At 28.1% G+C, this 57,671-nt stretch carries 53 protein-coding genes and 1 riboswitch (2 of these 54 running past the window's edge); of the genes, 18 read left to right on the top strand and 35 right to left on the bottom strand.

Annotation, left to right across the window (positions count from 1 at the left end; translation table 11 throughout):
• The 3 genes from ABJG40_RS08230 to ABJG40_RS08220 all read left to right on the top strand — a co-directional run.
• A protein-coding gene (locus ABJG40_RS08230; protein ID WP_348024102.1) for a TlpA disulfide reductase family protein crosses the window boundary here: on the top strand, positions 1-980 show its 3' portion. 415 nt of this gene lie to the left of the window's left edge; only the last 980 of its 1,395 coding nucleotides appear in the window; the start codon falls outside the window, past its left edge; the stop codon is at positions 978-980.
• Positions 981-1,157: 177 nt separating this feature from the next.
• A complete protein-coding gene (locus ABJG40_RS08225) occupies positions 1,158-3,737 on the top strand; it encodes a phosphoenolpyruvate carboxylase (protein ID WP_348024101.1) in 2,580 nt (859 codons plus the stop codon).
• Positions 3,738-3,835: 98 nt separating this feature from the next.
• Positions 3,836-3,958, top strand: a complete 123-nt coding sequence (locus tag ABJG40_RS08220) for a hypothetical protein (RefSeq protein WP_348024124.1) — start codon at positions 3,836-3,838, stop codon at positions 3,956-3,958.
• A 56-nt stretch (positions 3,959-4,014) separates the two neighbouring features.
• Here the strand turns inward: ABJG40_RS08220 and ABJG40_RS08215 are convergent, their stop codons facing one another.
• The 15 genes from ABJG40_RS08215 to ABJG40_RS08145 all read right to left on the bottom strand — a co-directional run bounded on the left by ABJG40_RS08215 (position 4,015) and on the right by ABJG40_RS08145 (position 13,410).
• Positions 4,015-4,194, bottom strand: a complete 180-nt coding sequence (locus tag ABJG40_RS08215; RefSeq protein ID WP_348024100.1) for a hypothetical protein — start codon at positions 4,192-4,194, stop codon at positions 4,015-4,017.
• A 419-nt stretch (positions 4,195-4,613) separates the two neighbouring features.
• Positions 4,614-4,964 (bottom strand): hypothetical protein, encoded by a 351-nt coding sequence (locus tag ABJG40_RS08210; RefSeq protein ID WP_348024099.1) that lies wholly within the window; start codon positions 4,962-4,964, stop codon positions 4,614-4,616.
• Positions 4,965-5,026: 62 nt separating this feature from the next.
• Complete coding sequence (locus ABJG40_RS08205) at positions 5,027-5,218, bottom strand: hypothetical protein (RefSeq protein ID WP_348024098.1); 192 nt, start codon at positions 5,216-5,218, stop codon at positions 5,027-5,029.
• Positions 5,219-5,319: 101 nt separating this feature from the next.
• The gene (locus ABJG40_RS08200) at positions 5,320-5,487 is read right to left on the bottom strand and encodes a hypothetical protein (protein ID WP_348024097.1); all 168 of its coding nucleotides are present in this window, start codon (positions 5,485-5,487) and stop codon (positions 5,320-5,322) included.
• A gap of 84 nt (positions 5,488-5,571) precedes the next feature.
• A complete protein-coding gene (locus ABJG40_RS08195) occupies positions 5,572-6,861 on the bottom strand; it encodes an HlyD family efflux transporter periplasmic adaptor subunit (protein WP_348024096.1) in 1,290 nt (429 codons plus the stop codon).
• Positions 6,862-6,974: 113 nt separating this feature from the next.
• Entirely contained in the window at positions 6,975-7,124 is a 150-nt protein-coding gene (locus tag ABJG40_RS08190; RefSeq protein ID WP_348024095.1) for a hypothetical protein, read from the bottom strand.
• Between the two features lie 51 nt (positions 7,125-7,175).
• The gene (locus ABJG40_RS08185) at positions 7,176-7,373 is read right to left on the bottom strand and encodes a hypothetical protein (protein ID WP_348024094.1); all 198 of its coding nucleotides are present in this window, start codon (positions 7,371-7,373) and stop codon (positions 7,176-7,178) included.
• 10 nt (positions 7,374-7,383) lie between these two features.
• Positions 7,384-7,557 (bottom strand): hypothetical protein, encoded by a 174-nt coding sequence (locus ABJG40_RS08180; RefSeq protein WP_348024093.1) that lies wholly within the window; start codon positions 7,555-7,557, stop codon positions 7,384-7,386.
• A 133-nt stretch (positions 7,558-7,690) separates the two neighbouring features.
• Positions 7,691-7,927 (bottom strand): hypothetical protein, encoded by a 237-nt coding sequence (locus tag ABJG40_RS08175; RefSeq protein WP_348024092.1) that lies wholly within the window; start codon positions 7,925-7,927, stop codon positions 7,691-7,693.
• Between the two features lie 113 nt (positions 7,928-8,040).
• The gene (locus ABJG40_RS08170; RefSeq protein ID WP_348024123.1) at positions 8,041-10,227 is read right to left on the bottom strand and encodes a peptidase domain-containing ABC transporter; all 2,187 of its coding nucleotides are present in this window, start codon (positions 10,225-10,227) and stop codon (positions 8,041-8,043) included.
• Between the two features lie 67 nt (positions 10,228-10,294).
• Positions 10,295-10,474: a hypothetical protein gene (locus ABJG40_RS08165; protein WP_348024091.1), complete on the bottom strand. Its 180-nt coding sequence runs from the start codon at positions 10,472-10,474 to the stop codon at positions 10,295-10,297.
• Between the two features lie 270 nt (positions 10,475-10,744).
• Positions 10,745-10,984 (bottom strand): hypothetical protein, encoded by a 240-nt coding sequence (locus tag ABJG40_RS08160; protein WP_348024090.1) that lies wholly within the window; start codon positions 10,982-10,984, stop codon positions 10,745-10,747.
• A 150-nt stretch (positions 10,985-11,134) separates the two neighbouring features.
• The gene (locus ABJG40_RS08155; RefSeq protein WP_348024089.1) at positions 11,135-11,323 is read right to left on the bottom strand and encodes a hypothetical protein; all 189 of its coding nucleotides are present in this window, start codon (positions 11,321-11,323) and stop codon (positions 11,135-11,137) included.
• A 119-nt stretch (positions 11,324-11,442) separates the two neighbouring features.
• Positions 11,443-11,655, bottom strand: a complete 213-nt coding sequence (locus ABJG40_RS08150; protein ID WP_348024088.1) for a hypothetical protein — start codon at positions 11,653-11,655, stop codon at positions 11,443-11,445.
• A gap of 123 nt (positions 11,656-11,778) precedes the next feature.
• Positions 11,779-13,410 (bottom strand): vitamin K epoxide reductase family protein, encoded by a 1,632-nt coding sequence (locus ABJG40_RS08145; protein ID WP_348024087.1) that lies wholly within the window; start codon positions 13,408-13,410, stop codon positions 11,779-11,781.
• Between the two features lie 696 nt (positions 13,411-14,106).
• Here ABJG40_RS08145 and ABJG40_RS08140 point away from each other — a divergent pair.
• Together ABJG40_RS08140 and ABJG40_RS08135 are read left to right on the top strand one after the other, a co-directional pair.
• Entirely contained in the window at positions 14,107-15,642 is a 1,536-nt protein-coding gene (locus ABJG40_RS08140; RefSeq protein ID WP_348024086.1) for a YifB family Mg chelatase-like AAA ATPase, read from the top strand.
• 29 nt (positions 15,643-15,671) lie between these two features.
• Positions 15,672-18,983 carry a T9SS type B sorting domain-containing protein gene (locus tag ABJG40_RS08135; RefSeq protein ID WP_348024085.1) on the top strand — a complete coding sequence of 1,104 codons (3,312 nt, stop codon included), beginning with the start codon at positions 15,672-15,674 and terminating at the stop codon, positions 18,981-18,983.
• Between the two features lie 3 nt (positions 18,984-18,986).
• Here ABJG40_RS08135 and ABJG40_RS08130 read toward each other — a convergent pair whose 3' ends face one another.
• Positions 18,987-19,829: a DMT family transporter gene (locus tag ABJG40_RS08130; protein ID WP_348024084.1), complete on the bottom strand. Its 843-nt coding sequence runs from the start codon at positions 19,827-19,829 to the stop codon at positions 18,987-18,989.
• 302 nt (positions 19,830-20,131) lie between these two features.
• Between ABJG40_RS08130 and ABJG40_RS08125 the strand changes: the two genes are divergently transcribed.
• Positions 20,132-21,322 carry a histidinol-phosphate transaminase gene (locus tag ABJG40_RS08125; protein ID WP_348024083.1) on the top strand — a complete coding sequence of 397 codons (1,191 nt, stop codon included), beginning with the start codon at positions 20,132-20,134 and terminating at the stop codon, positions 21,320-21,322.
• 3 nt (positions 21,323-21,325) lie between these two features.
• Positions 21,326-22,471 (top strand): permease, encoded by a 1,146-nt coding sequence (locus tag ABJG40_RS08120; RefSeq protein WP_348024082.1) that lies wholly within the window; start codon positions 21,326-21,328, stop codon positions 22,469-22,471.
• 72 nt (positions 22,472-22,543) lie between these two features.
• On the opposite strand, the gene ABJG40_RS08115 is transcribed toward ABJG40_RS08120, so the two are convergent.
• From ABJG40_RS08115 to ahcY, 4 genes are all read right to left on the bottom strand, one after another.
• A complete protein-coding gene (locus tag ABJG40_RS08115) occupies positions 22,544-23,353 on the bottom strand; it encodes a DNA/RNA non-specific endonuclease (protein ID WP_348024081.1) in 810 nt (269 codons plus the stop codon).
• A 58-nt stretch (positions 23,354-23,411) separates the two neighbouring features.
• Entirely contained in the window at positions 23,412-23,885 is a 474-nt protein-coding gene (locus ABJG40_RS08110) for a DUF1569 domain-containing protein (protein WP_348024080.1), read from the bottom strand.
• A 28-nt stretch (positions 23,886-23,913) separates the two neighbouring features.
• Positions 23,914-25,020: a TlpA disulfide reductase family protein gene (locus tag ABJG40_RS08105; protein ID WP_348024079.1), complete on the bottom strand. Its 1,107-nt coding sequence runs from the start codon at positions 25,018-25,020 to the stop codon at positions 23,914-23,916.
• Positions 25,021-25,333: 313 nt separating this feature from the next.
• Positions 25,334-26,647: an adenosylhomocysteinase gene (gene ahcY / locus ABJG40_RS08100; protein ID WP_348024078.1), complete on the bottom strand. Its 1,314-nt coding sequence runs from the start codon at positions 26,645-26,647 to the stop codon at positions 25,334-25,336.
• 63 nt (positions 26,648-26,710) lie between these two features.
• On the opposite strand from ahcY, the gene ABJG40_RS08095 reads away from it, so the two are divergent.
• From ABJG40_RS08095 to pnuC (ABJG40_RS08045), 11 genes are all read left to right on the top strand, one after another.
• Complete coding sequence (locus ABJG40_RS08095; RefSeq protein ID WP_348024077.1) at positions 26,711-27,346, top strand: 4'-phosphopantetheinyl transferase superfamily protein; 636 nt, start codon at positions 26,711-26,713, stop codon at positions 27,344-27,346.
• The gene (locus ABJG40_RS08090; protein WP_348024076.1) at positions 27,336-27,779 is read left to right on the top strand and encodes a hypothetical protein; all 444 of its coding nucleotides are present in this window, start codon (positions 27,336-27,338) and stop codon (positions 27,777-27,779) included. The genes ABJG40_RS08095 and ABJG40_RS08090 overlap by 11 nt, the downstream gene beginning before the upstream one ends.
• A 62-nt stretch (positions 27,780-27,841) precedes the next feature.
• Complete coding sequence (locus ABJG40_RS08085; protein ID WP_348024122.1) at positions 27,842-28,588, top strand: geranylgeranylglyceryl/heptaprenylglyceryl phosphate synthase; 747 nt, start codon at positions 27,842-27,844, stop codon at positions 28,586-28,588.
• Positions 28,589-28,594: 6 nt separating this feature from the next.
• On the top strand, positions 28,595-29,218 hold the full coding sequence (pnuC, locus tag ABJG40_RS08080; RefSeq protein WP_348024075.1) for a nicotinamide riboside transporter PnuC: 624 nt from the start codon (positions 28,595-28,597) through the stop codon (positions 29,216-29,218).
• Positions 29,188-29,847, top strand: a complete 660-nt coding sequence (locus tag ABJG40_RS08075) for an ATP-binding protein (RefSeq protein WP_348024074.1) — start codon at positions 29,188-29,190, stop codon at positions 29,845-29,847. The genes pnuC (ABJG40_RS08080) and ABJG40_RS08075 overlap by 31 nt, the downstream gene beginning before the upstream one ends.
• Positions 29,848-29,876: 29 nt before the next feature.
• Positions 29,877-30,803, top strand: coding sequence for a phosphatase PAP2 family protein (locus tag ABJG40_RS08070; RefSeq protein WP_348024073.1), 927 nt, complete (start codon positions 29,877-29,879; stop codon positions 30,801-30,803).
• A gap of 4 nt (positions 30,804-30,807) precedes the next feature.
• Positions 30,808-31,206, top strand: a complete 399-nt coding sequence (gene arfB / locus ABJG40_RS08065; protein WP_348024072.1) for an alternative ribosome rescue aminoacyl-tRNA hydrolase ArfB — start codon at positions 30,808-30,810, stop codon at positions 31,204-31,206.
• Between the two features lie 58 nt (positions 31,207-31,264).
• Positions 31,265-34,051 carry a prolyl oligopeptidase family serine peptidase gene (locus ABJG40_RS08060; protein WP_348024071.1) on the top strand — a complete coding sequence of 929 codons (2,787 nt, stop codon included), beginning with the start codon at positions 31,265-31,267 and terminating at the stop codon, positions 34,049-34,051.
• A gap of 50 nt (positions 34,052-34,101) precedes the next feature.
• Positions 34,102-34,193: riboswitch (TPP riboswitch) on the top strand.
• Between the two features lie 108 nt (positions 34,194-34,301).
• Positions 34,302-36,773, top strand: coding sequence for a TonB-dependent receptor (locus tag ABJG40_RS08055; protein WP_348024070.1), 2,472 nt, complete (start codon positions 34,302-34,304; stop codon positions 36,771-36,773).
• A gap of 30 nt (positions 36,774-36,803) precedes the next feature.
• The gene (locus tag ABJG40_RS08050; protein WP_348024069.1) at positions 36,804-37,556 is read left to right on the top strand and encodes a 2OG-Fe(II) oxygenase family protein; all 753 of its coding nucleotides are present in this window, start codon (positions 36,804-36,806) and stop codon (positions 37,554-37,556) included.
• Positions 37,557-38,117 (top strand): nicotinamide riboside transporter PnuC, encoded by a 561-nt coding sequence (gene pnuC / locus ABJG40_RS08045; protein ID WP_348024068.1) that lies wholly within the window; start codon positions 37,557-37,559, stop codon positions 38,115-38,117.
• A gap of 234 nt (positions 38,118-38,351) precedes the next feature.
• Here the strand turns inward: pnuC (ABJG40_RS08045) and ABJG40_RS08040 are convergent, their stop codons facing one another.
• The 15 genes from ABJG40_RS08040 to ABJG40_RS07970 form a co-directional block, all read right to left on the bottom strand.
• Positions 38,352-38,723, bottom strand: coding sequence for a hypothetical protein (locus tag ABJG40_RS08040; protein WP_348024067.1), 372 nt, complete (start codon positions 38,721-38,723; stop codon positions 38,352-38,354).
• Between the two features lie 7 nt (positions 38,724-38,730).
• On the bottom strand, positions 38,731-40,698 hold the full coding sequence (locus ABJG40_RS08035) for a DUF3857 domain-containing protein (RefSeq protein ID WP_348024066.1): 1,968 nt from the start codon (positions 40,696-40,698) through the stop codon (positions 38,731-38,733).
• A 9-nt stretch (positions 40,699-40,707) separates the two neighbouring features.
• Positions 40,708-42,651, bottom strand: a complete 1,944-nt coding sequence (locus ABJG40_RS08030) for a transglutaminase-like domain-containing protein (protein ID WP_348024065.1) — start codon at positions 42,649-42,651, stop codon at positions 40,708-40,710.
• Positions 42,620-45,901 (bottom strand): tetratricopeptide repeat protein, encoded by a 3,282-nt coding sequence (locus tag ABJG40_RS08025; RefSeq protein ID WP_348024064.1) that lies wholly within the window; start codon positions 45,899-45,901, stop codon positions 42,620-42,622. Before ABJG40_RS08025 ends, ABJG40_RS08030 begins: the two co-directional genes overlap by 32 nt.
• A 79-nt stretch (positions 45,902-45,980) precedes the next feature.
• Entirely contained in the window at positions 45,981-46,247 is a 267-nt protein-coding gene (locus tag ABJG40_RS08020; protein ID WP_348024063.1) for a heavy-metal-associated domain-containing protein, read from the bottom strand.
• Positions 46,247-46,621, bottom strand: a complete 375-nt coding sequence (locus ABJG40_RS08015) for a rhodanese-like domain-containing protein (RefSeq protein ID WP_348024062.1) — start codon at positions 46,619-46,621, stop codon at positions 46,247-46,249. The genes ABJG40_RS08020 and ABJG40_RS08015 overlap by 1 nt, the downstream gene beginning before the upstream one ends.
• Positions 46,622-46,623: 2 nt before the next feature.
• Complete coding sequence (locus ABJG40_RS08010) at positions 46,624-48,030, bottom strand: MBL fold metallo-hydrolase (protein WP_348024061.1); 1,407 nt, start codon at positions 48,028-48,030, stop codon at positions 46,624-46,626.
• A gap of 71 nt (positions 48,031-48,101) precedes the next feature.
• Positions 48,102-49,829 (bottom strand): solute carrier family 26 protein, encoded by a 1,728-nt coding sequence (locus tag ABJG40_RS08005; RefSeq protein WP_348024060.1) that lies wholly within the window; start codon positions 49,827-49,829, stop codon positions 48,102-48,104.
• A 3-nt stretch (positions 49,830-49,832) separates the two neighbouring features.
• Positions 49,833-50,855, bottom strand: a complete 1,023-nt coding sequence (gene ruvB / locus ABJG40_RS08000) for a Holliday junction branch migration DNA helicase RuvB (protein WP_348024059.1) — start codon at positions 50,853-50,855, stop codon at positions 49,833-49,835.
• 66 nt (positions 50,856-50,921) lie between these two features.
• Positions 50,922-51,788 (bottom strand): mechanosensitive ion channel domain-containing protein, encoded by an 867-nt coding sequence (locus tag ABJG40_RS07995; RefSeq protein WP_348024058.1) that lies wholly within the window; start codon positions 51,786-51,788, stop codon positions 50,922-50,924.
• Position 51,789: 1 nt separating this feature from the next.
• Entirely contained in the window at positions 51,790-52,974 is a 1,185-nt protein-coding gene (locus ABJG40_RS07990; RefSeq protein WP_348024057.1) for a hypothetical protein, read from the bottom strand.
• 110 nt (positions 52,975-53,084) lie between these two features.
• Positions 53,085-54,866, bottom strand: coding sequence for a cbb3-type cytochrome c oxidase subunit I (locus ABJG40_RS07985; protein WP_348024056.1), 1,782 nt, complete (start codon positions 54,864-54,866; stop codon positions 53,085-53,087).
• A gap of 39 nt (positions 54,867-54,905) precedes the next feature.
• Complete coding sequence (locus tag ABJG40_RS07980) at positions 54,906-55,913, bottom strand: cytochrome c oxidase subunit II (RefSeq protein ID WP_348024055.1); 1,008 nt, start codon at positions 55,911-55,913, stop codon at positions 54,906-54,908.
• Positions 55,914-55,951: 38 nt separating this feature from the next.
• Positions 55,952-57,319, bottom strand: coding sequence for a quinol:cytochrome C oxidoreductase (locus ABJG40_RS07975; protein WP_348024054.1), 1,368 nt, complete (start codon positions 57,317-57,319; stop codon positions 55,952-55,954).
• Positions 57,320-57,345: 26 nt separating this feature from the next.
• On the bottom strand, positions 57,346-57,671 hold the 3' portion of the coding sequence (locus ABJG40_RS07970; RefSeq protein WP_348024053.1) for a cytochrome c. The gene runs 220 nt beyond the window's last position; only the last 326 of its 546 coding nucleotides appear in the window; its start codon lies beyond the right edge, outside the window; its stop codon occupies positions 57,346-57,348.

The following is a 57,671-nucleotide window of genomic DNA, read 5'->3' as shown; positions in this document are numbered from 1 at the left end:
AAGATGAAGAAGATTTTAAAGCTTCTATTCTAAAAATTAAAACAAGTAAAGAGAATCTATTAGCTAAAACAAAAGGTATTTCTAAAGAATTTAAAAAAAACGAACTTAAAAATATCAATTACAACTATTTATATTACTTAAACAGATACCCTAGTTATTATGCACATTATAGTAAAAATAAAGATTTTAAAGCATCAGAAAATCTCTTAGATGAATTAAAGAACCTCGATTTAGATAATGTAAATGATTTTATTTTTTCTACAAGTTATAGAGCTCTCGTTCGCTCTAAATACAAAGAATTAGTAGCATCTGAATTCAATACAAAAACAAACAAAGACTCTATTCCTTTTGATATTTTATATTTAAAAACATTAGCTAAAATTAAAAACACTAAAATTAAAAACAAGTTATTGTTTGACGATGCGAAATACGGAATTACTTATACAAATCATTTAGAAGAATATTTTTCGCTTTTTTCTGCAAATTCTACAAACGAAGAAAACAATAAAACAATAATTGCTTCTTATAATAAATTAAAGGTTTTAGCAAAAGGAAAACCCTCTCCTAAATTTATAGATTATGAGAACAATACAGGCGGAACAACTTCTTTAGATGATTTAAAAGGAAAATATTTATATTTAGATATTTGGGCAACTTGGTGTGCACCTTGTATTGCAGAAATACCTTCCTTAAAGAAACTAGAAAAAGAATACCATGATAAAAATATTGAGTTTATAAGCATTTCTATTGATAAAGTAAAAGATCATGAAAAATGGAAAAAAATGATTATTGATAAAGAATTAAAAGGAATACAATTATTTGCTGATAACAATTGGGAATCTCAATTTATAGAAGAATACCTAATAAAAGGTATTCCGCGTTTTATATTAATAGACCCAAATGGTAATATTGTTAACGCAAACGCACCAAGACCTTCTAGCAAAAAATTAGTTACAACTTTAAAGTCTTTAAATTTATAAATTAAACAATGCTCAAAAACAAAGATAAAATCAATAGTTGATTACAAAAAATACTATATTACTAAATAATAACATAATTTATATCGTTTTCGTAAATAAAATAAGAAATTTTTCTTAAAAAGGTAGGTTTTATCCTTTTGCTTTTTTGTAATTTTATTCCGTAAAAACCAATATACAATGAACAACTTACCTAAGTTAGAACGATTTAATGAAAACGTACTGTCTAAATATCAAATTTATAACAGTATTTTTACAACACTTCCTTTTGATACTATTGACGATACTGGAGTACTCTTACCTCTGTTACACAAAGTATGTGACAAAGGTTTTAAATTAGGAAAAAATCCTACAGAAATTGTAGAACATTTTTTTAAAAAATATCAAGAAGAACCAACTGAAAAAGAAAAAACAGATTTACTGTTTCGTTTCATACAATTTATAGAACGCCAGGTAGTATTATTTGATGCAATAGAAGATGCTGCTTTTCCTGTTGTAAACAATATGGATGGTTTTGGTACTCTTAGAAACTCTAAAGAAGTTGCTGCTCTTAGTAATAAAAAAGACGAATTAAAAGCACATTTAGAAGATTTTAAAGTTCGTATTGTATTAACTGCACATCCAACACAATTTTACCCTGGTTCTGTTTTAGGAATTATTACAGATTTAGACCAAGCCATTCAAAATGATGATTTATTATTAATTAAAAAATTACTGGCTCAACTAGGTAAAACTCCATTTTACAAAAAAGAAAAACCATCTCCATTTGATGAAGCTGTTAGTTTAGTTTGGTACTTAGAGCATGTATTTTATCACTCAATACCAAAAATTTACAATTACATACAACATCATATTTATGATGGTAAACCAATAGATAATGAAATTATTGATCTTGGTTTTTGGCCTGGTGGAGATAGAGATGGAAACCCATTTGTTACTACTAAAATTACTTTAGATGTTGCAGAAAGATTGCGTCAAACAATTTTAAGAGTTTATTACAGAGATGTAAGACGTTTAAAAAGACGTTTCACTTTTGATGGAGTTAATGAAATTTTAGCGCGTTTAGAAAAGAGGTTGTATAAGCATGTAGTAAGAAGTTATGCAAAAGTAAATTTCTCTCAAAAAATTCTTTTAGATGAATTATATGCTGCAAGAGAAATAATTGTAAACAAGCACCAAGGATTGTTTGTAGAAGAATTAAATGACTTTATTAATAAAGTAAGAATTTTCGGATTCCATTTTGCAACTTTAGATATTAGACAAGATAGTAGAGTTCATCACAAAGCATTTACACAAATTGTAGAAGACCTGTTAAAAACAGGAGACACTACTTTTCCAAAAAACTATCTAAACCTTTCTCAAGAAGAACAAGTTGAGATTTTATCTGTTGTTAAAGGAAAAATAGACCCAAGTATTTTAACAGACGAAACTTCTGTTAAAACCATAGAATCTATTTATGCTTTAAAAGAAATTCAACAAAGAAATGGAGAGCGTGGTGCAAATCGTTACATTATTAGCAACAACCAAACTGCGTTAAACGTTATGGAAACATTTGCAATGCTAAACTTATGTGATTTTGAAAATGAATTACCTGTAGATGTAATTCCTCTTTTTGAAACTGTAGAAGATTTAGAAAATGCAGAAGACGTTATGCGAACTTTATATTCTAATAAAACCTATAGATACCATTTATCTAAAAGAAAAGACAAACAAACCATTATGTTAGGTTTTTCTGATGGAACTAAAGATGGTGGTTACTTAATGGCAAACTGGGGTATTTTTAAAGCAAAAGAAGCTTTAACAAGAATTTCTAGAGAATTTGATATTGAAGTAATTTTCTTTGACGGACGTGGAGGACCACCTGCACGTGGAGGAGGAAAATCTCATCAATTTTATGCTTCATTAGGACCTACTATAGAAGACAAAGAAATTCAATTAACAATACAAGGACAAACTATTAGTTCTAATTTTGGTACAAAAAACTCATCTCAATATAACTTAGAGCAATTAATAAGTTCTGGTATTAAAAATGATGTTTTTACTAAAGACCAATTAAACGATAAGCATAGAGAATTAATAAATGACATGGCTAACACAAGTTATCAAACTTATGTAAACTTTAAAAATCATCCTCAATTTTTACCGTATTTAGAAAAAATGAGTACGTTAAAATATTATGCAAAAACCAATATTGGTAGTAGACCAAGTAAACGTTCTAATTCTGATACTTTAGATTTTTCTGCTCTTAGAGCAATTCCTTTTGTAGGAAGTTGGAGCCAGTTAAAACAAAACGTTCCTGGTTTTTTTGGTGTGGGTACAGCTCTTAAAAAATATGAAGATGCAGGTAGGTTTGAAGAGGTTAAAGATTTTTATAATAATTCTGATTTCTTTAGAACTTTGTTAGAAAACAGTATGATGAGTTTAACAAAATCTTTCTTTGGTTTAACTTCTTATATGGCTGATGATCCTGAATTTGGAGAGTTTTGGAAATTAATTTTTGCCGAATATGAAACAACTAAAAGATTACTTTTAAAACTTACTGGACATTCTGAATTAATGGAAAATTTCCCTGTAGGAAAAGCATCTATAGAAATAAGAGAACGAATAGTATTACCTTTATTAACAATACAACAGTTTGCGCTAAAGAAAATTCAAGAACTTCAAAAAACTGAAGGTAACACAGAAGAGATTGAAGTTTATGAAAAAATGGTTATGCGTTCTCTTTTTGGAAATATTAACGCAAGTAGAAACTCTGCTTAAAATTTTATCTAAACTTATTTATATATTAAAATGCAATCAATCTTTTGGTTGCATTTTTTTATTCGTTAAGATTCTTTATCTTTAGAAAAAAGAAAAAAATGCTAGTAAAAGTCTATGGTTCTGCCGTTTTTGGTATAGAAGCCACTACAATTACTGTGGAAGTAAATATTGATAAACGTTCTTTATTTATTGATATAAACCTAAGTAGAAACTCTGGATAATATTAAGATAAGGAGAGTCAAAACTCTCCTTATTTAACTATTTTAAATAAATAATCTTAACCACAAACATTAAGCCAGTCAAAAGTTGTCATACATTCACCCTCACAACAACCTAATCCAGGAGAACAGTCTGAATTAGCTGAGCAAAATTCAGGTGAATGACCTCCTTTACCTGTTATTTCTTTTTGCTCTTCTTTACTTAAAGCTTTCCCTAAATTTAAAATTGATTTTTTCATAATTAAAAAATTTAAATATTTATTAAAACTGTAATCATTTTAAGACACTTACAGCTTGTGTCTATTCTTCGCGAAAGAATATTTTTATTTTATTATATTTTTAGTTGATAAAAGAACCGTTCTATCAAGCGTAAATCTTCAGGTACAATATCTGCAATTCCCCTCATCTCTTGTCTAAACTCAATTGTTTTATTATAAGAAGTTGTTAATTTGTCCGGTAGCTCTACATCAATTAAATAATTGCCATCTTGATTTTGAATTAAAGAAATAGAATTTATTTTCCCATTTAATTCACCATATTCGTCAGATGGATAGTTTGCTAGCTTTATTTGTACTTTTTACCCTTTCTTAATTTTACCAGAATTAGCTGCAGGTGCTATAATTTTTCATTAGAAATGAAAAATTATTACGATTTACTGTTATAGAATATCAATTACATTTTTGAGTAATAAAACATCTTGATATATAGATGAATTTTCTAATACAGCAAGTGTTTGGTTTGTGCTAACTTTTTCTCTATCATTTACTAAAATAGGATCAAACCTACCCGTTAAATTTGCAAATAATTTTTCTGGAAGATTTACAGTGGTTCTCATTACCTCTGTTGTAATAACATCTGGATATTTGATAAACCAAGTAATAAATAACAACATTATAATTAATAGAAAAAATAGTGTATTTCCCCAACGAATCATCCAATGGGGAACAAAACTTAATATCTCTTGAACTTCTTCACTACGTAATTGTATGTTTTTAATTTCTTCTGGCATTTATAAAGGTGAATTAAAAAAGAGGAAGAAAACTCCCTCTTTATTTTTGTATTATCTTATGATTAAAAACAGCTATTTATAACTCTGCTTTTGCAGTATTGAGATAATTGATTGTACTCTTCACAAGTACCACACGTCACTAAAGGGTTAGCTTCACCATAGCATAAATATGGTGTAAAACAATCTCCTCCATTAATAGATTTTTGCTCTGCTTTATTTAAAGCTTTCCCTAAATTTAAAATCTGTTTTTTCATAATTAAAATTTTTAACAAACTATCCCTAGGTAGAATCTCGAGGAATTCTATTGATTAAATAATTGAATAATTTTTACACCAGAAATTTGTTATCTAATTTTCTATTCTGGACAAGGTGAAGTTTCTATAGTGCAAAATGAAAACCTAGACCAACAATTACATATACCATCATTACACCATTCAACACATTCTAATCCTTCTCCTCCATTAATACTTTTCTGTTCTACTTTACTTAAAGCTTTCCCTAAATTTAAAATTGATTTTTTCATAATTAAAAAATTTAAATATTTATTAAAACTGCAATCATTTTAAGACACTTACAGCTTGTGTCTATTCTTCGCGAAAGAATATTTTTATTTTATTATATTTTTTAGTTGATAAAAGAAACGTTCTATCAAGCGTAAATCTTCTGTTACAATGTTTGCTGTACCTTTCATTTCTTGTCTAAAATCTATTTCTCTATCATACGTTGTAATTAATTTTTTTGATAATGCCACATCTATTAAATAATTACCTTCTTGATTTGGAACTAAAGAAATTAATTTCACCTCTCCATTTAACTCTCCATATTCATCTGAGGGGTAATTTGCTAACTGTATTTGTACTTTCTGTCCTATTTTTATTTTCCCTGAATTTGCTGCTGGAGCTACTATCTTACCTATAAATGAATCTTTATTATCTGGAATTATTGTAAAAACTAAGTCTCCAGGTTTTACAGTTTGATTTTTATTCCAATAAGATAAAAAAGAGACTTTACCGCTTATTGATGATTTTAATAAAAATTGCTTTTCCCAATCTATTATCGCTTTCTTCAATTGATAAAAAGATTGAACCGTTCTTTTAAGAAGCCTACTTTCTTGCTGTGTTTTTTCTATAGAAGTTCCTCGTAAAACTTTATTAGAATTACTTATTAATTCTCTTATTTGAGAAATAGAGCTTTCTAAACTTTTAAAGCCTTTTTTTACCTGTAAAAAATCTATTTGTTTTTGTTCAAAATCTTTTGCCGAAATAACTCCTTTATCAAACAAGCTTTTTTGTCTTTCTAAATCTTTTTCTTTAAAACTTAATTCTTTTAAATTAAGCTCTTTCTGTGAATTTAAGATCTGTAATCTTCCTCTCGCCTCTATTAGTGATAACTGATTTGCTGATGATTGATTTTGAAAAGGATTTAACTTTTTATTTAATATATATTCTGAATAGTTATTTTCAAACTCATTAAAACTATTAAAAATACTCCCTAAGATTAATGGTGGTAATTCATTTATTGGAAATGAAAAATTATTTCTATTTACAGTAAATGTATCTAGTACTCTTTTTAATAAAAAAACATCTTTATAAAGTGCCGAATTTTCAATGATAGCAAGACCTTTATTTGTCTTTACTGAATCTCCATCTTTTACCAAAATAGCATCAAACTTTCCTGGTGAATTTGCATAAACTTTTTCTGGTGGATTTATTGTTGTAATCATTACTTGTGATGCTATTACATCTGGGTATTTTACAAACCAAGTAATAAACAACAACATAATAATTAATAACAGAAACAACGTATTTCCCCAACGAATCATCCAATTAGGTACATAACTTAATATCTCCTGTACCTCTTCACTGCGTATCTCTATATCTTGATTTTCTTGTGGCATAAAATTTAATTTTTAAGAAGGTGCTATATATATAACACCTTCATTAATTTTAATTTCAGATTAAGGTTAGTCTACAAGTAAATTCTTAACCAAAAATTATATCTCTTGTTTGCTTATAAACATGCCCATCCATGACAAAATAAACCATCTGGACAGTAACTATTAGTATTACAAAAAGGAGAATAATCACCTCCATTAACTTCTTTTTGTTCAGCTTTATTTAAAGCCTTGAACTGTATAAAGGCACCCAAGGTTTGTATCAATTGATAAAATAAACAGAGACACTCTTGTATCTCTGTTTTTTGTTAATAAAATTAATCGCAACTAGGAGAAAAAAAATCAATAGCAAAGCACGTTGCTTCTACTGCATCATAATAGCAATCACATGGACAATCTGGCCCACCATAGTAGAAATCTGATGAACAAACTGTTCTACTTGTTCCTCCAAGAATTCTTTTTTGCTCAACTTTATTTAGAGCTTTTCCTAAATTTAAAATTTGTTTTCTCCTCATAATTCCTTTATTAAAAACCAACACATGCAGCAGGACCTCCTGGATTTAAATCATTAACACATTCATTACAATCCTCAACAGGGTAACTACCAAAGCCAGGAACAATACATGTTTTACCTCCATTAATTTGTAGTTGTTCAGCTCTATTCAAAGCTTTTCCTAAATTTAAAATTTGTTTTTTCATAATTAAAAATTAAAATATTTATTAAAGCTGCAATCATTTTAAGACACTTGCAGATTATGTCTATTCTTCGCGAAAGAATAAAATCTCATTTTTCTTTTTTTGAATTTTAATTCCCAAAACAGGAGTTAATTTTTTAGTAAAACCAAAAACCATCTCCACTTCCAGTACAAGCTGCCAAATAACCGTTTATAGTACATTTAGTTCCGCTTTCCTGTCCAATACAAGCTTCTGAATGACCAAGATTCCAATGACCTCCAACTCCAGTTCCCGCACATATTTGTATAGGAATTCCTACAGGCCCACCTCCATTAATTTGTTTTTGCTCTGCTTTGTTTAAAGCCTTTCCTAAATTTAAAATTTGTTTTTTCATAATTAAAAAATTTATTGTTTATTAAAGCCGCAATCGTTTTAAGACATTTGCAGTTTATGTCTATTCTTCGCGAAAGAAATACTTTTAGATTCCTGCTTTTGCAGGAATGACATTTATTTACCTAAATTCAATTGATTCTTTACCAAATGATAATAGCTTCCTTTTAATTTTATTAATTCTTTATGATTTCCTCTTTCTATAATCTTTCCCTTCTCTAAAACTACTATTTGATGTGCATTTTGTACTGTACTTAATCGATGTGCTATAACAACCGCTGTTTTGTCTGTAAAAAACGTGTTTAAATTCTCCATAATTACCTTTTCATTATTGGCATCTAAGGCACTCGTTGCTTCATCAAAAAATAAAAATTTTGGATTCTTATAAACAGATCTTGCGATTAATAATCGTTGTTTTTGTCCAGTACTTAATCCTGAACCTTCTGACCCAATTTTAGTATTATAGCCTAAAGGAAGACCTTCTATATAATCTGATATATTGGCAACATTTATAGCATGTGCTAGTTTTTCTTTGTCTACATAATCTTCTCCAACGGCTATGTTTTTAGCAATCGTGTCATTAAAAATGTAGCCTTCTTGCATTACAACGCCACAGTTTCGCCTCCATTCTCTAGGTGAAATGTTTTTAAGATTAAAATTATTAATCATAATATCTCCTGTATCAACTTGATAAAAACCTAACAGTAATTTCATTAATGTGGTTTTTCCACTTCCACTAACCCCTACAATGGCTGTGGTTTTATTGGCTGGAATCTCTAGAGACAAATCTTTTAAAACAGGTTCTAATCCTCCTGTATATCTAAATGAGATATTGTTTAATTTTATAGTGGCATTCTCTGGAACCTCTGTTAAATATTTATCTCCTGGTTTTTCTTCATCTTCCATATTATGGATTTCTCCCAACCTGTCTAAAGAGATTTGGGCATCTTGTACATCTCTCATAAAATTGATAAGCTGAACTATGGGGCCATTTAATTGACCAACGATATAACTTATTGCCATCATCATTCCTAAGGTTATATCTCCGTCTATAACTAACTTGGCGGATAGAATTGTAACAAACATATTCTTAAGCTCATTTATAAAATTAGATCCTACACTTTGGGTCTGTTCTAATGCTAAACTTTTTGTGGCTACTTTAAATAAACGGGCTTGTACATATTCCCAGTTCCAACGCATACGTTTCTCTGCATTGTGCAATTTTATTTCTTGCATTCCATTAATAAGTTCTATTACCTTACTTTGTTCTTGACTTACTTCTGAGAATCTTTTATAATCTAATTCTTTACGTTTTTTGAAGAAAAACAAAACCCATCCAAAATACAAAACACTTCCAATTACAAATACTGCAAAAATCTGTAGGCTGTAATAGCCTAAAACAAGACTAAAAATAATGAGGTTGAAAAATGAAAATAAGACTGTTAAAGAAGAAGTGGTTAGTATTCTTTCTATTCTTTTATGATCATTTATTCTTTGTAATAAATCTCCTGTCATTCTTACATCAAAATAAGATATGGGTAGTTTCATTAATTTGATAAAAAAATCTGATATTAAGGAAATATTAATTCGTGTACTTAAGTGTAATAGAATCCAACTTCTTATAATTTCTAAAGCTGCTTTACCTACAAATAAAAATAATTGAGCAATTAAAATTAAATAAACAAAATTTAAATCTTGATTTTTAATACCAACATCTACAACACTTTGTGTTAAAAATGGTAGTACTAATTGTAATAAACTTCCCGCTAGTAACCCTATTATTAACTGAACTACAAATTTCTTGTATTTAAACAAGTATTTAAAAATAAAACGAAAACCAAATTTCTCGTCTTCTTCAAATTCTGATTGATAAAATTTAGGAGTGGGTTCTATTAATAAAGCAATACCTTCTTCTGTATTTTCATCGGCATTATTACCGATCCAATGTTTTATAAATTCTTTTTTTGTAAAAGTGATTAATCCGTGTGCTGGATCTGATATATAAATAGTGTCTTTCTTAATTTTATAAACAACAACATAATGGTTTTTGTTCCAATGCACAATACAAGGCAAAGGTGCCTCTAGTAGCTTTTTAAAACTTAATTTTACACCTAAAGATTTAAAGCCTACAGACTCTACGGCTTCACTTAAACCTAGTAAACTACTTCCTTCTCTGGTTGTTTCACTTAAATTACGTAATTGTTGTGTGTTAATTAACTTACCATAATGTTTGGCAATAATTTTAATACACGTTGGACCACAATCTTTAGATTCGGTTTGTTTGTATGTTGGAAATTTTTTCAGTTTTTAGTTTTTAGTTTTTAGTTTTTAAATTTATAGGGTTAGACAAAAACATCTAACCCTTAAATTATTATTCACTCCAAGCAAAAGAACATCCTCCTTGTATACAAGCAACTGGACCTCCTGAATATAAAGGACTTAATCTACAATCTTGTTCGGTAACACAACTTCCTCCTAGACCTCCTTTAATGGATTTCTGCTCAACTTTGTTTAAAACTGTACCTACATTTAAAATTTGTTTTTTCATCATTCAAATATTTATAAATTATATTTGCAGTGAACATTTAAAGACACTCACTGTTTGTGTCTATTCTTCGCGAGAAAATATTGTTTACCAGATTACTAGTAATTGCTATGTATTAATTACATTTAGTATAGTATTTGGAAATTATTTTAATACATATTGATCCATAATCTTTAGACTCTGTTTGTTTATATGTTGGAAAATTTTTCAAGTAAATGTTATTATAGAAAAGGAAAAGTTAAAACTTCTCCTTTAAAAAAATTAAGAGATTATATTCTAAATCAAAACTGGGTCAAGTTCTTCACAATTTTTACCTTGACCAAGAGCAGAGCATTTTCCTGTTGCAGCATTCCATATTGGCTGATAGACATATCCAAGTCCTAAACATTGAGATTCAATAGAATTAAAAAGCACATAGCCACAAGCTTTTGACAAGTCTGGAATCCATCCTCCATTAATAGATTTTTGTTCTGCTTTATTTAAAGCTTTACCGATGTTTAAAATTTGTTTTTTCATAATAAATAAATTCAAAAAAAATTATATTTGCAGCGAACATTTAAAGACACTCACTGTTTGTGTCTATTCTTAATTATAGAGTGCTTTCTTTCATTTTAATATATATCCTAAAAATTGAAATTACGCTAATATTTATAACTATACTTTCTATTAACAAGTTTTCCAACCATATATACAAATACCTGAACAACAAACGGAAGGAACTGTATTTGTAAAATTACAATCATGGCTTGTATCACAGTTTTCTCCAAAAAAGGGTCCACCACCAATTCCTCCATTAATAGATTTTTGTTCTGCTTTGTTTAAAGCTTTGCCAATGTTTAAAATTTGTTTTTTCATAATTAAAAAATTAAGTTACATTTGCCGTGAACAATTTGAGACACTCACAGTTTGTGTCTATTCTTCTTAAAAATTAGGTGTCAAAAATTGACACCTAAAAAGACCGATTTCTTATTAAATTAAAAGCATGCGCAGTTTTCAGAAGTACCATATCCAAATGCATTAGGCTGCCAAATACCTCCTGTATTTCCACATTCGTTAGATGTGCAACAACTAGGGTCACCAAAATTAACTAGACAGTCGAAATTTATTGGCTTTGGACTTCCCCCAAAAACCTCTTTCTGTTCTGCTTTATTTAAAGCTTTTCCTAAATTTAAAATTTGTTTTTTCATAATTAATAAATTAAAAAATTATATTTGCCATGAACATTTTGAGACACTCACAGTTTGTGTCTATTCTTCGCGAGAGAATTTTGTTCTAAACGCAAAACCCATTCTAAAATGGGTTTTGCTATTTTAAGCCGTTTGTGCTTCTTTTATTTTTCCTATATTATTTATGTCTTCTGTACTACAACATTCTTCATATAAATCTTCTATAAAATAAATTAAATCGCTTCTATCATACTCTTTTGGAAATGATTTTCCGTTTATTAAAATTTCTGGTGTAAAATTAATTGCGTTTTCTTTACTCCACTCTTTTTCCTTTTCTAAGACAGAAATATAGGTCTGAGCTGTATCAGTTTCTTTCCGTTTGTCTAACCAATTTTTTGGAGAAAGTCCTCCATAAATTTCTCCCATTGCTGCTAAGCAATCTTCTTTACCTTTAATATTATAAATATCTAACAACCTACTTGTAATTTTTACTACATCACTTTCACGATCATCAATATTAATATTAAAGCGTATTGTAATTTTAACTTCCTTATTATATTTCTTTAAAATATCTTCGATTATTTGGTGTACTGGTTTACAATGACCACAGAACGGATTTGTAATTACAACAATAGATAATTTTGAAGTTTCATTACCAAAAACGATTTCGGAAGCACCTACTATTTTAGTTTCTATTTTTTGTGATTGGTGAAGCAATGTTGAAAAAAGATTGAAATTTCTCTTAAACTTAACAGCGTCAATTTTAATTTTCTTTCCATCTAACAATTCTATGTATTTAGGTTTTATATAACTCCAAATAGTAAAAATAAGACTAAAACTAAAGGATGTAATTATTAATTTATCAAACAAAAAAACAATGTTTGTTTTTTTTGTAAAAAAGAAAATACTTCCTTGCAACAATAAAATGCCTACTATACTTAAACATAAAAAACACCATTTTTTTACAATTTTATATTGATAATAGATTGAATATATTGTTATTGGTAAAGCTAAAAGACTAATAATGTAGACAATTTCTAAACTAATGTTTCCTATGGAAAATAAAAATGTAGAAATCGCTAATCCTAAAAAATAAATCAAGCTTAAATCACTTAGCTTATAGTTTTTAAAGATTGTAGCTCCTTTTGAAGATAAAACTGCATCACAATCTTTTTTCTCATTAGAAGAAGAGCAAAACGCATTCCCAATTGTGTTTTGAACACCCAGCTCTTGATTAAAAACAGAAATACTGATTACTGTACCAATTAGAGCTAATAAAAAATATATTGATGAAATAATTGTTGGTTTTGATAAAACAAAAACTACTCCTAATAAAACTATAGTTGAAAAATAGAAAACTTTATTTATTTGGTTGGCTTCAAATAGCTTTGATTTTTGATCTTCATTTTTTTCTACTACTAAAATTATTCCCGTAAATTTTTCTAAAAATCCACTCTCCGTTACTTTTTCTTTTTCGCTTGAAGAATTATAAATAATATAATCTAACTTTTCCCTTTCTATTAAAACCAAATCAGTCCCATTCACAGTATTAATTTGAGCAATAAAACAATCTGGTAATTGCAAAAGTGTTTCTACATTTATAGGAACCTCTGCAGCAACATTTTCTAAATTAAAATGATCTAATACTCCAGTAATAGCATGTAAACTGGGATAAGAAGGATGACTTTGAATTTGAAAAGAAAGTTCTTTCTTGTCAAAAGAAATTCTATTTTTTAATAACAAATTTTGTACTAACAAAAACAGTGTGTCTTTCATTATTTGGAAAGCTTTTTAATTAACATAGCAATTATTCTTTTCAAGAATTTTTTGATAAAAATTTATTTCATTTATACCGAAACATAAAAAATCATATAATAATTCTCTTTCACTGTAAATGTACAGCATTGTTTTCAATAAATTTATCACTAAAAATGGGGTATTTTTCCCCTCACTGAAAACAGTGAAGTAACTCACTGTTTTCAGTGAGGGAAAAAATTATCATTAAAATCTATGATTTTGTATTTATTCATAAAATCCTCAATAAAAAACAATCCGTACTATGAAAAAATACGCTTCTTTACTTTTAATTTTATTTGTTGTTAGTTTTTTGTTGTGAAAAACAAAAACTACCAACAATAATTTTATTCCAGTTAGTATATACACAACTTCTTTTTCTGTTAAAACAGACATTAACCCTTCTTATGCTTCTCTTAAGAAAAATTTAAACTTCAAAAATTATTATAAATTTTCTACTATTTCTTTTGAAGATATAGACAGTGGACAATTTTTAATTTCTGATAAAAATCTCATTACAAAGGCTACAATTTTCATCTTTGACGATTATAAAAGTTATAGAGATGAAAATCTTTTAAAAGGTTTTTTACAAAAGTACGATCCTACAAGATGGCAGCCCTGTAATTTTAAACAACCAAACCTTAATTAATTTTCTTTATCTTTAGAAAAAAGAAAAAAATGCTAGTAAAAGTCTATGGTTCTGCCGTTTTTGGTATAGAAGCCACTACAATTACTGTGGAAGTAAATATTGATAAAGGAATTGGCTATCATTTGGTAGGATTACCAGATAATGCAGTTCGTGAAAGTTCTTATAGAATTTCTGCTGCTTTAAACAACAATAACTACAAACTCCCTGGTAAAAAAATAATTATTAATATGGCTCCTGCTGATATTAGAAAAGAAGGTGCTTCTTATGATTTAACCTTAGCTATAGGGATTTTATCCGCTTCAAATCAAATAAAATCAGAAAACATAAATGAATATGTAATTATGGGCGAACTTTCTTTAGACGGAAGTTTACAACCCATAAGAGGTGCTTTGCCAATTGCCATAAAAGCAAGAGAGGAAGGTTTTAAACATTTAATTCTTCCGAAAGAAAATGCCAAAGAAGCTGCAATTGTAGATAATTTAGAAGTTCTTGGAGTTGATAATATTTTAGAGGTCATCAATCATTTTAATGGTGATAAAAAAATTGAACCAACAATTGTAGATACTCGTGCAGAGTTTTATAAAAACATAGATTTTCCAGAATTTGATTTTTCTGATGTAAAAGGACAAGAATCTATAAAACGTTGTATGGAAATTGCTGCTGCAGGAGGACATAATATTATACTCATTGGACCTCCAGGATCTGGAAAAACAATGTTAGCAAAAAGATTGCCATCGATTTTACCTCCAATGACTTTGCATGAAGCTTTGGAAACTACTAAAATTCATTCTGTAGTTGGTAATACTAAAAATGAAGGTCTTTTATATGCAAGACCTTTTAGAAGCCCACATCACACCATATCAAACGTTGCTTTAGTTGGTGGAGGACAATATCCAAAACCTGGAGAAATATCTTTATCACATAATGGTGTTTTATTTTTAGATGAATTACCAGAATTTAAAAGAGATGTATTAGAAGTAATGCGTCAACCTTTAGAAGATAGAGAAGTTACCATTTCTAGAGCAAAATTTACAGTTACCTATCCTAGTAGTTTTATGTTGGTTGCAAGTATGAACCCGAGTCCAAGTGGATTTTTTAATGACCCAAATAGCCCAATGACCTCTACTCCACAAGAAATGCAACGTTATTTGAGTAAAATTTCTGGTCCTTTGTTAGACAGAATTGATATTCATATAGAAGTAACCCCTGTTCCGTTTGCAAAATTATCTGAAGAACGAAAAGGAGAATCTTCTGTAGAAATTAGAAAAAGAGTTACTGCTGCTAGAGAAATACAATCAGAACGTTTTAAAGAGTTTGAAAACATACATTACAATGCACAAATGAGTGTAAAACAGATTCGTGAATTCTGTAAATTATCCGAAGAGAGTTTAACTTTACTTAAAACTGCAATGGAAAAATTGAATCTTTCTGCAAGAGCTTATGACCGTATTTTAAAAGTATCTAGAACCATTGCTGATTTAGCGAATTCTAAAAATATTTTACCAGATCATATTGCAGAAGCAATTCAATACAGAAGTTTAGATAGAGATGGTTGGTTGGGGTAATTTTTATACTTTTGTATTCTATGAAAAAATTGATTTTACCCCTTATATTATTTATTTGTTCAAACCTTTTATCTCAGATTACAATAACCCATAATATTGGAAATACACCTATAAAAACAGATTGGGAGTCTTGTGTTTATGATGAATATTGGGCTAGAACATTTACACTAGCTGACTTCGGAATAGAGACAACTGACCAATTTATTGTTAGATCTGGTCAAATAGCTATTAGTAATTCTTATAATGGAGCTAGATTAAATCTTAGGATTTATGCAATCGATTCTAACTTCCCTAATTCTACAGCAATTTATATTGGTGGAAGTTCTACAACTGCTCCAAAAATTGATGATACTCCAGAAATTATTCAAATAAACTTTAGTACTCCTGCTGTGATTCCTTCAAATACTGAAAGAATCTTAGTTGTAGCAACTCAATCAGATGATATTTACAATGCTGATTATAAAAAAGTTTTGATTGCAGGCACAGAGCAAGATAATGATATTTCTTGGTTTCAAGGGTGTAGAGAAATTTATACATACACCTCTACAGAGAACCTAAGCAAACCTGTTTTAAATGCTAATTTTTTTATTAATGTTACAGGAGAAAAACATAGTCTAATTAACACAAAAGAAAATATTACTTTATCTAATAATATTGGTGATGATGTTAAAAAAACACAAATGCATTCTTGTAGTTCAGCTTATCAATATTGGGCAAGGAAATTTGTGCTTAAGGATTTTGGAATAAATGAAAATGAAGAGTACATTATTAATAAAGGGTTTGTAGGTTTAAGTGCAGCAGATTGGAAACCTGATTTTAAATTTAATATTTATAGTATAGACGAAAATTTCCCTAATTCCTTTTCTGAATTAGATTTAATAGGCAGTAGTCAAACAAAAGAATTTCCATATTTTTCTTTTTCAGGAAATAATGCTAGAATTATGCTAATTGATTTTGAAACACCAATTGTGGTTCCTGCCGATGTAAAAATGATTTTAGTTGAAGTTCTCAAAGGAGTTTCGTACGGAAGCGCCACAGCTTTTATAGCAGGTACAGAAAATGATACAGGTGATTCTTGGTATAAAGGTTGTGGTTATTCAGGTAACTCAACAACGTATTACCCATTAAATTCTATGAATTTCTTTATTACCGTAAATGGTGAAGCAAAAACAATCTTCCCATTTGAAATTACAAACGACAACAATTGCAAAAACTTTTCAAACAATCTAAGTCTTACAAATCAATCTGAAATACAATCTGTAGTTTGGAATTTTGATGACCCAAGTTCTGGTACAAATAACACCTCAACATCTATAGATGTTTCTCATCAATTTTCATCTCCAGGAACCTATAATGTTACTGCAACAGTTGTTCATATAGATAACACAAGTTATACAATTCTAAAAGAAATAGAAATTTTTGATGCTCCAAACATCAATCCAATTGTAGAACTTAAACAATGTGACAATAGTGATATTAACGGTTTTAGTTTTTTCAATTTAAACGAAGTAAAAGAGAAAATTATCACAAATCCAGAAAACTATACAATCACTTTTCATGAAAAAAAAATTGAGGCAGAAAATAATGGAGTTTTTATAACAGATGTTACAACTTATGAAAACGAAACAGTAAGTGTAGATAAAGTTTGGGCAAGAGTGGAAAACGAAAATGGATGTTATAGAACAAGTGAAGTAAACTTATTTGTTTCTACAACTCAAATTCCTGCAACATTAATAAAATCTTTTTATCAATGTGATGATGGAACAAATACAACAGATGGAATTGCAACTTTCAATTTTAGTGCAGTTACTTCAGATATTGAAAACATTTTTCCTGCTAATCAACAATTAATTATCAACTATTATAAAAATGAAGCTGATGCTTTATCAGAAGAAAATCCAATTGCAGATATAACAAGTTACCAAAATATAGATTACCCAAATCAGCAAAATATATACATAAGAGTAGATAGCAAATTTGATAATGACTGTTTGGGTTTAGGTGCTCATATTTCTTTAAATGTTGAAAAAGTACCTATAGCAAATGTAGTAACAATAGATCCTGAATGTGATAATGATAGAGATGGATTTTTTGCTTTTGATACATCAAACATACAAAACACAATAATTGGTAATCAAACTGATGTTACTGTTAGTTATTATGATGAAAGTGGTACTAAACTTTCAAGTCCGTTACCAAATCCTTTTGTAACAAAATCACAAAAAATTACTGCTAGAGTAGAAAATTCTATATCCAAAGATTTAGATGGAAAATGTTATGAAGAAACCATTCTTAACTTTGTAGTAAATTCAGTTCCAATTGCAAACTCTATTGCTCCATTAGAAGAATGTGATGATGATTATGATGGTGTTTATAGTTTTGATACTTCATCAATAGAAAGTACAATTATTGGTAGTCAAACTGGTTTAATTATTACATATTTTGATGAAAATGATGTTGCTCTACCAAGCCCATTACCCAATCCCTTTAATACAAATTCTCAAACAATAAGAGTTCGTTTAGAAAACCCTATTTATGATATTTGTTTCGAAGAAACTACTATTAATTTTGTGGTAAGAGAAAAACCAACTGTAAATTTAATTACTGATGATATTATTTGTATGGGTAATAATTCTCAACTAGAAATTAAAGTAGAAAATCCTAATTCTGATAATTCTTATACATGGAGAGATGATAATAATAATATTGTTGGTAATTCATTTTCTACAACTGTTTTTAAAGGAGGAACTTATAATGTTATAGCTACATCAAAATATGGATGTGATTCTGATAAGGAGGAAATTGTAATAAAAGAATCTTCAATCTCAACTATTAATATAAATGATATTGAAGTGCAAGATGATTCTGATAATAATTATATCAAAATTAATACTTCTAATTTAGGTTTAGGAGATTATAAATTTAGACTTTTAGATACTAATGATAACATTGTTCAAGATTATACAGAAAATCCTTATTTTGATAATCTTGATGGAGGGCTTTATACTTTGGAGGTGAATGACATAAATAATTGTGGTTCTATAAAATTTGAAATTGCCTTAATTAGCTTTCCTAAATACTTTACTCCAAATAATGATGGTAAAAATGATTATTGGCAAATAAAAGGTATCAATAAAAGTGTATATAAAAGTGCAGAAATAAGTATCTATGATAGGTTTGGGAAACTGGTTTCTACCTTTAATTTAAATGAAAATGGTTGGGATGGAACCTATAATGGGAACGTTTTACCAACAAATGATTATTGGTTTAGTGTTGTTTTAATAAATCAGAAAGATGAGTTACAAAGAAAAGTTGGTCACTTTAGTTTAATAAGAAAATAATTTTTATCCTCTTTTTCTCTTCAAATAGATATTATAAAGTAAGCCAAACATAATTAAAAAGATTCCTAAAAGCGTCCAAAGGTTATAGATTTCATCAAACCAAAAAGCGCCAATTATAATCATAAAAACAACTTCAAAGTATTTTAACGGAGCAATTACATTGGTTTCGTGAGATTGCAATGCTTTTGTCATATATAACTGACCAACATACCCAAAAACACCTAAACTTAATAACAATAACCATTCTGTTAGATTAGGAGTTTTCCAGTAATTTACAGACATTAATCCTCCAAATACAAAAGCCATTACCATAAAATAATTGATGATTACTAATGGATTTTCTGAATCTCCAATTTTTCTGATAACCACAAAAATTAATCCTAAAAAAATGGCAGAAAAAACAACTAAAAGCAACCCAATTGAGTTCACATCAGAACCAAAACCTTTTATAATTAAAACTCCTACAAAAGCAATTAGAAATAACAACCATTGTATTGGTTTTATTTTTTCTTTTAAAAAAATGAATGCAAAAATTGCCGCAAAAATAGGCGATGTATATCTTAAAGAAACTGCTGTACCTACTGCTAAATAGTTTAAAGACATAAAAAAGCAGGTTAGAGAAACAACCCCAAATAATCCTCTTAAAAACAATAATTTCTTATTATTTCCTAAAATAGGAATTTTAGCTTTTAAAATTAAAGGTACCGTAAAACATAAGGTCCCTATAGATCTAAAAAATACTATTTGATATGCATTAAAAGATCCTAAATATTTTACAACAGCATTCATTAATGAAAATGCTATAACACTAAATATCATGTAAAGAATTGCTGTAGAGCTTTTCATAAAAGACTTTTACTTTATAATTTAAATTATAAGAATAATCAAAAATACCATAAAAAAGAAACTTTAGAAGTAAATAAGTAATTATCTTTTTTAAGAAACAACTCTCATCAAAAGAACAAAATTGTATTATATAATATTCAGTAATACTCTGTTTTTAATGATTTTTTGATTAAAAAAACCATTAAAAACAATAATAATTATCAAAAAAACAAAAAATTATGATTATTATTAAATATATAACACCTTAAAAAAGAATTAGTTTTTTAATTTAGTTGATGTAAATTCTTAACAAATTCAAACAAATGAAATCAACAAATATTAGTAGACGAGAATGGTTAAAAAAAGGAACATTGACTTTAGGTGCATTGGCTTTAGTTCCTCATGATATCTGGAGTAGCAATGTAATAGCAGCTCAAAAAGAAGGAAGAACTTTCTTATATAACTCTAATAATTTCTTTAATGAATTTACACCTCCTGTAGTAAAAGAAGAAAAAGCTTTAACCATATTAAGATCTAATGAAAACCCATATGGTCCGCCACCAAAATCTGCAAAAGCTTTTCAAGACGAAGTATTTAAAGGAAATAGATATGCATGGAAAACTTTAAGAGAATTAAAAGAGAAAATTGCCGAAAATGAAGGCATTCATACCAATCAAATTTTAATGGGACCTGGTTCTTCTGATTTGCTAGAAAAAGTTGCCATGGTTTTCTTTCAAGAAGGAGGTAACGTTATTAGTGCAGACCCAAGCTATATGTCTTTAATTGTGGTTGCAAAATCTGTTGGTGGACAATGGAAATCATACAAATTATTAGAAGACTCTCAGCACGATTTAGATGCTATGGAAGCTGGTATTGATGAGAACACCAAATTAGTGTACATCTGTAACCCTAACAACCCAACAGGATCTATAACAGACGCAAAAAAATTGAAAGATTTTTGTAGTAGAGTTTCAGAAAAAGTACCTGTTTTTGTTGATGAAGCGTACCTTGAATTATCTGATAACGGATTAAGAGATTCTATGAATACGTTAGTTGCAGAAGGTAAAAATGTAATTGTAGCCAGAACTTTCTCTAAAATACACGGTATGGCTGGTTTAAGAATTGGGTATGCTATTGGTAAAAAAGAAACGCTAGATATTATTAGCGAAATTACACGTGGTGGAATGGGAATAACAGGTCCTTCTATTGCAGCAGCAGCTACTAGTTTAAATAATCAAGACTTTTTAGATTCTTGTAAAACAAAAATTGCTGATGCAAGAGCTTATACAATGAAATATTTAAACAAAAAGAATTTTTCTTATTTACCATCAGAAACCAACTTTATTATTTTTGAAATTCCGATGGAAGTAAAAGAATTTTTAAAACAAATTTACGCTAAAAACGTTGCTGTAAAATCTTTTAAATTTTGGGATAAAAATTGGTGTAGAGTAAGTATAGGTACAATGGATGAAATGAAATTATTTACCAAAGCAATGACAGAAATTTTTGCCTAAATTATGGATGGAGCTTTAGAAAAATCTATTTCATTTATTTTATTTATAATTATAGGAATAATTTTAAAGAAGAAAATTTCTACAGGTGATGAAACAAATGGATTAAAAAGTTTAATATTAACCTTAGCTTTACCTGCTACCATTTTTATTGCTTTATTAAAAGTAAAAGTTGATGGAAATTTAATTTTATACCCAATTTTAACCTTAGGTTTTAATGTAATTTTATTTGCAATTACACCTGTTTTACTAAAATTTATTGGTGTAGATATACATTCAGCTAAAGGTAGAAGTGCAAAACTTTTAATACCTTCATTAGCTCCTGGGTTATCTTGCTTTCCTTTTATTTTAGAGTTTTTAGGCGATGACGCACTAGCAAAAACTGCAATGGCAGATTTAGGAAATAAGTTTTTTGTGCTGTTTTTATTATACCTAGTCGCTTTAAAATGGCATTATAAAAATGCGGATTTTGAAGCGAATTCTTTAAAATCTAAACTAAAAATGCTTTTTAAAACATTGCTTTACGAACCTGTAAACATGTTTATAATAGTAGCTTTAGTTTTGGTTTCTTTTGGAATAACTATAGATAAATTACCTAATTTCTTATCAATAACTTTAACAAGATTAAGTTTTATTATGACGCCTTTAGTTTTAATATTTATAGGATTGGCTGTAAAAATTAAAAAGCAACAATTTTTTCAAATTCTCTCATTGTTATTATTAAGAGCATCTTTTACATTATTTTTAATTGCTGGTATTATTTTCTTTGTAGATTTAACCATTCAAAAAGACATTTTAGTAATGATTGCTTTTACGTTGAGTTCTGCTAGTTTTTGGCCTTTTGCTCATATTTCTGCAATTCATTTTAAAGAGAAAAAAGAAAATACAGAAGATAGAACCTTCGATCCTAATTTTGCTTTGTCAATTTTAGCACTTTCTTTACCAATTTCTGTATTACTAATTCTTGGAATTCTAACTGCAGGAAATACTTTTGCAGAAATTAATTCAATTTTAATATTAGGAGGAATTTTATTTTTAGTTGGAATTATTTTTCCAATAATTTCTAAAATTAAAAAGAACCTAACTTTTACTTCTAAAAAGGATAAATCAATTATTAAAGAAAATAACATTCAGTTTATGACAGATAAATAAATGTCAGAAATTCAATTTCACAAAACAATACCCTTTCATTATAATGAAAGGGTATTGTTTTGTAAGCTATTTTTAATTAAAACTCCAATTTTTATAACTGTTAGAGCTTTCTAATTTATTTTCTAAAGAATCTTCTAATTCTTTAAAGAAATCAATACCTGTTAATGCCTCTATTTTATCTACAGAAACCACAAATTTATACAAAGGAAAATTAGAATCTTTATGAGGCATTAAAAATGCCAACATTTTAATTCGCCCATTTGTTTTGTCTAAAATTACTTTGTAAAACTGTTTTGGCACAGAAACAGCTTCACTACCAATTGTTTTTAAATTATTTTCTAAAACACCTCCTGTAATTACAAAAACACCGTCATTTTTTTGTGCCCAATAACGTACTTTTTGTTCTAAACGATTCCAAATACCAGCATTAAAACTATGTTTTTGCGGACTGATATTACTTGTTAAAAAAGTTTCATCATGTGCTTCTTTGGTAAATTTTCTATCTCCTGCAGGACATAAATGTCCTTTGTCATAACCCGATTTTTTATAATTACGCCAATGTGCAGCTTTTGTTTCTACAGCTTTATCAATTTCGAAATAAGGTCTTTTGTAATTGGTTTTGCTTAAATGATTTGCTTTTAACTCATAAGCAACCCATTCTGCTTGTTCGTGTTTCTCGCTATAGGATAATGAATAATTTTGATGATGCACAACTTGGTTTGTTGTACTTGTTGGTAAAAAATATTGATTTGTAGTTGCTTTTGGTAGCTCACCATTTTCTATTATACCATTTTCTTTTTTAGCATCTAAAAGTTCTTCAGAACCTAAAACAGCTATTAAAATGATGATTGCAATTATAGAAAGTAGTTGTTTTTTCTTCAAGATGATTTTATTTGTGATTCTTAATTGTAGCAAAGATATTGAAGTAAAAAAGTAGGATCTACTTTTTTAAAATACTCTTTATAATTTTTAAATGATGGTTTGTATGTATATCAATAAAACGGATTACTCTTTTCTTTTGTATATGACCGAATATTGGATGTCTAAAATAAGCGTTTTCATTTAATTCTTTAATTTCTTTAATATGTTTTCTTGCTTCTGCTAATTGTATAATAATTGCAGAATCTAAAATAACTTCTGGTGGTTTTACATATTTTGGTGCTTTGGCTTTTCCTCTTGGAAAGAAACCAAGTTTAAAAAATAATTTTCCGAGAAAACTAAAGTTATTTCGAAATAATGTTGGGTCTGAACTCTTCATACTAATTACAACAGCATTTATTACTTTTAAACTATGGTCTATATGCCATGCAACAGCTGCTTTAGAAATAGTTACATCTATGCTTTTACTATGTGGAATATAACTTTCTAAAGTTTTTAATCTGTTTTCTAAGGTTGAAATGTTTATAGTTTTCATTCAGAATTTATATTGTTAGTATTTAGTATTATAAGTATTTATTAATTTGATAAGACATAGATTTTACTATATCTGATTTGTAACCAACTTTATAAAACTGAATAACACCTTTTTTGTCTATTATTATGTTTGATGGATATGCTGTTACATCAAATTTTGATTTAAGCCAACTACCACTATCAACTATCTCATAAGTAAAAGGTATTTTCTTTAAAAAAGAAGCTATTTTATATTCTTCATCTAAAGCAATTGCTAAAAACTCAACATCTTTTCCTTCAAATTCTTTTTTTAATCTATTCAAATCAGGGATTTCCTTTTTACAAGGCGGACAAGTAGTAAACCAAAAATTTAAAACGACTACTTTACCTAAAAGGTCTTTGCTTTTAATTTTTCTTCCATCGATAGTTCTAAATGAAAAATTAGGTGATTTTTCTCCAACTTTGTTTTTTGCTAATTCCTTATATTTATTCCCTTTTTCTTCTCGTTTAGCAATATATTGTTTTTGCTCTTCTTTTGTTCTTACTGTAAAGCCTTCTATACTATAGGTAGATTTTGGTGCTTTGCCATATGATATGTTTTTTGCAGTAACAGTATAACGTCCAAAATATTTACTTATACCAGAATATTTTAAAAGAAAACCTTCTGTATTAAATTGCTTGGTATATTTTAATCCAAAACTTTTTGTAGTATATATTTTTTTAATTTCTCCTTTTAACGTGGTTTCATATATCTGACAAGGAAAACCAAGAATATTTTCTATTGGTTCATCTAATAAAACAACCTTTGTTGAGCCTTTTCTAAATTTTGATTTTATAGCAACTTTATCATTTTTATAACTTCTACAGTTATAAGAAACCTCTTTATTATAATCAAAAATATAAAAGTATTCTAGATTTAGAATATTCGTAAACCTCTTTTCTATAAGTTTATTCTTATTAAAAACAACAACTATTTTCTTTTTATAATTTGGTGATTTTTTTTGTTTTTCTGTAAGTACTTTTTCATAAGCGACTTCGTATGTAATGATAACATCTCTTTTTATATTTTCTGCATTGGGATATTTCCATTGAGAGAAAACATTACAAGTTATAGATAGTAAAAAAAGTAAGCAGCTTTTTAATAATATTTTTTTCATAAAACAAATTTGAATGTAATATAAAAAATATTTGCAAAATAGGAGTTGTATAAAGTACTTAACTAAATGTAATTCTTAAGAATTTGTTGCTCGCGTTAAGGATTGAACGGTTTGTTTGAGCTCTTTTTGTTTTTTCAACAAAAAAGCGAGTAGTGAAAGCCTGTTAAAACGCCCAAAAAGAAAAACCCTTTCAAATGAATGAAAGGGTTTTATATATATTTTACAATCTGAAAATGAGATTGCCACGTCATTACTTCCTCGCAATGACAGCGATGTTTAAAATTCTAGTTACTAGTAACTAAAAAACAACTATTTAGTATCTATAATGTTCTGGTTTGTATGGACCTTCTACTGTTACACCAATATAAGATGCTTGGTCTTCACGCAACTCAGTTAACTCAACTCCAATTTTAGCTAAGTGTAATTTTGCTACTTTTTCATCTAAATGTTTTGGTAACATGTACACATCGTTTCCGTAAGCTTCTTTATTGTTCCAAAGTTCTATTTGAGCCAATGTTTGGTTTGTAAATGAGTTAGACATTACAAAACTTGGATGCCCAGTTGCACAACCTAAGTTTACTAAACGTCCTTCTGCTAAAATGATAATATCGTTACCAGAAATGTTGTATTTATCTACTTGAGGTTTGATAGTATCTTTTGTATTACCATGGTTTTCATTTAACCAAGCCATATCAATTTCGTTATCGAAATGCCCAATGTTACATACGATTACTTTGTCTTTCATTGCTTCGAAATGACGACCTTGAATAATATCTTTATTACCAGTTGTTGTAATAATAATATCAGAATTTGCAACAACTGTTTCTAATCTTTTTACTTCAAAACCATCCATTGCAGCTTGTAAAGCACAAATTGGATCAATTTCTGTAACCGTTACAATAGAACCTGCTCCTTTAAAAGAAGCTGCTGTTCCTTTACCAACATCTCCGTAACCACAAACAGTTACACGTTTACCTGCTAACATAATATCTGTTGCTCTACGAATTGCATCTACTGCAGATTCTTTACAACCATATTTATTATCAAATTTAGATTTTGTTACAGAATCGTTTACATTAATGGCTGGCATTGGTAAAGTTCCTGCCTTTACTCTGTCATACAATCTATGAACTCCTGTTGTAGTTTCTTCTGATAAACCATTGATTCCTGGAGCTAACTCAGGGTATTTATCTAACACCATATTTGTTAAATCTCCACCATCATCTAAGATTAAGTTTAGTGGTTTTTTATCTTCTCCAAAAAATAAAGTTTGTTCTATACACCAATCAAATTCTTCTTCAGACAATCCTTTCCAAGCATATACAGGCGTTCCTGCAGCAGCAATTGCAGCAGCAGCTTGGTCTTGTGTAGAAAAAATATTACAAGAACTCCAAGTTACCTCTGCACCTAAAGCTTGTAAAGTTTCTATTAAAACTGCTGTTTGAATGGTCATATGCAAACAACCAGCAATTCTAGCTCCCTTTAAAGGTTGTTCATCTTTATACTCTTCTCTTAAAGACATTAAACCTGGCATTTCTGCTTCTGCTAATGTAATTTCTTTTCTTCCCCAATCTGCCAAAGAAATATCTTTAACTTTAAATGGTACGTAAGCTGTTGTTGTGCTCATATTATGTATCTTTATATTCTAATTTTTGCGATTGCAAAGTTACAACATAGATTTTAAAAAAGTATGCCTCTTTACAAAAGTTTAACGGTTAACAAAAACACTAAAGTGCTGATTTGGAAGATTGAAGAATCTTTTAATCAATTAAAAACAAACATTTTACTTACAGATAAAAGTCAGAGTCGTTTAGACGGAATGAAATCTGACTTACATCAAAGAGGGTTTTTAAGTGTGCGCCATTTACTTAAAGAAGTTGGTTATTCTGATGCCGATTTAATCTATGATGAATTTGGGAAACCGCATTTAAAAAACGGAAAACAAATTTCTATTACGCATTCGTTTACATTTTCTGGCTTAATTATTTCTGACGATAAACAACCTGTTGGTATTGATATTGAAATGCAACGTGATAAAATTTTAAAAATCGCGCATAAATTTACACCGATAAAAGAATATAATACCATTGCAAATCATGATGCTTTAATAAGTAAATTAACCATTGTTTGGGGAGCTAAAGAAAGTTTGTACAAAATATACGGAAAGAAGAAATTGCGTTTTTTAGAAAACATCTATATAGAAGATTTTAAATTTTCTGATAAAAAAACTACTGGAGAAATTAGATATAATAATGAAACCACTTCTTATAAGATTCAGTTTTTAGAGTTTGAGGGTTTTACTTGTACTTATGCTTATGATAATTAAAAAACAAATAAATAAACCATCTGGTTTAACTACTGAAGCTATTTTCTCAATTATTGAGGTACAATTAGCAGGAGCTTATAAGTTCATAAGGATTTCAGATTCGCGATTAAATATTAAAAAACAGTATACCTACTCTTTTTCAAACTATCGAGAAGTAATTCATAAACAAATGGATTTTAGAGATACTGGATACTTTATTGTAAATAACTATTCTATACTATTTATCATTAGCCTGAGAAAACAACTTTTTTTCTGGCTGATTTTATCAGTAATAGGTGTACTTATTACTTGGAAATTGTGGGAAACCTCTCTTTTAATCTCAATCTTTCTGATTGCAACACCAATTTTAATATTTTGGATTATAAAAATCATTGAATTAAAAAGATTCATGTTAAAAAAAGTTGAGGAAATTGAACAAAAACTAGGTAATTAAAGAAAAGAATTCATCGAAGTCACAGTATAAATAATCAGTATAGATAAATTCGTATTTTCGCAATTGTGAATATTTACCAAAACATTTTATCAGCAAAAAAAGAAGGTAAAAAACTGTTGGCAGTTTTGATTGATCCTGAAAAAATAGAATTAGAAAATGTTCCGTCTTTTTTTGAAAAAGTACATCAATCAATAGCAACTCATATTTTTGTTGGTGGAAGTACAGATGATAACCATCAAACAGAAAATGTAGTAATTGCCATAAAAAAAGCAACACATTTGCCTGTTGTTTTATTTCCTGGAGATGTTTCTCAAATCACACAAAAAGCAGATGGAATTCTATTTTTAAGTTTACTTTCTGGCAGAAATCCAGAATATTTAATTGAACAACAAATTAGAGCTGCTCCTTTATTAAAAAATGCCAATTTAGAAATTTTACCAACAGGTTATATTTTAATTGATGGAAAAAAAGAAACGGCTACTCAAAAAGTAAGCAATACAAAACCAATAGCTCAAGAAAATTCAGAATTGATTTTAAATACTGCTTTAGCAGGAGAGTTTTCTGGGAAAAAACTAATTTATCTAGAAGCAGGTTCTGGAGCGACTGAGGCTGTCAGCCAAAAAATTATTACTGTAGTGAGAAATAATTTATCAATACCTTTAATTGTTGGTGGTGGAATTCGCTCTAAAAAACAACTTGAGACTGCCTTCAATGCTGGTTCAGATTTAGTAGTTATTGGAACTGCTTTTGAAAATGATGAATCTTTTTTTGAGGATTTAAAAAGCACTAAATTTACCGAATACAATTAAAACAAAATGTTAGAAATTTTTGAATCTCTTTTTGGACACTATAGAACTTATGAAACAATAGATGTTGTTTTAGAATTTGTAGCCATCATTTTTGGTTTTTTGTCTGTTTGGTATTCTAAAAAGAATAAAGTTTGGGTTTTTCCTACAGGTATGGTAAGCACATTAATTTTTGTGTATCTACTTTTAAAATGGGAACTTTTAGGCGATATGATGATCAATGCTTACTATTTTGTTATGAGTATTTATGGTTGGTATATCTGGACTTATAAAAGTGATGGCGAACACGAAACACCAATATCTACAACTACTTTAAAAGAGAAAAAACTAAGCATTTTAATTTTTATAGCAACTCTAATTTTTGTGTACGGAGTTTATACTTATTTCGAAAAATGGACAAGTTGGACTGCTTATGTAGATACATTTACAACAGCTATTTTCTTCGTAGGAATGTGGCTAATGGCTAAACGAAAAATAGAAAATTGGATTTATTGGATTATTGGTGATATTATTTCTACACCTCTATATTTTTACAAAGGATTCACATTTACTAGTTTTCAATATTTAATATTTACTTTTATAGCAATATCTGGTTATTTAACATGGAAAAAGAGCTTAAACAAAAACCTATAAACTTAGTAAAAGTTGTTTTATTCGGACCAGAATCTACAGGAAAAACAACCCTTTCTCGTCATTTAGCACGTTATTATAATACTGTTTGGGCACCAGAATTTGCTCGTGAATATTTACAGGAAAAATGGAATAACGAACGTAAAACGTGTGAAGCAGAAGATTTACTTCCTATTGCAATTGGACAAATGAAATTAGAAAATAAATTGGCAAAAAGAGCTGATAAAGTTTTAATTTGTGACACAGATTTGTTAGAAACCAAAGTATATTCTGAAGAATTTTATGGCGGTTTTGTAGATAAAAAACTAGACAAAGCAGCAATTGAAAATCAGTATGATTTATATCTTTTAACTTATATAGATACTCCTTGGGAAGAAGATGATTTAAGAGATAGACCAGAATTACGTTTAGAAATGTTTAATGCTTTTGAAAAATCTTTAATAAACAATAACAGACCTTATATTTTGTTAAAAGGGGATAAAGAAACACGATTAAAAAATGCGGTTGAGGCTATTGATAAAATTATTGCTAGCAAAGAAAACTTATATTCTTTTTCTGATTCTTTACAAGATATAGACATGCATTTTATGCATCAAAATTCTGATGATTTTGGAAACTTTTATGATTATTAAAAATACATTTGTTCTAAATATAACTGGCTATGAAAACTATTAAAACTAAACTTATAATTACCTTTCTCTTTTATTCTCTCTTCTTTAATGCTCAAAAATTAGAAGTTATCAATAAGGATAACATTTTTCAAACATCAGGAAAAGTTATAAAGAATAGTATTTTAACGATTCCGAGTGATTTTGTTTATATGGGAAAAGAAATATCGAATGATTGGAAAAAAACAGGTTATTATGTAGGTGGAATTGTTGGTCTAATAGCTGTAGACAAAGTAACTACAAACTTCCTACACAATCACTTAGAACCACACTTAACCTATAAATTACCAAAAATTTCATTTATAAAAGGGAGAACAGATCATAAATGGTTAGTTGGCGAGAATGCATATATGTCATATCCTATTATTGGTAATTATTTATTTTCATTTTTCACAAATAAAGAAAGGGGACAATATGCTTCTATTAATGCTTTAAAAGCAATACAATACGCTACAATTATTACACAGTTAGGCTTAAAAACAATTTTTGGAAGAAATAGACCAAATAGACCTTTGTCTGAAACTGCTATTGAGCCTTGGACGAATAATAATTGGGATTTTTTTAATAAAAGAAAAGAATATCTTTTTGCAAGTGCAGAAGCATCTGCTTTTCCATCACTACATACAACAGCTTACTTTGCTATTGCTAAAGTTTTTCAAATGGAATATGATAATTATTGGATTCCTTATAGTTTTATGTCAATTGTATATATGGCGGAAATGAAAAAACACAATCATTGGGTAAGTGATTTAGTTGTTGGTGGAATTGTTGGAACATTAATAGGAAAATCGATAGTTTTAAGTAGCTGGAAAAAAAGAAATATAAATGGTGTAATCAAAAAAGAAAAAAATATTTCTTTCAATATTGTTCCTCAATACTCTAATGAATATACTGGTTTGCATATAGTTGGGACTTTTTAATTCTATGAATTCTTCTACAATTCTAAAAGAATTAAATTTTAAAGCTACAAGAAGTTCTGGTGCTGGAGGACAACATGTAAATAAAGTGTCTTCTAAAATTGAATTGACTTTTAATTTAAAAAACTCTCTTGCACTTTCTGAAAGAGAAAAAGATTTTTTAATAATTAAACTACAATCTAAATTAACCAAAGAAAATAAGCTTATCTTATTTTGTGATGAAACCCGTTCTCAATACAGAAACAAAGAGCTAGCAATTAAACGTTTTTTAGAGTTGATTTCTAAAAATCTTATTAAAAATAAAAATAGAAAAGCTACTAAACCGAGCAAAGCTTCTATTAGAAAAAGACTAGAATCTAAAAAGAAACTTTCAGAAAAGAAAAACAATCGTAGAAAAATGTTATAATTTGTTTAACAAAGGTTTATCAGTTTTATAGTATATTTATTTTTTTAATTATTCTATCATGAAAACCTTACTTTCAATTCTCCTTTTTTGTTTTACCTTTTTCTCTTTTTCTCAGAAAAAAACCCTTGATCATGCTGATTTTGAAATCTGGAATAGTATTAAAAATACTACAATTTCACCAAATGGAAATCACATAATGTATTCGCTAGAAAAAGGTGAAAAAGACAATTTTTTAAAAATAAAAGATACTAAGTCTAACCTTATTTTCACTTATAATCGTGCTTCTAAAGGAGTATTTTCTTATGATTCTCAATTTGCCTTTTTCACTATAAAACCATGGAAAGATAGTATTACAGAACTAAAAAGAAGAAAAGTTAAAAAGAATAAAATTCCTAAAGATACACTTGGTGTTTTTGATATTAAATCGAAATCGTTAATAAAGATTGGAAACATAAAATCGTATAAAACTCCCTTAAAATGGAGTGGTTTTATTGCTTATCAATTTGAAGTAAACTCAAAGAAAAAAGAGACAAAGAAAAAAGATAAAAAGACCAAAAAAAAGAAAGTAAAAAAGGTTAGTACAAAAAACGGATACCATCTTGTTTTAAGAAACTTAGCTACCAAAAAACAAGATACTTTTAAATTTGTAACTCAATATACTTTTGCAGAAAAAGGAAAGTTTCTTGCTTTTACATCAACAGGAAAAACAGAAAATGACGAATCTAATGTTTATGTTTATGACATAGAAAACAATAAACTGACTGATATTTATCAAAGTAAAAAAGCAAAATATTATCAACTAAACTTTAGTAAATCTGGTAAGAAATTAGCTTTTGTTGTAGATACAGACACTACTAAAATTCAACAAAGACCTAATAAATTATATTATTGGTCTACAAACTCTAAATTGGCAGAAAAATTGGTTGATAACACCCAAACTCCAAAAGGATATAAAGTTTCTTCTAATGGTAGAATTAGTTTTTCTAAAGATGAATCAAAATTATTTTTTGGATTAGCTACTCCAGAAATTGTAAAAGACACCACGTTAATTTCTGATGAAATTGTAAATGTTGAAGTTTGGAATTATAGCGAACCTCGTTTATATACAGTACAAGAATTGCAAGTAAAAAATGACAAAAAGAAATCTTACCTAACAGCCATAAACCTTAAAAATAAAAATTTAGTACAAATTGCAAATATAACCTATCCTAATGCAAGATTAGGTAGTGAAGGAAATGCTGCCTATGCATTGTTAGAAAATCCTACTCCCTATTTATTACAAAGTCAATGGGATGCATTACGTTTAAAAGACATAGCAATTGTAAATATTGAAACTGGAGAAAGAAAAAAAATAATAACAAAAATTTCTTCTTCTAGTACAAGAATAAGTCCAAATGGATCGTATGTTTTTGGATACAATAACGTTAAAAAAACATGGTTTACTTATAAGATTTCTACTTCAGAATATAAAGAATTAACTACCAATAAAGTTTTTTATAATGAATTGCATGACACTCCTTCTAATCCAAGAGCCTATGGTGCTGCTGGTTGGACAAAAAATGACGAATCACTAGTATTATATGATCGTTTTGATATTTGGAAATTTAATCCTGATACAGGCAAAGGAACCAAAATTACAAATGGAAGAGAAAACAACATCGTGCACAGATACATTAAATTAGATAAAGAAGAGCAATTTTTAAATTCAAAAAATAAATGGCTGTTTTCTACTTTTAATGAAAAAACAAAAGCTTCAGGATATTATCAATACAATCCAAAAAATAAAAAAGGAAAACAGTTAATAGAAGGTGATTATAATTTCTCAAAGATTCAAAAAGCAGCTTTAGCTGATGCTATTATTTATACTAGAGAATCATTTACAGAATTTCCAAATATTCGTTATTCTAATCTTAATTTTAAAAAATCATCAGTAATTAGTAATGCTAATCCACAACAAAAAGAATACAATTGGGGAACTAATGAATTGGTAAATTGGATCTCATTAGATGGTAAAAAATTAACAGGAATGTTAGTGAAACCAGAAAATTTTGATCCATCAAAAAAGTATCCAATGATTGTGAATTTCTATGAAAAAAGTTCAGATAGATTACATAGACACATTGCTCCTTCTCCAGGAAGATCTACAATTAACTATAGTTTTTATACAAGTAGAGGCTATGTTATTTTTAATCCAGATGTTTATTATAAAGAAGGTTACCCAGGTGAAAGTGCATACAATTGTGTAATTCCTGGTATTACATCTTTAATAGAAAAAGGTTTTATAGACAAAAATAATATTGGTGCACAAGGACATAGTTGGGGTGGATATCAAGTAGCATATTTGGTTACTAAAACAGATATTTTTAAAGCTGTAGAATCTGGTGCTCCAGTTGTAAATATGATTAGTGCTTATGGTGGAATTCGTTGGTGGACAGGTCTTAGTAGACAGTTTCAATACGAACATACACAAAGTAGAATTGGAGGAACTCCTTGGGAATACCCTTCACGTTATATAGAAAACTCACCAATTTTTAATATCGACAAAATTAATACCCCTTTACTTATTTTACATAATGATGCTGATGGACATGTACCTTGGTACCAAGGAATTGAATTTTTTACAGCATTAAGAAGATTAGGGAAACCTTCTTGGTTTTTAAATTACAATGGAGAACCACATTGGCCATTAAAAATGCAAAACAGAAAAGATTTTAATGTAAGAATGGCTCAGTTTTTTGATTATTATTTAAAAGGAGCTCAAAAACCTGTATGGATGGAAAAAGGTGTTCCTGCCATAGAGAAAGGAATAAACCAAGGTTATGAGTTAATAAAAGAAAAGAAATAAAAAAACACGTTTGTTGTTTTGTATTTCAAAATTCTGTTATAGCTTTGCAACGTTCTCATAAAGGGGTGCTTTAAAAAGCTGAGATCATACCCAATGAACCTAGAACAGGTAATGCTGTTTAGGGATTTGAATGTTTTACCAAAGAAAGTATCAATATTTTTTTATACTTTTCTTGTTACAACAAACACTAATTATTCAATATTTATTACAAGAATAATGACCTCTTTTTATTCGTTTTAAATTTTTTAAAATGAAAAAAATTACCATTTTTTTATTCTTGTTTGCAAGTATTATTGCAAATGCCCAGACATTTACACTTAAAGGAAAAGTAGTAGATGAAAACAAGGAATCTTTACCAGGAGCAACTATTTTGGTAAAAGAAACAGAACAAGGAACATCAACAGATTTTGATGGCTTATTTAATGTAACATTAGCGAAAGGTAACTACACTATTCAAGTTTCTTTTATTGGTTACAAAACAGTTTCTAAAGAAATTTCGTTAACTAAAAACAACGAAATTGAATTTTCTTTAGTTCCAAATTCAACTATTTTAGAAGAAGTTTTGGTGTCTGCAACAAGAGCTAGCTCTAAAACACCAATTACATTTACTAATGTTACTAAAAAAGAATTAGAATCTAGAAATTTAGGTCAAGATTTACCTATTTTATTAGACCAACTTACTTCTGTTGTAACAACATCTGATGCAGGTTCAGGGGTAGGTTATACAGGTTTGCGTGTTCGTGGTTCTGATGCGTCCCGTATAAACGTTACTCTAAATGGGATTCCGTATAACGATGCTGAAAGCCAAGGAACTTATTGGGTAAATATGCCCGATTTTTCTTCTTCTGTTGAAGATATACAATTACAGCGTGGTGTTGGTACTTCTACAAATGGAGCCGGTGCTTTTGGGGCTAGTTTAAACATTAAAACATTAGAGCCTACAGAAAAAGCTTATGCAACAACATCACATACATTTGGGTCTTATAACACAAGAAAACATAATGTAAGTGTTTCATCTGGGTTAATAAATAATTTTTATGCAACAGCTCGTTTATCTAAAATAGCTAGTGATGGTTATATTGATAGATCTAGTGCTGATTTAAATTCTTATTTTTTAGAAGCAGGTTATATTACAGACAAAACTAAGTTAAAAGTAATGGTTTTTGGTGGTCATGAAATTACACAACAAGCTTGGTATGGAACACCTGAAGCTGTTATAAATGGAGATGAAGACGGAATTCAGTTATTTTTAGCTCATGAAGGATATTCATTTTCTGATGACCAAATAGCTAACTTAGAAAATAATCCTGATAGAACTTATAATCACTATACATATGATAATGAAGTGGATAATTATAACCAAAAGCATTATCAATTACATTTAGATGAAAAGCTTAATGATTTTTACACATTAAATATTTCAGGTAATTACACTAAAGGTGAAGGCTATTTTGAACAATTTAAACCACACGAAGAGGCTGGAGATTATTTCCCTAATAGTTTAGATGCCGATGACGAAGGAGAGGTTATTAGAAGAAGATGGTTGAGTAATGATTTTTACGCTTTAGTTTCTTCTTTAAATTATAAAAAAGAAAAATTAAATCTAACATTAGGTGGAGGAGCAAATGTGTATAAAGGAGATCATTTTGGTGAAGTTATATGGGACTCTTTTCCTACTGCACAAATAGCTTATGAAGAAGAATATTATTTTAGTGATGCACAAAAAACTGCTTTTAATACTTACTTAAAAGCAGAATATAAAATAAATGAACATTTTTATGCTTTTGGAGATGTACAATATAGGTTTATAAACCATGAATCTAATGGTATTGATTCAGATTTGAATCCTGTTAATTTTAATGAAAAATTTAACTTCTTTAATCCTAAAGTTGGTTTAACATATACATTTAATAAAGAAAGTAGTGCTTATGCTTCTTTTGCTGTTGCAAACAAAGAACCTAGCAGAAGTGATTTATCAAGAATAACAGCAAATGCTGTTAAGCCTGAAAACCTTCAAGATGTAGAAGTTGGATATAAATTCAGAAATCCAAAATTAACCCTTTCTGCAAATGTTTATTATATGAATTATAAAGATCAGTTAGTAGCAACAGGTGCTGTTGATGATGTTGGAAGTTCTATTAGAGAAAACGTAAGCGAAAGTTACCGTGCAGGTATAGAATTACAAGTTGGATATAAAATTTCAGATAAATTTAGACTAGACGCAAATGCTACCTTTAGCCAAAATAAAATTAAAAATTTTAATTATATTATTTTTGATACTCAATATGATGATGCTACTTGGAATTGGGTATCAACAGAAGCTGTTGTAACAGAATTTAAAGATGTTGATATTGCTTTTTCTCCAAGTATCATTGCAAATGGGATATTAACATATTCGCCGGTTAAAAATTTAGATTTAAAATGGATCTCTAAATATGTTGGAGATCAATATCTAGATAACACGGGGAATACTTCTAAGCAAATTGATGCTTATTTTGTAAATAACTTTAATGCCTCGTATAGTATTAAGCCTTCTTGGATAAAAGAAGTTTCTTTTAATCTTTTAGTAAATAATATTTTAAGCGAAGCGTATGAATCTAATGGTTATACGTATAGTTATTATTATCGTCCAGCAGGTTCTAGTGATCCAGCTATAACCGAGAATTTTTACTATGCGCAAGCAACTAGAAACTTTTTACTTGGTGTTACCTTAAAGTTTTAATATTTTCTAAAAATAATGAATCGATAAAAAATGCTTTTTGATTTAAAAACTACATCTATCAAAAAAAGTAATGATGAGTCTCTTAAAAAAGCTTTTAAACGGTTTTTAGAAAGACCTACAGAATACAGAAAAGAATTCCTTCAAACGCACTATGATTATGTGTTTGATGGGTATTCTTATTTAGGGCAAAAAGATAGTAAAAATCAATATGAAACAGATTTATTACATTCTTTTGTACTCTCTAAATTTACTACTAATCAAAAATTTCCTAAAGAATTTCAGTCGTTTTTAACAAATGAATGGAAACCGATTGTAGCTAAAGTAAAAGAGATTGAATTAGAAGTAATTAAACAATTAAATATTCCTGATTTAAAAGATTTTTATACAGATACTATAGGACACATGGTTTCTTGTAATTACTATCCAAAAATAAATCGTAAAGTTGAAACCGCTAAACTTAGGCTTTCTAAACACAAAGATGTTTCATTATTTACTGTTTTTGTATTTGGTGTAGCTAATGGTTTTTCTTACGAAAATAGTTTAAATGAAAAATTAAATTTAGGATCAACAGATAATATCATTATTTTTCCTGGGTATTTGTTAGAGTTTTTAACTGAAAGAAAATACAAAGCATTAGAACATCAAGTAGATTTTACTCAAAAAAATGAGGAACGCTTTTCATTTGCTTTTTTTTCGATACCGAAACCAAATCAAGATTTAATTTTTAACAATACTAAATTTACAAGTGATTTCTATTACAACAAATATTTATCGTTATTTTAAATGAACTTATACCTAGAACTTTTTGCTGTAATATTTGGTTTAGCATACCTATTTTTTTTGATTAGAGAACAAATTATTTGTTGGATTTTTGGAGTATCATCTTCATTAATAAGTATTTTTTTATTCTATAGAACTGGCTTATATTCGGAAGTTATCTTGTATGTTTATTATGTTATTATTGGAGTATTTGGGTTTTTACATTGGAATAAATCTATAAAAAACAAAAATTTTCTAATAACAGATTTATCAATAAATACTTATTTATTCCTTATTCTATCAGGAGAAGTACTGTCTTTAATTTTGGGATTTATTTTTAATACTTATACAGATGCTAGTGCTCCATATTTAGATGCACATACTACAATATTTAGTTTTATAGCAAGCTATTTAGAAGTAAAAAAGTATATCTCTTCTTGGAAATTTTGGATTGTAATTAACGGTATCACTATTATTTTATACCTTGGTAAAGACTTAAATATTTATACAATTTTAACTGTTGTTTACTTAATTTTTTCTTTTGTAGGTTATAAACGATGGAAAGAAAAAATGGCACTACAATAATTTTTTATTTTATTTCGAAAATAATCAAGAATAAAAATCCCAAGTTTAGACTTGGGATTTTTTTTGTTAAATTCAAGTGTTTTTAAAATTGAAAAAATCATCCAAAAAAACTAACTTCTCTAACAACAATTATAAGTAGTTAGAACAAAGATCATAACTATCTTAAGTTAGCGAATCTAAAAAAACAGGGTAAAAAAGTAAGTAAAACTAATTCTTTTTAGCTTTTACAAATTATTATACTTCTGTAACGTTGTGAAATGTTGGTGAATTTTCGGTAATACTTCCAGCTCCTTTTTTATTAATTTTAAAAGTAATATCTTTTGAAGTAGTAAATAAAAGCACAGACAAAAAAGGGTTTTTAAGGTGCGTTTTTATAACCTCTACAACTTCTTTTAAGGTCATTTCTTTTTCAATATCTTCTATTTCTCTTGGTCTATAACTAAACTTAAGTAAAACTTTTTCTTTAGAAGCTAATGGTCTTACAAAAATATTTTTCAATTCTTGTTTACCAATAGTTTTTGCCATTGTTAATTTGGCAAATTCACCATTCTGTATACTTTCGTTTACATGTTTCCAAAAAACCATAAACACATCTTCATATAACATAAATAACTTATTTAGGCTCTAACAATAATACTATTTTATTAAAATCTGCAGCACTGTTTATTACGGTTCTATAATCTTCATAGACCGCAACAGGAACATAATTCTCTCTATAATGTTCATCTGCAGTTACAGTTAATTTGTTGCCCTCTAACTTGTAAAAAGATTTGAAAGAGAATAATTGTTTACCGTCTTTACTATATGAATTATCAATATTAATATCATCTAAATTGGTAATTTTATAACCTTCAGGAATATTTAAAGTTAGGGTTCTATAATAACTTCTATGAAACTGTTCTTCTAAAGGTAAAACTCTTTCTTTTTCTTGATACATTTGTATTTGCTGCCCAATTAAATCTCCTAACTTAAACAAATACTTTTTACCTGCTTTTTCTACAAATGCTTCTGTAGTAAAGTCTACAACAAATTGTAACGGTTTAATTCCAAATAATTCAGAATCATCATTTACCAACTTTTTATTGGTAATTTCTAAATCTTTAGTAATACTTTCCATTATTCCTTCTACTAATTCATCTCTATCTTCTCCTTGAATTAAATGCATAAATGGTTGAATATTCATTGCATAATATCCGCTGAAAGCTCTGTTAAAATTAATACTGTTTTCTGTTAAATCATCTTTATTAAAATCTATAGTTACCTTCATAACATCTATAGTTTCATCAACTTTAACAGGCTCTATATATTTTATTCTACCAACTGCAGATTTGTAATCGCCAATAACAACTTCTTTAATAAACAAACCATAATTATCGGTTTTATATGGCATTGGAAAACCATATCTTGTACCAGATGCATTTGGAGACAAATACTTATTCGATTCTGGAAAATAGAGTAAAAAATCGGTTAAAAAGTTTGTAGCTTCAAACTCTGTATCGAATTTCATTTCTTTTCTATCTGTAGTTAACACTAATTCGTGTTTTATACTTAGAGTTCTTAAAACAGCAATATAAAGTTTTATAATACCACTTTCATTTGCTACTTTTTGAGTTAAAATTTTATCTAAATCTTGTAATTCATCATTATAAACATCTTGTAAATACAGATTTGTTTTTATGTAAAAATCTAGTTTTCTTATAATGGTTTCATTATCTGCATTTTCTGGAAGTTCTAATTCTTTAATAAATTTTTTTATTAGTCCATTAGTTATAGTTGTGTAATCTGGATAATAGGAAACATATAAATTTTGAGAAATTTTACTATAAGAAATAATATCTATAACATTAGTAGCAAGGTTTTTATCTAATTTATAAACAATAAATTTTCTAGATGCATTATAGGCTGCTTGGTATTCATCTTCTAATTTTTTTACTTTATTTACATATAATTGATAATGTAATTTTTCTGTGGTTAAGGTATCTTTTTCTACCTTTTTTAAATTGTTGAAACTCTTTAATTTAAACACTAAATTTTTTGGTGAAAATAAATCGAATTCTACTTTTTCTTTCTTATAAGAGTCTTGTATATATACTTTTTTACCTGTATAGTTTGGAGGTCTTTTTACCACGTACATGTACTCTATAAAACTACCTTTGGTTATACCTTCTAGTGCATAATATTTATAAGTTCTACCTGTTTCTTCATCTTCTGCTGTTAAAATTTTAGATTTATCTAAGTTAATTAATTTACCTTCTGGAGTAATAACTCTTGCTTTATTTACCTGTAATTCTGCTTGTGCAGAAAATGGTAAATAAATTTTGTTATTCTCTTCTATTGCATCATCAGAATTTAGCCATAAAACCTTATGTTCTAAAAAATACTCTACTAAATTTGACTCTTGAAAATAAAATTCTGTAACTGTTTTTTCTTTTACAGCTATCATATCTTCTGTAGATTCTTTAGCTACTTTATAACTTGGGGTTGTTTCCCAATCATAACTTTTAAAAAAAGGTTTTTCTTGTGCTACTGTAATCTGTAAAGCAAATAATACTGCAAATAATACCTTAAATTTTATCTTCATAATTCTATTTTATTCTTTCTTTAAAACTACAATTTCTTTGTAATTTTTTTCAATTTTTTTAATCTGTTTATTTACTATTTTCTGTTGCTCTAAACTTAAAACCAAAAAGTTTAATTCTATTGTATGATTGTATATTACATAATTTTCTTTTTCTGAATATGTAATTTCTGATGTTAAATAATCGCTTGTTACTTTTACAGCTTCTGGTATATAATCTACTTTATATCCTTTAGGTATTTCTAGTTTTGTAGTATAACTAAAATACCTTTGATAATCGTATTCTATAGCATTTTTACGTTTTTTGTCGGTTTTGTAAAAAGATAAATCTTTGTTTAAATTTAAGTTAACGTAAATCTCATTACCTAATTTTTTTGAATAATTCTTAATTTCAAAATCATAATCAACAATAAAATCATTATCGTAATGATACTTGTTAATTTCTTTAAAACTATTAATTAGAAATTTATTATTTCCTTTAACAAATTTATTATTGTAGAGTTGTTTTATTTTAGTTTTAGAATTCTCATCTTCTAAATTATGAAAAAGGTCTATTTTAGGATAACCAGAGATACTAGTTTTAGATGCTCCTAAAACACTTCCGTCTTTAATTTTTATTGCTGTAGTATCTATAATTGCATTTATTTTAGCAGCTATAATTGGTACTTTTTTAATTTTAAATTCTTTTCCGTAAGAAACTAAAGCTTCTTTTCCTTGAATAAAAGAAGTTGGAATTCCGAATTTAATATACCTACCTGTTGCATCTAAATAATAAGTTTTTCCATTATTTTCATAAGAAAGTATCATATGATTATCTACTACTGGTGTTGGCATTTCTTTGTAGGTATAAGGTATATCTCTTGTGCCAATCCAAGTTAAGTTTCCTTTTACCCCAGCAATTTCTAGCATTCTATATAAAATACTTGAGTTGTCTTTACAATCTCCATATTTTTTTCTAAAAACTTCATTAGATTCTCTTGGTATAAAACCTCCTAAAGCGTACTCAAAAGCAATGTATTTTATGTTTTTTTGAGTCCAATAATAAATAGCTTTTACCTTTTCTAAATCTGTTTTTTTATCAACTGTAATTTTATTAACTAAAGCTACTAATTCTTTATTTGGTGCTTCTGTATTAACGTTTTCTACCAAAGAATAATACCAATTATACAATTCTGATACATCACCTAATAATGGTTTGTTTTCCTTTTTATTTTTGTAAGAATTTATAATAGGCACTATGTGTGGTAAAATAGTTTTATAAGTTGGCGTATTTGCTTCAAAATCGAATTCTTTTTGATTATTTACTACCCAAGTATAAATTATTTTCTTACGTTTTTCTTCTTGTGTAAATTTAATCTGATTATCTACAATATTAAATTTTCTAAATTCTAAATTTACGTTTCTATCTGCAATAATAGTTACCTTATTTTTCTTTATAGGAAAGTACTCTCCAAAATAAAAAGGGGTTAAAAAACGTGGGTTTTTAATTTTTTGTGAATATTTTAATTTTGATTTAGATCCTTTTTTTAAATTAGGATACACAAAGTTTAACGATTTTGTATCATCATAAAAAGAGCTATTTAAATCGTCTTTTTGGGTAAATTTTTCTACTGCTTTTTCTACATATTCATTATTCTCAAAAGATAATGTAGATGCTTTTACTTCATTCAACTCAAAAAAAGCAGAGAAACTCAAGGTGTTTTTAGAGTTATAAGTAGCAGCTTCATTTAAATACAAATCTTCTTCTATAAATTCTTGATTGATTTCTAAACCTTCTTTTGTGGCTTCTATTGTAATAATAGTTTCTTGTTGCAAACGAATTCTTGCAGCTTCTGGGTGTAGTTTTTTATACTTTAAAAAATCTGTAGAATACTGTGCATTTAAACTTATAAATACAAATAAAAAAAACGTAATTAAACCAAATCTATAAATTTTGAACCTTGTATATATTTCCATTAAAATATTCCTTTTTTGTAATTAGTTTTCCTGCTTCATTGTAAAAGAAAGCCATTCCATGTTTATGATTATTGGTGTACATGAATTCTTCTTTTTTATTTCCGTTTATATAATATACAATTTGTTTTCCTTGGTTTTGTCCATGAAAATAATTGGTTTCTTTTTTTATTTTTCCATTAGAAAAAAACTCTTTTCTAAGGCCATGATAATTACCATATAAGTATTGAATTTCTTCTAATAAAACACCATTATAAGAATACGATTTGTAAGTATTTACAAAATCTCCAAATTTGTATTCCATGGTTTTTGACGGTTTTCCATTATCGAAAAAGGCTTCAATTTTTCCAGTTTCATTTTCTAAAGGAATCATTGCAATTTCTATTCCGTTTTTATTTAAATAACTATATCCTATTAATTCTCCATGATTGTAAAAACGAATTAACTGTAATTTACCTGAAGGATCATAAAACTCATGTTTTCCATGTTTTTTCCCTTCAAAATATTCTATAATTGCTTTTTTAGCTCCAGTATTATAATATTTTTTACTAACACCAACTTCTAAATCATTTTCAAAATTGTATTCTCCTTGTATTGTACCGTTTTTATAATAATTTGTTATTTTTCCTTGTGCATTTCCTCTAGAATAATTGGTTACACTTTCTATATTTCCGTTTTCGTAAAACCATGTCCAAAGTCCGTTTTGTTTTCCATTTAAATAATTACCAGTAATTTTTTTATTTCCATTATAATAAAAAATTTCATAGCTACCATGTTTTACCTCATTAACGTAAGAGATTCTCGTTCTTGCATTTCTATTGTAATGTTTAGATTCTAAAACAATTTCTTTTTCTTTAGATGTATAAACTATTTCTTCAAACAAAGTTTCGTCTTTCTGAAAGTTTTTTTCTGAAATTAAATTACCAAATTTATAGAAAGATGATGATATTAATTTACCATGTTCTCCAAAGGTTTTTTGAACACCATTAAGATTTCCTTTATGAAAAAAATTAATTGCACTTAAGCTTCCATCTATATTATAATATTTCCATTCACCATGTTGATTTCCTTCTTTATACCAACCTTGTGCTTTCATTTTACCATTAATATAATTACCAACATAATAACCATCTATAATATCTTCTTTATAAGTTGTAATATTATCAATGTTTCCGTTTTTAAAGTAGGTAAAATACTCTCCTATAATTTTATTCTCTTTAAAATTACCTTTATTAGTTAACACGCCATTATTTGTGTAAAACGTCCATTCTCCAGATTTTCCTCCAGAAATATCATACAAACCTTCTGTTGTTTTATTTCCTTTAGGAGAAAATCCTTCGTAATAAAACTCGCCACTTTTCTTTTTACCGTTCTTTAAAATTGAACCCTCTTTTTTATAAAAAGTATAGGCTATTATTTCTCCTTTTCTGTAGATATATTCGTAAAATAATTTACCATCTGTATCGTAAAATTTATACAAATTATTTAAATTTCCTTTTTTGTAAGTAAACTCGCTATTTAATGTTCCATCTGCATAATAAGTTTTCCATAAACCATCATAAGCACCATCTAAACTTTGACCTATTTCATTTATTTTACCATTAGAATGATAGGTTTTATAACTTCCACTTAATTCATTATTTACATAATTTATTTCTGAAGCTATTTTTTTATTATAATGATAAGATGTTTGTATTCCACTCTTTTTTCCTGCTACATAATATGTCTTTTCATATACATCACCATTTGCATAAAACTCTAGAACTTCCCCATCAATTTCTCCATTTTTATATGGAATTTGAAATTCAAGAATTTTTTCACCAACATCAAAATACGATTTATACATTCCTTCTAAAACACCAGAATTAAAAAATTTTCTTTGCACTAAAGCTCCTTTATTATTGTAATACTCATATTTCCAATGTAAAGAGTCGTTTAAATAATTTGCATCTATATATTTTTTACCATTATTATAGTAAACTAGATTTTTACCTTCTAAAATTCCATTTTTATAAAAAGCAGTTTCTTTAACTTTATTTAAGGCAGCATACCAAATCCATTTTCCTGTTCTTTCTCCTAAATCATCAAAATTACCTTCTGCAGTTAATCTTCCATTCTCATTATAAAATTGCCAAAAACCAACAGGTTTACCATATTCTAACTTACCAACTGCATCTACGTAAGAATCTGTATATTCATAAGTAACTTCTTGTAGTTTACCGTTAAATATTATTTTGTTTTGCGCTACTTTTTTTGACCATTCTTTTTTTGATTCTGCTAAAAAAGCAATAATTTCTTTCGTTTTTTTATTTATTATTTTTTTATAATCTTCATTTTCTATAGAATAGGTTAGGGTGTAAATAAAATCATCAAACTTATTGTTTTGAGCAATCCATTTATAAAATGGAACATAGGTTTTTGTCCAAAAATTACTTTCACCTTCAAAGTTTTTTAATTGCTCAATCATTGCATGGTTTTGTTTTACCAAAGCAATTTTTATAGGATTATTTATTTTGTAATTTGCATTTAAAGCTACTTTACTACTCAACACTAAATCTATATCTTCAAAAGAGTCATCTTCATCATCTAACTTAATATTTCTATTTCTTTTATTTGCATTTTTAGCTTGTACAACATTGTTTAAAGATTGTAAAACTGTAAAAGCATTATCTGCATCTGGCTCTAAAAGTAAATACATATTAAAACACATTAACGCTTGTGTAAAACGTTCTTGTTTATAATATATGTTTCCTATTTGTAAGTGAGGTTTTGTATAACTAGGATTTAACAAAATTGCTTTTTTATAAGCATTTACTGCATCATTTAACTTTCCTTGAGTTTCTAAAGCATGCCCTTTATTAAACCATAATAAAGCATTTTTTGGATAAATTTGGAGTCCGTCATTATAATTTTCTAATGCTTCATTGTCTCTTTTTAAAGCGGACAAAGCAACACCTTTATTTGCATAGAAGTTTGCTTTAGAATAATTATGAACAGAATTAATACCCTCGTTTACAACACTTAAAGCTTCTTTATATTTCTTTAATTGTAATAAATAGTAAGATTTTGAAACTAATAAAGAATAATATGCAGAATCGTTTTTATGTATTTGATTTATAAGTGTTATTACATTTTCATTACTAGTTTCTTTAGATATTTTTTGAACAATTTCACTATAATCTACAAAAGGAACTTTTTCTTGTGAGAAGCAAAAATTTGCCACAAGTAACACAGCAATTAATATTTTTTTCATAAAACTAAAATACTAAAAAGCGCTCATAAAAACTCTAGTATTAACGTTTTTATGAGCGCTTTTTTATATAAAATAATTTCTAAGAATCTATTCTACCAACAGCGCAACTTACAAATGATTTTGCTTTATGTATTACTGTATTTTTATCTCCAACTTCTGGGTAACCTAATTTAGATAGTTTTGTCTTAATTTCTTCAATATTTTCTTTTTCTGATGCTATTGAAACTATTGATTTTTCTATATCAATATCTACTTCATTTACGCCTTGTATTGCTAAAATTCCTTTTTTAATAGTTGCTGCACAACCACCACATTTTAAATTTTCTATTTGTATATCTGCTTTCATTATTTCTTATTTTCTTTTTTCCATTGATTATAACCACCTAAAATATTATAGACTTTAAAACCTTTTTCTTGTAAGATTTTAGATGCTTTTTCACTTCTATTTCCTGTTCTACAGTATAAATATACTGGTTTATTTTTATCTAATTTACTAACGGATTTTTCTGTAAAATTATTATCAAAATAATTAATAAAAACAGCCGATTCTATATAACCAAATCTTAATTCTACTGGTGTTCTTACATCTACTAATTGAATTTTATCTTTAGATAATAATTCTTTTACTTCTAAGGTAGAAATTGTTTTTATTTCTTGTGCATTCACACAATTAGTAAAAAGCAAACTAGTAAAAAAAATAAATACTAAGTGTTTCATCATTTTTATTTTAAAGTTGATGGACAAACTGCTGCTGTTCTTTCAATATTTGTATTTCTTACTGCGGCATAACCACCAGCAACATCAATTACATTATGATAACCCCTTGCTTTTAATATAGAAGAAGCAATTACAGAACGATATCCTCCTGCACAATGCACATAAAAATCTCCTTTTTTAGGAAATTCTGAAATATGTTCGTTTAAAAAATCTAAAGGTGTGTTTTTTGCAACCACAATATGTTCACTTGCATATTCTCCTGGTTTTCTCGCATCAAAAACCAATGCATTTTCTTTAATTTTTTCTTCTAACACCTCTGCAGAAACAGATTTTAAAGTATCAAATTCTTTACCTGTTTTTCTCCAAGAATCAAAACTTCCTTCTAAATAGCCTATAACATTATCAAAACCAACTCTAGACAAACGTGTAATAGTATCTTCTTCTTTTCCTGCTGGAGTTACCAACAAAATTGGTTGGTTAATATCTTTAATTAATGCACCTACCCAAGGTGCAAATCCTCCATCAATACCAATAAAAATAGATTGAGGAATAAAGCCTTTTACAAACTCTGTTTGATGACGAACATCTAAAACAATGGCTTCTGTTTCATTTGCCAATAGCTCAAATTCTTTAACTGATAAAGGCTTTGCACTATTTTTTAAAACATCATCTATACTTTTATATCCTTCTTTATTTAATTTAACATTTAAAGGAAAATAAGCTGGAGGTGGTAATAATCCATCTGTAACTTCTTTAATAAACTCTTCTTTAGTCATATTTACTCTTAAAGCATAATTGGTTTCTTTTTGATTACCAATTGTACCTACAGTTTCTTTACTTAGGTTTTTACCACAAGCAGAACCAGCACCATGTGCAGGATAAACAATAACATCATCTGCTAAAGTCATTACTTTATTACGTAAACTTTCATATAAAAAACCAGCCAAATCTTTTTCTGTAATATCTCCTTTCTGTGCTAAATCTGGACGACCAACATCTCCTAAAAACAAAGTATCTCCACTAAAAAGCGCATAATCTTTTCCGTTTTTATCTTTTAATAAAAAACAAGAACTTTCCATAGTATGACCAGGAGTGTGTAAAACAGTAATTGTAATATCTCCTACTTTAAAAACTTGATTATCTTCAGCAATTATTGCATCGAAATTGGTTTTTGCTGTTGGACCATAAACAATTTTTGCTCCTGTTTTTTCTGCTAAAGTTACATGGCCACTTACAAAATCTGCATGAAAATGTGTTTCAAAAATGTATTTTATTTTTGCATTATTTTTATTGGCAGTATCTATATAGTCTTGTACTTCTCTTAATGGATCTATAATAGCAACTTCTCCATTGCTTTCTACATAATAAGCTCCTTGAGCTAAACATCCTGTATAAATTTGTTGTATAATCATTTTAATTCTTTATTTTTTTTAAGTAACATAAAAGTTAAAATACCTCTAGTAACTTTTTAATTTAACCTTTTTTAATGGTATGCCTGATGTATATATTTAGCATACTTTTCTTGTTGAGATCTGTCTCCGGTTTTATAAAAATTTACAGCATCATTTGCCCGCATAAAAAATTGATTTACATCTATTATAGATAGCATTCCGCTTCTAAATAAATCATCTCTTACAGGTCCTTTTACTCCAGCAAATAAGAAAATTACACCTTTCTTTTTATAGAACTTAATTCGTTCTTTTAACATTTCTACACCTGTACTATCTACTCTATTTATGCTTTCTGCATCTAAAACTATTAATTTTAAAGCCTCGCCTTTTTTAATAGCCATATCATCTAATTTATCTCTAAAATAACTTGAGTTGGCATAATATATTTGAGCATCAAACCTAAAAATTAATATCTCTTTTTCTATAATAACTTCTTCAAAACGACTTCTATTTCTATAAAAATTAGAATTTGGTACTTTTCCTAATTCTGCTACATAAGGTCTAGATGTTCTAAAAATTAATACTATTAAAGACAAACCAACACCAACAATAATGCCGAATTCGATTCCTAATAATAAGGTTCCTAAAAATGTGGCTAGCATCAACCAAAAATCTAAATGATTTGCTTTCCATAAAAAAGCAGCTTCTTTAACATTCACCAATCCAAAAACTGCGACAATAATTATTGCGGCTAAAACCGTTTTAGGTAAATGATAAAATAATGGTGTTAAAAACAATAAGGTAAAAACAACCATTATTACAGAAATTAAAGCTGCCATTCCTGTTTTTGCTCCACTTTCTTGGTTAATGGCTGATCTAGAAAAACTTGAAGTTGTTGGATACGCTTTAAAAAATGAACCAACCATATTACTTAATCCTAATGCTATTAATTCTTGATTTGGTCTTATTCTGTATTCATCTTGTTTTGCTTCTAAAGATTTTCCGATAGAAATAGTTTCTAAATAACCCACCATAACTAGAGTAAATGCAATAGGAAACAATTCTCTTAACAAATCAAAATCGAATACTGGAATACTAAATAATGGTAAACCAGAAGGAATGTCTTTTACAATAGAAACATCTTTAAAAGATTGTCCAAAATATTTCATTATTAAAATACCAAGAATTACTACAATTAAAGCGTTTGGTATTTTTTTATTTATTTTTCTAAAGATGATAATTACAACAACAGAAATTAATCCAATTACTGTAGTGTGATAATTATAACTAGAAATTTGCAACCATATATCTTCTAAAACGTATTGTAGTTGGTCACTTTGTACAAAATCTACACCTAATAAATTTCTAAATTGATTAAAGCCAATAATTAGTGCTACTGCAGATGTAAAACCTGTAATTACAGGTTTAGAAAGGAAGTTTACTATAAATCCTAAACTAAAAACCCCCATTAAAAACTGAATTGTACCTACCATTAAGGCTAATAAAATAGCAATAGAAATATAACTATCAGAACCTGCTAAAGCTAAGGTTGAAACTCCTGTGGCAACAATTAAAGAATCCATGGCAACTGGCCCAATTGCTACTTGTCTTGAAGAACCAAATATTGCATACATTACCTGTGGAACTAACGCACAATACAAACCATAAATTGGTGGTAAACCTGCAATTAGTGCATAAGCAATTCCTTGTGGAATTAAAATAATACCAACAGTTATACCAGCTACTAAATCTCCTTTAAAAAGAGATGTATTATAGTTTGGTAACCACTCTAATATTGGTATTATTTTTTTAATATTCATTACTTAAAATAATTCTCCTTGGTTTCGTCCTTTTTCTCTTCCTAAATGTTTATACGCTAAATCTGTAACTTCTCTACCTCTTGGTGTTCTCATTATAAAACCTTGCTGAATTAAAAAAGGTTCATACACTTCTTCAATGGTTTCTGTATTTTCAGAAACTGCAGTTGCAATGGTACTTAGACCTACAGGTCCTCCTTTAAATTTATCAATAATAGTTTTTAGAATTTTATTATCCATTTCATCTAAACCATGTGCATCAACATTTAATGCTTTTAAAGCATATTTTGCAATTTCGATTGTTATAGATCCGTTTCCTTTTATTTGTGCAAAATCTCGAACTCTTCTTAACAATGCATTTGCAATTCTAGGTGTTCCTCTACTTCTACCTGCAATTTCTATGGCAGATTCCATTGAAATAGGAACTCCTAAAATGTACGCACTTCTTTGAATTATTGTAGTTAATAATTCCGTTTTGTAATAATGTAATCTACTACTAATACCAAAACGAGCTCTCATTGGTGCTGTTAACAATCCTGAACGAGTTGTTGCTCCAATTAGAGTAAATGGTTCTAAATTGATTTGAACTGTTCTAGCATTTGGACCAGATTCAATCATAATATCAATTTTATAATCTTCCATTGCAGAATATAAATACTCTTCTACAATTGGGCTTAATCTATGAATTTCATCAATAAATAAAACATCACGCTCATCAAGATTTGTTAATAATCCTGCTAAATCTCCGGGTTTGTCTAAAACAGGACCAGAAGTAACTTTAATACCAACTTGTAATTCATTAGCTAATATATGAGCAAGTGTGGTTTTACCTAAACCTGGAGGTCCATGAAAAAGTGCATGATCTAAGGCTTCTTCTCGTTGATTAGCAGCTTCAACAAATATTTTTAAATTATCAATTGCTTGATCTTGCCCTGTAAAATCATCAAAAGAAAGCGGACGTAATTTTTTTTCTACATCTAAATCTTCATTAGATAAATTGTTGTTTTCAGGGTTTAAGTTTTCGTTCATAACTACAAAGATAATTGATTTTAAACTACACTTTTGTATGTTTTGTTACACAAAAAGTATTGAATTCTATTTATAAATCCCTGCTTCAATAAATGCTTTTTTAGAAGCTTCTGTAACATCTCCTTCAAACAGTTTTTCATAACGTGCATCTAAAACATAGGCTTTTACAACTACTTTTGTGGCTGCATGATCATCAAAATGATCGAAAAACAATATTGTTATAGGTTTATCAATATTCAAATATCTAGATGTTATTGCTGCTTCTTGTACAATTTTTCGAATTTCTGTAACATCAACATTAATTGGCAACCATAAATTTATAACAACCATACAATCTAAAGCGCCTGAATTTGCATTTGAAATACTATCAGAAATAATTGCAGAATTTGGTATGGTTACAGTGTTATCATCTAAAGTATTTACAACTGTATAACGCAAACCAATATTTATTACTTCTCCGTAATTACCTTTGATATTAATTCTATCTCCAATTTGAAAAGGTCTATCTAAGATGATTAATAATCCTCCAAAGATATTTTTTACTATGTCTTGAAGCGCAAAACCTAAAGCTAAAGCTGATGACCCCATTAGTGCATAAATTGCTTCTGCAGATGGATTGAAAAGAGTAATTATTAAAGTGTAAACTGCCAAAGTCCATACTAAAATTTTTATAACAGGTTGTAATCTTAGAATTTTTAATCTGTGTCTATTAAAGTTTTTAACTAAGTTTTTAAAAAACCAATCTAAAAGTTTTATGAAACCCCAAGTAAGAATAATTACAACAATAATTGTAAGAATTTTTGTAAATGAAATTACATCTGTAGCTGTAGAAATAGTATTTTCTACATTATTTTTTACATCATTAACTGTTTTTTCTTGAGCAAAATTAGAAATAGTACCTAAGAAAAATAATATGCTTAAAAGTCTTTTCATCTTATCTAAAATTTCTATTTAATCTTTCTTTTAGCAACTCTTTTAAAAGGTCTAAAAACATTAAATTAATTCTATATTCTACTTTTTTATTAACAGTAGTTGTTGGTCTAATTAATTGTCTTTCTAATAGTTTTTCTATACTTAATCTACTTTGCCTATCAGAATTTCTTAATACTATATTTAGTTCTTTAATTGAAAGTGATCTGTGCTGAAAAATAGCTTCTAAAATAAATAAATCGTCTAATGACAAATCGTCTAAAACTTTTATTTCAATAGGTTTAACAAAAACATTTTTACCTTTTACATTGTATGCTGAATTTCTAGCAAATAAAATTGCCTTTGTAATATTTCCTTTTGAAAAAGTATATAATCTCTTAAAGAAAATCTTTTCTAAGATAATTTGACGTTCTTCTTTTGAAGTATTTTTTAGTTGTTTTTCTACTTTTTTGGTAATCTTAGATGGTTTTAAAAAAACCATATTATAACCATTATTCCTATTTAAAATTTCTTCTTTAAGTTGGTTGTTAGAAATTGGTTTTAAATGAATTATTGATGGAAAATGTGAAGAAAAATATTTTACTCTATTTAAATAATAGAATGAATATTTATTGATAGAAATGATCCAGTATACTTTTGCTTTTGTAGCATGTAAAAAAAGTAAAAAATCTTCTAAAAGGTCAAATCCTCTAACTCTTCTAATAAAAAGTCTTTCTATATTTTCAAGAATTAATACATGGTTTTCTTCAGAAGAATTAATATATTTTTCTAAATCTTTTAATGTTTTAAATTCTTCGTCTATCCTTAATACTTTTGATAAAATACTAATCAATTTCTTATACGAATCTATTGCTTGATTGGTTTCTACAATTTTTGCAGTGGGATAAATATAAGTACTTGCATGTAATAAAGAAGTTCCTCCTTCTCCTGGGTCATTAACTACTAATAGAGGAGAATTTATAATTTTCCAATTGTCATATGCGAGTTCTAAACTCTTTAATTCTTCTTCTCTATTTTTTAAAAAGTCTTTATTTTGAATAGCATATAAAGTAAAACGTTCTAGATAATCGTCTGGAAGTATAATTTTATCTTCAGCTTCTTCAATTACAGAAATTTCCTTTTTCTCATCTATATCAAAAAGTTTGTACAGAAAGCTTATACTATTCTGAAACTTATCTAAAACAGCCATTTTTTTTGAAATTTGTTAGTATTAGCTAATATAATAAATCAAAATGATAAAAAAGAAAAATCAAAAAAGCCTTTCCGAAATGGAAAGGCTTTTAAACAATTTTTATTTTTTTATGATGGATCTTCACCATCTAATAAAGGCGTTGTTTGTAATACAAAATCTTGTCCATGTAAATAATCACTATCATCATCTTTAGGATCTACACGTTTACTATAATCATATGCCCATCTATGAACTTCTGGTATTTTTCCTGGCCAGTTTCCATGAACATGTTCTACTGGTGTAGTCCATTCTAAAGTATTAGAATTCCAAGGGTTTTGAGTTGCTTTTTGACCTCTATACATAGAGATAAAAAAGTTAGCAATAAAAAATATTTGAGCCAAACCACCAATTAAAGCAAATATGGTAATTACAACGTTTATGTCAGATAAATCATCAAACATTGGGAAATTAGTATTTGTATAATATCTACGTGGTAAACCAGCTAATCCTATAAAATGCATTGGCCAGAATACTCCATAAGCACAAATAATACTTAACCAAAAGTGCCAATACCCTAATGTTTTATTCATCATTCTACCATACATTTTCGGGAACCAGTGGTAAACACCAGCAAACATTCCAAAGATTGCAGAAACTCCCATTACTAAATGAAAATGTGCTACAACAAAATATGTATCATGAATATTAATATCTAATGCAGAATCTCCTAAAACTAGTCCTGTTAAACCACCTGTTACGAAAGTAGAAACTAATCCAATAGAAAATAGCATTGCTGGATTTAATTGTAAATTTCCTTTCCATAAAGTAGTTATGTAGTTAAATGCTTTTACAGCAGAAGGGATTGCAATTAGTAATGTTGTAAATGTAAATACAGAACCTAAGAAAGGATTCATACCTGAAACAAACATATGGTGCCCCCAAACAATTGTAGATAAAAATGCAATTGCCATGATAGAACCAATCATTGCTCTGTATCCAAAAATTGGTTTTCTAGAATGTGTTGATATAATTTCTGATGTTATACCTAATGCAGGTAATAATACAATATACACTTCTGGATGACCTAAGAACCAAAATAAATGTTCGTATAATACTGGTGATCCTCCTTGATAATGTAATACTTCTCCTGAAATAAATATATCTGATAAATAAAATGATGTACCAAAACTTCTATCAAAAACTAATAATAATGCTGCTGATAATAGAACAGGAAATGATACTACACCAATAATTGCTGTAATAAAGAATGCCCACATTGTTAAAGGCAATCTTGTCATTTTCATTCCTTTTGTTCTTAAGTTTAATATTGTAACAATATAGTTTAAAGACCCTATTAAAGAAGAAGCAATAAAGATAGCCATTGATACCAACCATAAAGTCATACCTGCTCCAGAACCAGGAATAGCTTGTGGTAATGCACTTAAAGGAGGATAAACTGTCCATCCTGCAGATGCAGGACCTGCTTCAACGAATAAAGATATTACCATAATTACACTAGAAACAAAAAATAACCAGTATGATAGCATATTTAAGAAACCAGAGGCCATGTCTCTTGCTCCAATTTGCAATGGAATTAATAAATTAGAAAATGTACCACTTAAACCAGCTGTTAGTACAAAAAAGACCATTATAGTACCATGTATTGTTACTAATGCTAGGTATATATCTGGATTCATTACTCCATCTGTTTGATGTGGTCCTAAAAAAGCTTCAATAATAGAAAACGATTTTTCTGGCCATGCAATTTGCATACGGAATAACATAGACATAAACACTCCAATAATTCCCATAAACATACCAGTTACTAAGAACTGCTTAGAAATCATTTTATGATCTGTACTGAAAATATATTTTGTTACAAATGTTTCTTTATGATGATGTTCTGACATAATCTTATATATAAATTTGTAGTATAATTTTTATTATAATTATTTAATAACTGATGCTAGTGTTGGTTGCTCAGCAATCCATTTTTCGTAAACGTCTGGTTCTACAACAGTAATTTTCATTTGCATGTTGTAGTGAGAAGCTCCACAAATTTTATTACATAACAATAAATAATCAAAAACATAAGGATCTTCTCCTTTTGCTTTTCTAATTTTGTTAATTCCTGCTGTTTTTTTAATTACTTCTTCTTTTCCTCTCATTTCTTCTGTGGTAAACTTTGGAGTAAAACCAAATTCTGTAACCATTCCTGGAACACAGTTCATTTGTGCTCTAAAGTGAGGCATATATGCAGAGTGTAATACATCTTGAGAACGGAACTTAAAGTGTACCTTTCTACCTTTTGGTAAATACAATTCAGTAACTTGTTTATCGTCTTGAGCGTTTTTATCAGTCATATCAACTCCTAAAGTATTAATACCTTTAATGTAGTTTACGTTTCCTAAACCTAAAGTATTGTCTTCACCTGCATAACGTGCATCCCATCTAAATTGTTGAGAATAAACTTCAATTACAACAGGATCTTCTGAATCTGATAAATCCATTATATTATTCCATTGCCATAAACCATAACCTATTAAAAGAACTAAAACTACTGCTGGAGTAATTGTCCAAATTGCTTCTAATTTATGACTGTCTGAATAAAATTTAGCTTTTTTTCCTTTTTCTCCTTTGTATTTAAAGGTAAAGAAAAAGATTAAAAACTGCATAATAAACTGCACTATACCAATTAACCAAAACGTAATATCAAATAAGTTATCATCATGCTCTCCTTCAAAAGAAGCAGATTCTGGTAACATTACTACATTCATAAAAATTAAACAATAAATCATTATTGCATATAAAAAAACCATAAAATAGATGGCGTTTTTACCTTGAGTAGCATTGTCTTTATCAGTAGCAATTACGCTTCTTAAGTTCATTATTCTGGTAATTTGCCAGAAACTTACACCGATTGCAACAGCTATAAAAATATAAAATAGAGCTAACATATTTATCTCGTCTTAATTATTTTAGTTTAAATTATTTATTAATGATGATCTCCTGAACCTTCTCCTCTATGTTCAATATTATAATAATGGAAATGTTCACTTTCTTTTAAGAAAGGATTTCCTTTTACTATAGGATTTGCTTTGGCAAATGCACTAAATGTTACATAAATAAAGATTCCTAAGAAAAATAATAATGCACCAAATTCAGCTAAACCAAAAGACCATTGAGCCCCTACTGTTGCAGGCATTACCATTATAAAAACATCTACATAATGTCCTGCAAGGATAACCACACCTCCAATAACTACAAGCCATGGAATACTTTTAAAATCACTATTTAACAATACTAATACCGGAAAAATAAAATTCATTGCTACCATTGCTAAAAATGGCACTTTATATTCATTAAATCTTGCAACAAAATAAGTAGTTTCTTCAGGAATATCTGCATACCATATTAACATAAATTGAGAAAACCATAGGTAGGTCCAAAATACTGAGAAACCAAACATAAATTTTGCTAAATCATGAATATGACTATCATTTACAGCTGGTAAAGCACCTTTAGAACGTAAATAGATTGTTACAAAAGCAATTACTGTTACTGCACTTACTAATAAACTTGCCAATACATACCAACCAAATAATGTAGAGAACCAATGAGGGTCTAATCCCATAATCCAATCCCAAGACATCATAGATTCTGAAATCATGAATAAGAAAATAAATCCTACAGAAACATTATAGTTTAATTTGTATGTTTTACCTCCATCATTAGCTGTATCTTCTTTAATAGAATTTCTACGGATAAAGAACCTATATGCATTCCATATTGCTAAATAAATAACACTTCTAATGGCCCAACCTGGAACATTCATCCACCAAGATTTACCATCTACAATTGCATCGTAGTTCTCATGACCAGGAGTAAAAGTTCCTTCTGCCATCCATGGAAATAAATGATTTATATGCATAACTGCAGTAATAATAACTATAAGCATTATAACTGAAGTAGGTACTAAATTTGCAGTTATAGCTTCCATCACTCTAAAAAGAACAACAGACCAACCAGCTTGTGCTACCCTTTGAATAGCATAAAAGGCTAATACTAATAAAGAAATTCCTAAAAAGAAGAATAACGCTACATAAACTGCAGCCCAAGGTTTATTTTGTAATTGATGAAATACGTGTTCATCATGATCTGCATCATGATGTGCTACATTAGAATCAGCTTTCGCTTCATGTGATACACCATGTTCATCTCCATGAGATGATTGATGTGCAATAATTTCTTTAGCTTCTTCAACAGTACTTGGTGCTGAATAAAAACCATATGCAATACCCAAAAAACCTAATATAATTAGAGCAATTGAGAACATTTTTAATTTACCTGAGAATTGATACATATCTTTCGTATTCTATCTTTTTGTAATTATTTTGCTAAATCTGTACGTAATTTTTCTACGTACTGTACTATTTGCCAACGTTCTGTATACGTTACCTGAGATGCATGAGAACCCATTAAATTTTTACCGTGCATAATTACATGGTAAATAGTTCCTGCATTTATATCTCTATCTTTATAGTTAGGAATACCAGAAAATTTTTCTCTTTGAGATAAAACTCCATTTCCATCACCTTTTTTACCATGACATGTTGCACAATAAATTTCATACATAGCTTTTCCTTTTGCTAAATTTTCTTCAGAAGCCTCTAGAGGGTTTAGATTAGCTTTTGCTAATTCATAACCTTCATTAG

This window comes from Polaribacter sp. (assembly GCF_039939415.1).
Classification (GTDB): Bacteria; Bacteroidota; Bacteroidia; order Flavobacteriales; family Flavobacteriaceae; genus Polaribacter.
The sequence above is the reverse complement of the archived record's forward strand: the minus strand, read 5'-3'. Positions and strand labels throughout refer to the sequence as shown.

Bases quoted from the DNA above. Each gene is read 5' to 3' on its own strand.
- ABJG40_RS08095 (WP_348024077.1), top strand. From the start codon at position 26,711: ATGCCTCTTTACAAAAGTTTAACGGTTAACAAAAACACTAAAGTGCTG.
- ABJG40_RS07985 (WP_348024056.1), bottom strand. From the start codon at position 54,866: ATGTCAGAACATCATCATAAAGAAACATTTGTAACAAAATATATTTTC.
- ABJG40_RS07980 (WP_348024055.1), bottom strand. From the start codon at position 55,913: ATGTTAGCTCTATTTTATATTTTTATAGCTGTTGCAATCGGTGTAAGT.
- ABJG40_RS08090 (WP_348024076.1), top strand. From the start codon at position 27,336: ATGATAATTAAAAAACAAATAAATAAACCATCTGGTTTAACTACTGAA.
- ABJG40_RS08110 (WP_348024080.1), bottom strand. From the start codon at position 23,885: ATGAAAACTATAAACATTTCAACCTTAGAAAACAGATTAAAAACTTTA.
- ABJG40_RS08175 (WP_348024092.1), bottom strand. From the start codon at position 7,927: ATGAAAAAACAAATTTTAAATTTAGGAAAGGCTTTAAACAAAGCAGAG.
- ABJG40_RS08200 (WP_348024097.1), bottom strand. From the start codon at position 5,487: ATGAAAAAATCAATTTTAAATTTAGGGAAAGCTTTAAGTAAAGTAGAA.
- arfB (WP_348024072.1), top strand. From the start codon at position 30,808: ATGAATTCTTCTACAATTCTAAAAGAATTAAATTTTAAAGCTACAAGA.
- ABJG40_RS08225 (WP_348024101.1), top strand. From the start codon at position 1,158: ATGAACAACTTACCTAAGTTAGAACGATTTAATGAAAACGTACTGTCT.
- ABJG40_RS08070 (WP_348024073.1), top strand. From the start codon at position 29,877: ATGAAAACTATTAAAACTAAACTTATAATTACCTTTCTCTTTTATTCT.
- ABJG40_RS08160 (WP_348024090.1), bottom strand. From the start codon at position 10,984: ATGAAAAAACAAATTTTAAACATCGGTAAAGCTTTAAATAAAGCAGAA.
- ABJG40_RS08145 (WP_348024087.1), bottom strand. From the start codon at position 13,410: ATGAAAGACACACTGTTTTTGTTAGTACAAAATTTGTTATTAAAAAAT.
- ABJG40_RS08165 (WP_348024091.1), bottom strand. From the start codon at position 10,474: ATGATGAAAAAACAAATTTTAAATGTAGGTACAGTTTTAAACAAAGTT.
- pnuC (WP_348024068.1), top strand. From the start codon at position 37,557: ATGAACTTATACCTAGAACTTTTTGCTGTAATATTTGGTTTAGCATAC.
- ABJG40_RS08140 (WP_348024086.1), top strand. From the start codon at position 14,107: ATGCTAGTAAAAGTCTATGGTTCTGCCGTTTTTGGTATAGAAGCCACT.
- ABJG40_RS08155 (WP_348024089.1), bottom strand. From the start codon at position 11,323: ATGAAAAAACAAATTTTAAACATTGGCAAAGCTTTAAACAAAGCAGAA.
- ABJG40_RS08015 (WP_348024062.1), bottom strand. From the start codon at position 46,621: ATGATGAAACACTTAGTATTTATTTTTTTTACTAGTTTGCTTTTTACT.
- ABJG40_RS08185 (WP_348024094.1), bottom strand. From the start codon at position 7,373: ATGAGGAGAAAACAAATTTTAAATTTAGGAAAAGCTCTAAATAAAGTT.
- ABJG40_RS08050 (WP_348024069.1), top strand. From the start codon at position 36,804: ATGCTTTTTGATTTAAAAACTACATCTATCAAAAAAAGTAATGATGAG.
- ABJG40_RS08220 (WP_348024124.1), top strand. From the start codon at position 3,836: ATGCTAGTAAAAGTCTATGGTTCTGCCGTTTTTGGTATAGAAGCCACT.
- ABJG40_RS08150 (WP_348024088.1), bottom strand. From the start codon at position 11,655: ATGAAAAAACAAATTTTAAATTTAGGAAAAGCTTTAAATAAAGCAGAA.
- ABJG40_RS08215 (WP_348024100.1), bottom strand. From the start codon at position 4,194: ATGAAAAAATCAATTTTAAATTTAGGGAAAGCTTTAAGTAAAGAAGAG.
- ABJG40_RS08010 (WP_348024061.1), bottom strand. From the start codon at position 48,030: ATGATTATACAACAAATTTATACAGGATGTTTAGCTCAAGGAGCTTAT.
- ABJG40_RS08120 (WP_348024082.1), top strand. From the start codon at position 21,326: ATGGATGGAGCTTTAGAAAAATCTATTTCATTTATTTTATTTATAATT.
- ABJG40_RS07975 (WP_348024054.1), bottom strand. From the start codon at position 57,319: ATGTATCAATTCTCAGGTAAATTAAAAATGTTCTCAATTGCTCTAATT.
- ABJG40_RS08105 (WP_348024079.1), bottom strand. From the start codon at position 25,020: ATGAAAAAAATATTATTAAAAAGCTGCTTACTTTTTTTACTATCTATA.
- ABJG40_RS08040 (WP_348024067.1), bottom strand. From the start codon at position 38,723: ATGTTATATGAAGATGTGTTTATGGTTTTTTGGAAACATGTAAACGAA.
- pnuC (WP_348024075.1), top strand. From the start codon at position 28,595: ATGTTAGAAATTTTTGAATCTCTTTTTGGACACTATAGAACTTATGAA.
- ABJG40_RS07990 (WP_348024057.1), bottom strand. From the start codon at position 52,974: ATGGCTGTTTTAGATAAGTTTCAGAATAGTATAAGCTTTCTGTACAAA.
- ABJG40_RS08005 (WP_348024060.1), bottom strand. From the start codon at position 49,829: ATGAATATTAAAAAAATAATACCAATATTAGAGTGGTTACCAAACTAT.
- ABJG40_RS08060 (WP_348024071.1), top strand. From the start codon at position 31,265: ATGAAAACCTTACTTTCAATTCTCCTTTTTTGTTTTACCTTTTTCTCT.
- ABJG40_RS08205 (WP_348024098.1), bottom strand. From the start codon at position 5,218: ATGAAAAAACAGATTTTAAATTTAGGGAAAGCTTTAAATAAAGCAGAG.
- ABJG40_RS08180 (WP_348024093.1), bottom strand. From the start codon at position 7,557: ATGAAAAAACAAATTTTAAATTTAGGAAAAGCTTTGAATAGAGCTGAA.
- ABJG40_RS08125 (WP_348024083.1), top strand. From the start codon at position 20,132: ATGAAATCAACAAATATTAGTAGACGAGAATGGTTAAAAAAAGGAACA.
- ruvB (WP_348024059.1), bottom strand. From the start codon at position 50,855: ATGAACGAAAACTTAAACCCTGAAAACAACAATTTATCTAATGAAGAT.
- ABJG40_RS08130 (WP_348024084.1), bottom strand. From the start codon at position 19,829: ATGAAAAGCTCTACAGCAATTCTTTACATGATATTTAGTGTTATAGCA.
- ahcY (WP_348024078.1), bottom strand. From the start codon at position 26,647: ATGAGCACAACAACAGCTTACGTACCATTTAAAGTTAAAGATATTTCT.
- ABJG40_RS08020 (WP_348024063.1), bottom strand. From the start codon at position 46,247: ATGAAAGCAGATATACAAATAGAAAATTTAAAATGTGGTGGTTGTGCA.
- ABJG40_RS08025 (WP_348024064.1), bottom strand. From the start codon at position 45,901: ATGAAAAAAATATTAATTGCTGTGTTACTTGTGGCAAATTTTTGCTTC.
- ABJG40_RS08075 (WP_348024074.1), top strand. From the start codon at position 29,188: ATGGAAAAAGAGCTTAAACAAAAACCTATAAACTTAGTAAAAGTTGTT.
- ABJG40_RS07995 (WP_348024058.1), bottom strand. From the start codon at position 51,788: ATGAAAAGACTTTTAAGCATATTATTTTTCTTAGGTACTATTTCTAAT.
- ABJG40_RS08030 (WP_348024065.1), bottom strand. From the start codon at position 42,651: ATGGAAATATATACAAGGTTCAAAATTTATAGATTTGGTTTAATTACG.
- ABJG40_RS08195 (WP_348024096.1), bottom strand. From the start codon at position 6,861: ATGCCACAAGAAAATCAAGATATAGAGATACGCAGTGAAGAGGTACAG.
- ABJG40_RS08055 (WP_348024070.1), top strand. From the start codon at position 34,302: ATGAAAAAAATTACCATTTTTTTATTCTTGTTTGCAAGTATTATTGCA.
- ABJG40_RS08210 (WP_348024099.1), bottom strand. From the start codon at position 4,964: ATGCCAGAAGAAATTAAAAACATACAATTACGTAGTGAAGAAGTTCAA.
- ABJG40_RS08035 (WP_348024066.1), bottom strand. From the start codon at position 40,698: ATGAAGATAAAATTTAAGGTATTATTTGCAGTATTATTTGCTTTACAG.